The 57,671-nt window shown below is 52.8% G+C and carries 47 protein-coding genes (1 of these 47 running past the window's edge); 29 read left to right on the forward strand and 18 right to left on the reverse strand.

Annotated features, from left to right (window positions below; genetic code table 11):
* Positions 1-86: 86 nt before the first annotated feature.
* Together hpaI and AXE65_RS04915 are read right to left on the reverse strand one after the other, a co-directional pair.
* Positions 87-851 (reverse strand): 4-hydroxy-2-oxoheptanedioate aldolase, encoded by a 765-nt coding sequence (hpaI, locus tag AXE65_RS04910; RefSeq protein WP_068389025.1) that lies wholly within the window; start codon positions 849-851, stop codon positions 87-89.
* A gap of 69 nt (positions 852-920) precedes the next feature.
* A complete protein-coding gene (locus AXE65_RS04915) occupies positions 921-2,363 on the reverse strand; it encodes an aldehyde dehydrogenase family protein (RefSeq protein ID WP_068388899.1) in 1,443 nt (480 codons plus the stop codon).
* A 483-nt stretch (positions 2,364-2,846) separates the two neighbouring features.
* On the opposite strand from AXE65_RS04915, the gene AXE65_RS04920 reads away from it, so the two are divergent.
* Both AXE65_RS04920 and AXE65_RS04925 read left to right on the forward strand, forming a co-directional pair.
* The gene (locus AXE65_RS04920; RefSeq protein WP_068388902.1) at positions 2,847-4,214 is read left to right on the forward strand and encodes an LLM class flavin-dependent oxidoreductase; all 1,368 of its coding nucleotides are present in this window, start codon (positions 2,847-2,849) and stop codon (positions 4,212-4,214) included.
* 5 nt (positions 4,215-4,219) lie between these two features.
* Entirely contained in the window at positions 4,220-5,140 is a 921-nt protein-coding gene (locus AXE65_RS04925) for a flavin reductase (RefSeq protein WP_068388905.1), read from the forward strand.
* An 18-nt stretch (positions 5,141-5,158) separates the two neighbouring features.
* Here AXE65_RS04925 and AXE65_RS04930 read toward each other — a convergent pair whose 3' ends face one another.
* Positions 5,159-5,602: a hypothetical protein gene (locus AXE65_RS04930; protein WP_068388908.1), complete on the reverse strand. Its 444-nt coding sequence runs from the start codon at positions 5,600-5,602 to the stop codon at positions 5,159-5,161.
* Positions 5,603-5,729: 127 nt separating this feature from the next.
* On the opposite strand from AXE65_RS04930, the gene lldD reads away from it, so the two are divergent.
* The 11 genes from lldD to pgaD all read left to right on the forward strand — a co-directional run bounded on the left by lldD (position 5,730) and on the right by pgaD (position 22,673).
* Complete coding sequence (lldD, locus tag AXE65_RS04935; protein ID WP_068388911.1) at positions 5,730-6,872, forward strand: FMN-dependent L-lactate dehydrogenase LldD; 1,143 nt, start codon at positions 5,730-5,732, stop codon at positions 6,870-6,872.
* A 362-nt stretch (positions 6,873-7,234) separates the two neighbouring features.
* Positions 7,235-8,566, forward strand: coding sequence for a trigger factor (gene tig / locus AXE65_RS04940; protein WP_068388914.1), 1,332 nt, complete (start codon positions 7,235-7,237; stop codon positions 8,564-8,566).
* A 31-nt stretch (positions 8,567-8,597) separates the two neighbouring features.
* A complete protein-coding gene (clpP, locus tag AXE65_RS04945; protein ID WP_275574857.1) occupies positions 8,598-9,254 on the forward strand; it encodes an ATP-dependent Clp endopeptidase proteolytic subunit ClpP in 657 nt (218 codons plus the stop codon).
* A 78-nt stretch (positions 9,255-9,332) separates the two neighbouring features.
* Entirely contained in the window at positions 9,333-10,631 is a 1,299-nt protein-coding gene (gene clpX, locus AXE65_RS04950; protein WP_068388918.1) for an ATP-dependent Clp protease ATP-binding subunit ClpX, read from the forward strand.
* Positions 10,632-10,920: 289 nt separating this feature from the next.
* On the forward strand, positions 10,921-13,323 hold the full coding sequence (lon, locus tag AXE65_RS04955; protein WP_068388921.1) for an endopeptidase La: 2,403 nt from the start codon (positions 10,921-10,923) through the stop codon (positions 13,321-13,323).
* A 153-nt stretch (positions 13,324-13,476) separates the two neighbouring features.
* Positions 13,477-13,749 (forward strand): HU family DNA-binding protein, encoded by a 273-nt coding sequence (locus AXE65_RS04960; RefSeq protein WP_068388923.1) that lies wholly within the window; start codon positions 13,477-13,479, stop codon positions 13,747-13,749.
* A 222-nt stretch (positions 13,750-13,971) separates the two neighbouring features.
* A complete protein-coding gene (locus tag AXE65_RS04970) occupies positions 13,972-15,843 on the forward strand; it encodes a SurA N-terminal domain-containing protein (RefSeq protein WP_068388929.1) in 1,872 nt (623 codons plus the stop codon).
* Between the two features lie 499 nt (positions 15,844-16,342).
* Positions 16,343-18,811 (forward strand): poly-beta-1,6 N-acetyl-D-glucosamine export porin PgaA, encoded by a 2,469-nt coding sequence (gene pgaA / locus AXE65_RS04975; protein WP_079214052.1) that lies wholly within the window; start codon positions 16,343-16,345, stop codon positions 18,809-18,811.
* A gap of 11 nt (positions 18,812-18,822) precedes the next feature.
* A complete protein-coding gene (gene pgaB / locus AXE65_RS04980) occupies positions 18,823-20,835 on the forward strand; it encodes a poly-beta-1,6-N-acetyl-D-glucosamine N-deacetylase PgaB (RefSeq protein WP_068388932.1) in 2,013 nt (670 codons plus the stop codon).
* A gap of 9 nt (positions 20,836-20,844) precedes the next feature.
* Positions 20,845-22,185: a poly-beta-1,6-N-acetyl-D-glucosamine synthase gene (pgaC, locus tag AXE65_RS04985; protein ID WP_068388935.1), complete on the forward strand. Its 1,341-nt coding sequence runs from the start codon at positions 20,845-20,847 to the stop codon at positions 22,183-22,185.
* Positions 22,182-22,673: a poly-beta-1,6-N-acetyl-D-glucosamine biosynthesis protein PgaD gene (gene pgaD / locus AXE65_RS04990; protein ID WP_068388938.1), complete on the forward strand. Its 492-nt coding sequence runs from the start codon at positions 22,182-22,184 to the stop codon at positions 22,671-22,673. The genes pgaC and pgaD overlap by 4 nt, the downstream gene beginning before the upstream one ends.
* Before the next feature lie 12 nt (positions 22,674-22,685).
* On the opposite strand, the gene AXE65_RS04995 is transcribed toward pgaD, so the two are convergent.
* Together AXE65_RS04995 and AXE65_RS05000 are read right to left on the reverse strand one after the other, a co-directional pair.
* Positions 22,686-23,906, reverse strand: coding sequence for a CaiB/BaiF CoA transferase family protein (locus tag AXE65_RS04995; RefSeq protein WP_068388941.1), 1,221 nt, complete (start codon positions 23,904-23,906; stop codon positions 22,686-22,688).
* Between the two features lie 13 nt (positions 23,907-23,919).
* Entirely contained in the window at positions 23,920-25,095 is a 1,176-nt protein-coding gene (locus tag AXE65_RS05000) for an acyl-CoA dehydrogenase (protein ID WP_068388945.1), read from the reverse strand.
* A 122-nt stretch (positions 25,096-25,217) separates the two neighbouring features.
* On the opposite strand from AXE65_RS05000, the gene AXE65_RS05005 reads away from it, so the two are divergent.
* On the forward strand, positions 25,218-26,114 hold the full coding sequence (locus tag AXE65_RS05005; RefSeq protein WP_068388948.1) for a LysR family transcriptional regulator: 897 nt from the start codon (positions 25,218-25,220) through the stop codon (positions 26,112-26,114).
* A 263-nt stretch (positions 26,115-26,377) separates the two neighbouring features.
* Here AXE65_RS05005 and uvrB read toward each other — a convergent pair whose 3' ends face one another.
* The gene (gene uvrB / locus AXE65_RS05010; protein WP_068388951.1) at positions 26,378-28,390 is read right to left on the reverse strand and encodes an excinuclease ABC subunit UvrB; all 2,013 of its coding nucleotides are present in this window, start codon (positions 28,388-28,390) and stop codon (positions 26,378-26,380) included.
* Between the two features lie 185 nt (positions 28,391-28,575).
* The gene (locus AXE65_RS05015; RefSeq protein ID WP_068388954.1) at positions 28,576-29,895 is read right to left on the reverse strand and encodes an OprD family outer membrane porin; all 1,320 of its coding nucleotides are present in this window, start codon (positions 29,893-29,895) and stop codon (positions 28,576-28,578) included.
* 311 nt (positions 29,896-30,206) lie between these two features.
* On the opposite strand from AXE65_RS05015, the gene AXE65_RS05020 reads away from it, so the two are divergent.
* The 5 genes from AXE65_RS05020 (at position 30,207) to fdxA (ending at position 35,812) form a co-directional block, all read left to right on the forward strand.
* Positions 30,207-31,403, forward strand: coding sequence for an amino acid aminotransferase (locus tag AXE65_RS05020; protein WP_068388957.1), 1,197 nt, complete (start codon positions 30,207-30,209; stop codon positions 31,401-31,403).
* Positions 31,404-31,408: 5 nt separating this feature from the next.
* Positions 31,409-32,020: a bifunctional 4-hydroxy-2-oxoglutarate aldolase/2-dehydro-3-deoxy-phosphogluconate aldolase gene (gene eda / locus AXE65_RS05025; protein WP_239685032.1), complete on the forward strand. Its 612-nt coding sequence runs from the start codon at positions 31,409-31,411 to the stop codon at positions 32,018-32,020.
* 124 nt (positions 32,021-32,144) lie between these two features.
* Positions 32,145-32,603 (forward strand): Hsp20 family protein, encoded by a 459-nt coding sequence (locus AXE65_RS05030; RefSeq protein WP_068388962.1) that lies wholly within the window; start codon positions 32,145-32,147, stop codon positions 32,601-32,603.
* Positions 32,604-32,878: 275 nt separating this feature from the next.
* Positions 32,879-35,407 carry a DNA mismatch repair protein MutS gene (gene mutS / locus AXE65_RS05035; protein ID WP_068389032.1) on the forward strand — a complete coding sequence of 843 codons (2,529 nt, stop codon included), beginning with the start codon at positions 32,879-32,881 and terminating at the stop codon, positions 35,405-35,407.
* A gap of 81 nt (positions 35,408-35,488) precedes the next feature.
* Positions 35,489-35,812, forward strand: coding sequence for a ferredoxin FdxA (fdxA, locus tag AXE65_RS05040; protein ID WP_068388963.1), 324 nt, complete (start codon positions 35,489-35,491; stop codon positions 35,810-35,812).
* Between the two features lie 58 nt (positions 35,813-35,870).
* Here the strand turns inward: fdxA and AXE65_RS05045 are convergent, their stop codons facing one another.
* The 8 genes from AXE65_RS05045 to rsmI all read right to left on the reverse strand — a co-directional run bounded on the left by AXE65_RS05045 (position 35,871) and on the right by rsmI (position 44,702).
* Positions 35,871-37,385 (reverse strand): glycosyltransferase family protein, encoded by a 1,515-nt coding sequence (locus AXE65_RS05045; protein WP_068388966.1) that lies wholly within the window; start codon positions 37,383-37,385, stop codon positions 35,871-35,873.
* A gap of 30 nt (positions 37,386-37,415) precedes the next feature.
* The gene (locus AXE65_RS05050) at positions 37,416-38,537 is read right to left on the reverse strand and encodes a glycosyltransferase (RefSeq protein ID WP_068388968.1); all 1,122 of its coding nucleotides are present in this window, start codon (positions 38,535-38,537) and stop codon (positions 37,416-37,418) included.
* Positions 38,538-38,540: 3 nt separating this feature from the next.
* Positions 38,541-40,286 carry a carbamoyltransferase family protein gene (locus AXE65_RS05055; RefSeq protein WP_068388971.1) on the reverse strand — a complete coding sequence of 582 codons (1,746 nt, stop codon included), beginning with the start codon at positions 40,284-40,286 and terminating at the stop codon, positions 38,541-38,543.
* Between the two features lie 290 nt (positions 40,287-40,576).
* Entirely contained in the window at positions 40,577-41,314 is a 738-nt protein-coding gene (locus AXE65_RS05060; RefSeq protein ID WP_068388975.1) for an amino acid ABC transporter ATP-binding protein, read from the reverse strand.
* A 52-nt stretch (positions 41,315-41,366) separates the two neighbouring features.
* Positions 41,367-42,038 carry an amino acid ABC transporter permease gene (locus AXE65_RS05065; RefSeq protein WP_068388978.1) on the reverse strand — a complete coding sequence of 224 codons (672 nt, stop codon included), beginning with the start codon at positions 42,036-42,038 and terminating at the stop codon, positions 41,367-41,369.
* A gap of 2 nt (positions 42,039-42,040) precedes the next feature.
* Positions 42,041-42,793, reverse strand: coding sequence for an amino acid ABC transporter permease (locus AXE65_RS05070; protein ID WP_068388981.1), 753 nt, complete (start codon positions 42,791-42,793; stop codon positions 42,041-42,043).
* Positions 42,794-42,846: 53 nt separating this feature from the next.
* Positions 42,847-43,749, reverse strand: a complete 903-nt coding sequence (locus AXE65_RS05075) for a transporter substrate-binding domain-containing protein (RefSeq protein ID WP_068388984.1) — start codon at positions 43,747-43,749, stop codon at positions 42,847-42,849.
* A gap of 110 nt (positions 43,750-43,859) precedes the next feature.
* A complete protein-coding gene (gene rsmI, locus AXE65_RS05080) occupies positions 43,860-44,702 on the reverse strand; it encodes a 16S rRNA (cytidine(1402)-2'-O)-methyltransferase (protein ID WP_068388986.1) in 843 nt (280 codons plus the stop codon).
* Positions 44,703-44,806: 104 nt separating this feature from the next.
* Between rsmI and AXE65_RS05085 the strand changes: the two genes are divergently transcribed.
* The 5 genes from AXE65_RS05085 to grxD are packed head-to-tail and all read left to right on the forward strand — an operon-like array spanning position 44,807 to position 49,447.
* The gene (locus tag AXE65_RS05085; RefSeq protein WP_068388988.1) at positions 44,807-46,579 is read left to right on the forward strand and encodes a penicillin-binding protein activator; all 1,773 of its coding nucleotides are present in this window, start codon (positions 44,807-44,809) and stop codon (positions 46,577-46,579) included.
* Positions 46,576-46,941 (forward strand): YraN family protein, encoded by a 366-nt coding sequence (locus tag AXE65_RS05090; RefSeq protein WP_068388990.1) that lies wholly within the window; start codon positions 46,576-46,578, stop codon positions 46,939-46,941. Before AXE65_RS05085 ends, AXE65_RS05090 begins: the two co-directional genes overlap by 4 nt.
* 25 nt (positions 46,942-46,966) lie before the next feature.
* The gene (locus AXE65_RS05095; RefSeq protein WP_068388993.1) at positions 46,967-47,461 is read left to right on the forward strand and encodes a hypothetical protein; all 495 of its coding nucleotides are present in this window, start codon (positions 46,967-46,969) and stop codon (positions 47,459-47,461) included.
* Between the two features lie 24 nt (positions 47,462-47,485).
* On the forward strand, positions 47,486-49,069 hold the full coding sequence (locus tag AXE65_RS05100; protein WP_068388996.1) for a hypothetical protein: 1,584 nt from the start codon (positions 47,486-47,488) through the stop codon (positions 49,067-49,069).
* Between the two features lie 51 nt (positions 49,070-49,120).
* Complete coding sequence (gene grxD, locus AXE65_RS05105) at positions 49,121-49,447, forward strand: Grx4 family monothiol glutaredoxin (protein ID WP_068388998.1); 327 nt, start codon at positions 49,121-49,123, stop codon at positions 49,445-49,447.
* A gap of 52 nt (positions 49,448-49,499) precedes the next feature.
* On the opposite strand, the gene bfr is transcribed toward grxD, so the two are convergent.
* Positions 49,500-49,970, reverse strand: a complete 471-nt coding sequence (gene bfr / locus AXE65_RS05110; protein ID WP_068389001.1) for a bacterioferritin — start codon at positions 49,968-49,970, stop codon at positions 49,500-49,502.
* A gap of 191 nt (positions 49,971-50,161) precedes the next feature.
* Between bfr and AXE65_RS05115 the strand changes: the two genes are divergently transcribed.
* The 5 genes from AXE65_RS05115 to AXE65_RS05135 all read left to right on the forward strand — a co-directional run bounded on the left by AXE65_RS05115 (position 50,162) and on the right by AXE65_RS05135 (position 55,870).
* On the forward strand, positions 50,162-50,947 hold the full coding sequence (locus AXE65_RS05115) for a hydroxypyruvate isomerase family protein (RefSeq protein ID WP_068389004.1): 786 nt from the start codon (positions 50,162-50,164) through the stop codon (positions 50,945-50,947).
* On the forward strand, positions 50,941-51,330 hold the full coding sequence (locus AXE65_RS05120; protein ID WP_068389007.1) for a SirB2 family protein: 390 nt from the start codon (positions 50,941-50,943) through the stop codon (positions 51,328-51,330). Before AXE65_RS05115 ends, AXE65_RS05120 begins: the two co-directional genes overlap by 7 nt.
* 110 nt (positions 51,331-51,440) lie before the next feature.
* Positions 51,441-52,847: a cytochrome c oxidase accessory protein CcoG gene (gene ccoG, locus AXE65_RS05125; RefSeq protein WP_068389010.1), complete on the forward strand. Its 1,407-nt coding sequence runs from the start codon at positions 51,441-51,443 to the stop codon at positions 52,845-52,847.
* 9 nt (positions 52,848-52,856) lie between these two features.
* A complete protein-coding gene (locus tag AXE65_RS05130; protein WP_068389013.1) occupies positions 52,857-53,390 on the forward strand; it encodes a FixH family protein in 534 nt (177 codons plus the stop codon).
* A gap of 59 nt (positions 53,391-53,449) precedes the next feature.
* Complete coding sequence (locus tag AXE65_RS05135) at positions 53,450-55,870, forward strand: heavy metal translocating P-type ATPase (RefSeq protein ID WP_068389016.1); 2,421 nt, start codon at positions 53,450-53,452, stop codon at positions 55,868-55,870.
* Between the two features lie 21 nt (positions 55,871-55,891).
* Here AXE65_RS05135 and AXE65_RS05140 read toward each other — a convergent pair whose 3' ends face one another.
* Positions 55,892-56,335 carry a hypothetical protein gene (locus AXE65_RS05140; protein ID WP_068389019.1) on the reverse strand — a complete coding sequence of 148 codons (444 nt, stop codon included), beginning with the start codon at positions 56,333-56,335 and terminating at the stop codon, positions 55,892-55,894.
* 310 nt (positions 56,336-56,645) lie between these two features.
* Positions 56,646-57,671, reverse strand: partial view of a TonB-dependent siderophore receptor gene (locus tag AXE65_RS05145; RefSeq protein ID WP_239685033.1) — the 3' portion only. 975 nt of this gene lie beyond the right edge of the window; 1,026 of the gene's 2,001 nt are visible here — the last part of the coding sequence; its start codon lies off the right edge, out of view; its stop codon occupies positions 56,646-56,648.

The raw sequence follows: 57,671 nt of genomic DNA on the forward strand, positions 1-57,671 counted from the left end.
TCAATCATCGACATGAAAACATCTATCTGGCCTTGCTAAAATTACTGCGTGAACAGCCGCTTTGATCGCGTTTGCTTCCTAAGACCCTAAGCAAATTTCGCGCGTAAAGTTTTAGCGCCATCGAGTAATAAAAAAGTATCGGCACCTACGCCAAAGAAACTGACGCCTAAAGTGCGGTAATGGGCCACTTGCGAGGGGTCGCCGCAGAGTATGCCGATGGGTTTTCCAGCAGTTTTAATGCAGTTAATGGCCTGTTCAATGGCCTGCTGCACCTCAGGATGATTGGGATTGCCGCGATGTCCAAGGCTTGCGGATAAATCCACCGGGCCGATAAAGACGGCATCGACGCCTTTTACTTCACAAATCGCTGGCAGGTTATTTAATCCGGCTCGGCTTTCCATTTGTACGATTAAGCAGATTTGTTCATCGGCAGCATCCAAATAATCAGAAACGCTGTTCCAACGCGAGGCACGGGCAATCGACGCGCCCACGCCGCGTATGCCGACTGGCGGATAACGCACGGCACGAACCAATTGCTGCGCTTGTTCGGCGCTTTCCACCATCGGGATTAGCAGGGTTTGCGTGCCAATATCTAAAAGCTGTTTGATTAACACGTTATCGCCGACCGCTGGGCGCACAATCGGTTGGCTTGGGTAGGGCGCAATGGCCTGCAATTGAGCGAGCAATTGGCGTAAATCATTGGGCGCGTGTTCGCCGTCCAGTAATAACCAGTCAAAGCCGGTATTGGCGCACAGTTCGGCGGCAATCGGGTCGGCCAAGCCTTGCCACAGGCCGTATTGCACTTCACCGGCAAGCAGCCGTTGTTTAAAGCGGTTTTGTGGAATTTGCATAAAAATACCTCGAAAAAACTCACAAAAACCCAAGAACAGGCGCAAACCTGCTCTTGGGTGAGAAAAGGCTTACTCCCAGCCGCAGATGGCTTTGGTGTCGAGGTATTCTTCAATGCCCCATAAACCGCCTTCGCGGGCGCGGCCAGAATGTTTTACGCCGCCGAAGAAGCACCCTGCGGGCAGGCCGTTGCCGTTGATTTCGACCATGCCGGAGCGCAGCGCACTGGCAACGCGGCGGGCACGTTCGGGGTTTTGCGTCTGCACATAGTTGGTTAGGCCGTAGTCGGTATCGTTGGCCAGTGCAATGGCCTGGTCTTCCGTATCAAAGGGAATAATCGACAGCACCGGGCCGAAGATTTCCTCGCGGAAAATGCGCATTTGCGGGGTGACATCGGCAAACACCGTGGGGCGCACGTAGTAGCCGGTCTCAAAGCCTTGTGGCTTGCCGGTGCCGCCGCAGACCAGCCGCGCGCCTTGGTCGATACCCGATTGAATCAGCGCCTGGATTTTGTCGTACTGAATTTGCGAGACCACCGGCCCGAAGTGGTCGCCTTTTTCCAGCGGTTTGCCCAGCTTGACGTTTTCCGCCACTTGTTTGGCAATGCTGATGGCTTTTTCGTAATAGGAACGCTCAACGAGCATGCGCGAGGGCGCTTCACAGTTTTGCCCGCTGTTGTTGTAGCAATGCAGCAGGCCGCGCTCTACGGCGGCTTCATCGGCATCGGCAAAAATGATATTGGCACCTTTGCCGCCTAATTCCAGAACAACGCGCTTCATGGTTTCGGCGGCATTTTGCGTAATCAGCCGACCGGCGCGGGTGGAGCCGGTAAAGCTAATCATTTCAACGTCTTTATGGCCGGACAGCGCCGTGCCCACGGTCGCGCCCTCGCCGTTAATCAGGTTATACACGCCCGCAGGCAAGCCCGCTTCGTGCATAAACTCGCTCCACAGCAGCGCCGACATCGGCGTGATTTCCGAGGGTTTTAAAATCATCGTGCAACCGGCCAAAAGCGCCGGAATAACTTTCAGCGTGATTTGGTTCATCGGCCAATTCCACGGCGTAATCAGCCCGACCACGCCCATCGAATCGTATTTCAGCCGCCCGCCGCTATCTTTTGTCACCAGCGGCTGCACAAACTCGAAGTTTTTAAAGGCATGGATAAAGTTTTCAATATGATATTGGCCGGACGCGGTTTGTGCCTCCAATGACATATCCAAGGCGCAGCCCACTTCTCGCGACATGGTTTCGGCCATCTCGTTAAAGCGTTTTTTGTAGATGGCGAGGATTTTCTCCACATAAGCCAAACGCTCTTTTGGATTCGTCGCCGCCCAGGCCGGAAACGCTGCTTTAGCCGCCGCAACCGCGTTATTTACGTCCGCCTCATTACCTAAGGCTATGACGGCAAAGGGTTTTTCGGTGGACGGGTCAATGACTTCAAAGTCTTTTCCTTGTTGTGGATTAACCCACGCGCCATTGATATAGAACTGCTTGCCTTGTAGCAAAGTGCTCATAGTGCCTCCTCTTGAGCGGCTTGGGGTTCAAGCCTGATTGTTCATATTTAGAATAAATTGTTCGCATATTGCGCAAAAAATGCTATAGCAGTTTGCCAATAGTTGTCTAGCACCCAGCACTTGACCGCTACCCTTTGCTTTATTGGCAATGAACTACTTGATTAGATTGAATTTTGTCGCTTAACAGATGCCGCAAAACTCATGGTTTGCGCATTTGCAGGTACTGCGTGCCAGTGGCTCTGTCGCAAAGAGGAAAACTGAGGTCGTAAATTACGCTATGCCAAGATTATTCCATTGAATGCCTTTATTTCGTAAAAACCTGTTGCCACTGGCGGCAACATTCGCCTTGTTTTTCCCTTGCTTTTGCAGGTTATGTTTCTCTCTCGCGCTATAGACGCTTGACAGAATCCTCAGAGTCTTTTAGGTTGATAATCGAACGACAAGTTCTTAAATTGAACAAAAATCAACTGGAGGGAACATTCAATGAAATTGTTTGCGTTTAACTTCAACGGGCCTGCGCATTTGTCATCGGGGTTATGGCGGCATCCGCTCGATCGTGGGCATGAATACAAGACGCTCAGCTACTGGCTTGAATACGCCAAGATGCTGGAAAACGCTTGTTTTGACGGGATTTTTTTTGCCGATAACGTTGGCTATCACGACCTGTACCAAGGCAGCGTGGATGGAGCGCTCAAAGATGCGGCGCAAATTCCGGCCAATGACCCGGCCTATCTGATTCCGGCAATGGCGGCAGTGACTAAGCATTTGGGCTTTGGCATTACTTCCAGCACGGCCTATGACCATCCGTACCAAACTGCGCGCAAATTCGCCACGCTTGACCATTTAACCGGCGGGCGCATCGGTTGGAATGTGGTCACGTCTTATGCGGCAAGCGCGGCGCGCAATATCGGCAACGGGGCGGAACTGCCCGGTCACGCCGAACGTTACGCGCGCGCGGAAGAATTTATAGCGGTGATACTCAAACTACTGGAAGGCTCGTGGGAAGACGGTTGTGCGCTGGTCGATAAGACCAATGGTGTGTATATCGATCCGGCGAAAGTGCATGAAATCAAGCATCAAGGCACACACTTCACCGTGCCGGGAATCTTCCTCTGCGAGCCTTCGCCGCAGCGCACGCCGGTGATTTTTCAGGCCGGCGGTTCGTCGCAAGGCGTTGCGATGGCGGCGGCTTCGGCCGAAGCGGTGTTCCTTAATTCGGTCTCCAAAGCCGGTTTAAAAAAACAGGTCGATGCGCTGCATGAAAAAGCCGCCGCGCTCGGACGCAATCCGGCGCATGTGGCGACCGTGCAGCTTGTAACAGTCATCGTGGCGGCCACCGATGCCCAAGCGCAGGAACGCTACGAGCACTATCAAAGTTTGGTTGATTACGAAGGTGCCATGGCGCGTTACAGCGGCTGGGCGGGCTTGGATATGTCCACCTTTGACCCGGACGTACCGTTTAAACACGTGCAGACCAAAGCCGGGCAGTTGATGGTGGATATGTTCTCGAAAATGGATCCGGACAAGGAATGGACACCGCGCGATATTGCGCATTATTTGGGCGTGGGCGGTACCGGCCCGGTCATCGTCGGTGGCCCGGCTAAGGTCGCCGAAGAACTGCAATCCTGGGTCGATGACACCGGCATCAGCGGTTTTAACCTCGCCCACGGCGTGGAGTTTGAGGATATGAAAAATTTCGTCCAATACGCCGTACCGGAACTGCAAAATCGCGGCCTGATGCGCACCCAATACGACGGCTCAACCTTGCGCGAAAGCCTGTTCGGCAAGGGCCGGGCGCGGCTGCCGGATGACCATCCGGGCGCGGCCTATCGCAACGCTTTTAAGGGATAACCGACATGAGTACGACCTTTACCCCGGACGACCAGCGTGCGATTTTCGGCCTGCAACCGACCGGCACCGTCGCCATTACCGGCATGGATGGCGAAGGCAAACCGACCGGTTTTATCGTCGGCACCTTTCAATCGCTGTCGCTGGAACCGCCGCTGGTGACTTTCTGTATCGCCAACACGTCGAGCACTTGGCCGGTACTGCGCAAACAAGGCCGCTTTACCGCCAATATTCTGTCAACCGGCCAACTGGATGCCTGCAAAGCGCTCGGGCGCAAAGGCGAGGATAAGTTTGGCGGACTTGCTTGGCATGAAAGCCATATCGGCACGCCGCGTTTGGATCATTCAGTGGCCTGGGTGGACTGCCATGTGCTGTCTGAAGTGATAGCAGGCGATCACTTTGTCATCGTAGGTTCTGTCGCGGCGATTGAAAAAGGCAGCGGCCAGGCGCTGATTTTCTGCGGACGGCAATTCGGCGAGGCGAAACTGTGGACGGCGAATCAACCACCCGAAGAGCCAATGCTTGCGCGTATCGCCAAGGCTTGGGAGCAGGCCTGGGGGCAGGGCAATACCCAGGCGTTTGAGGAATTGGTCGCCCCCGATTACGTGCGCCATTCCAAAACCGGCGAGCAACTTCATCTGCCCGACATCCTGCGGCAAATTGAGGAATCGCACGCCGCGTTCAGCGATTTCAAGGTCGAAATCCTGCGCGGGATTGAAAAAGATGACCAAGTCGCCCTGCACTGGCGTAGCGAAGGCCGCCACACCGGCCTGTTTATGAACGTCCCGCCCACGCAGCGCGACGTGACCGTCTTTGGCGCGGCTTTCCTCAAGCATAAAGACGGGCGAATAACCGAAGAATGGGTGGTCTGGGATCCACGCGAACTGCTTGCCTCCATGCAGATTTGGCATTTGGGTCATCCGCAGTAAAAAACACGGCGGCAGACCTTAATATTCTGCCGCCGTCAATCGCTCAAGCACCGCAGCGATTGTCTTAAGCGCCTCAAATCCGCCGCGCTCGCCCCAATACAGTGTGATTATTTGTTTATCTGACGCAATTTTGTAGACATCTACAGGCAACTGCTGCAAAAGTGGCAGTAATTGCTTATCCGCGCAAGGTTCGCGCCACTGGTTTTGCCACTGTCCCTGTGCGTCCTGCCAGTAACGCCAGTCTGCTCCTGCCTTTTTGTGGGGAAGCTGATACTGCGCACAGGGACTTTGCGCATGCGCCATCCAGTGCGGCCAGTTTTCTGAAACAAGCTGCATGCCAAGCCCCATCCGTCGCGCGGCCAAACGCAACTGCATACGCTCGCCTTGCTGTTTTTTTGGCAGCAACCAAAGCAAAGGGCTAAGCAGGATGAGCAAAACCAGCGGTATCAACCAAAAAAGCATCAAAACTCCAAGTCCCGCAAGCCGGTGAGGGGAGAGAGCGCAAAGTGGCGGGCAGTTTAGCGGCAAGATCGGGTACTCTTTGCCCTTTTTACGCCTGACCAAAAATCCCAATCGTTGAGGCATGCCCATGATTATTTCCGCCCCTACCGACTACCGCGCGGCTGCCAAACGGCGGTTGCCGCCTTTTTTGTTTCACTACATCGACGGCGCGGCGGGCAGTGAATACACGCATCGGCGCAATGTGGCTGACCTCGAACAAATCGCCCTGCGCCAGCGCGTGCTGAAAAATATGAACGAGCTGGATTTATCTTGCGAACTCATGGGCGAGAAGCTGCCGCTGCCGATGGCTCTGGGGCCGGTGGGGCTGTCTGGCATGTTCGCACGGCGCGGTGAAGTGCAGGCGGCGCGAGCGGCGGCGGTCAAGGGGTTGCCCTATGTGTTGTCTACGCTGTCTGTTTGCCCGATTGAAGAGGTCGCCAGCAGCATTGGTCGGCCAATGTGGTATCAACTTTATGTACTGAAAGACCGCGGCTTTATGCAAAACGTGCTCGACCGTGCCAAAGCAGTCGGTGTCAGCACCTTGGTATTTACCGTCGATATGCCGTTGCCCGGTGCACGCTACCGAGATGCCCATTCAGCCTTGAGCGGGCCTTATGCCGCGCTGCGCCGCGCGGTGCAAGCCGTTTGCCATCCACGTTGGTCTTGGGATGTTGGCCTGCACGGTCGTCCGCACGATTTGGGCAATATTTCACGTTATCGCGGCCAAATCACCGGACTTGAAGACTATATCGGCTGGCTGGCCGCGAATTTTGACCCATCCATTGCCTGGAAGGATTTGGAGTGGATCCGCGCCGCTTGGGACGGGCCGATGTTGCTCAAAGGCATTCTTGACCCCGAAGATGCGCGCGAAGCAGTCGCTTTGGGCGCGGATGGCATCGTCGTCTCCAACCACGGCGGCAGACAGCTCGACGGCGTGCTGTCCAGCGCCCGCGCCCTACCTGCTATTGCTGATGCGGTGGACGGCAAACTTACCATCTTTGCCGATTCCGGCATTCGTAACGGCCTTGACGTACTGCGCATGCTTAGCCTGGGTGCAGACGGCGTACTGCTGGGTCGCGCCTACGCCTATGCGCTGGCCGCCGCCGGTGAAGCTGGCGTACGCAACCTGCTGGAAATACTGGAAAAAGAAATCCGCGTAGCGATGGTACTAAGCGGTGCCAAAACCCTGCGCGAAGCCGGACGGGAATTGCTGGCGGACAGGGCTTTTTGATAGGGAATAAAAAAAAGCAGGGTAATCGGGTGAAGGGCGTCGTTCTCATTCGTGTCGTCTTGAACACGCAGGCGACTACCTGATCGCATGCTCCTGTCCTGCATGTTGAGCCGTCCAAGATGATTAAATGAGAAACAGATCCTATCTCAGGCGCTTTCCCCACGAATGGCGCATGACGAATCGCTTCACTCGATTACACTGCCTGCGCTGCCCGATTGGTGACTTCTTCTGCATCCGCGGCTAAAATACGCGGCTTTATTTTTGCCAACCGCTTTTATTCGCTTTTTGCGCGGCTCGCACGCAAGAACACGCACTCCCTCGCTGCACTTTATTAGGCAGCTTGAACCATCTGAGGATTATCCATGCAAGTTTCCGTTGAAACCACTTCTACCCTTGAGCGCCGCATGAGTGTCAGCGTTCCGGCCGCACGCATTGAAAGCGAGGTCGCCAAACGCCTGCAACAGACCGCGCGTCACGCACGGGTTAACGGCTTTCGCCCGGGCAAGGTGCCGATGGGGATTATCCGCCAGCGTTACGGCAGCGCCGCAAGGCAGGAAGTATTGGGCGATTTGATTGGCAGCAGTCTGCAAGAAGCGCTGATAGAACAAAAAATGCAGCCGGTCGCCTCGCCCGCCATTGCCTTGGAAGGTGCAGAAGAAGGCAAGGATTTGCAGTTTGTGGCGACTTTTGAAGTCTTCCCCGAATTGCAAGTGAAAGGCTTTGAAGCCATTGAAGTAGAACGCCTGCAAGCCGAAGTGAGCGAAGCCGATGTCGATCAGATGCTGGAAGTGCTGCGCAAGCAAGCCACGCATTTCCATGACACCGAACGCGCCGCACAGGACGGCGACCAGCTCGTCATTGATTTTGTTGGCACCATCGAAGGCGAGGCTTTTGACGGTGGCAGCGGCAATGACGTGCGCTTGGTGCTGGGTTCCGGGCAGATGATTGCAGGCTTTGAGGCCGGGCTTATCGGCAGCGGCGTCAATGATGAAAAAACGCTCGATCTGCGCTTCCCTGAGGATTACCACGCCAAGGAACTGGCGGGCAAAGCGGTTTCCTTTAAAGTCACCGTTAAACAAGTCGGTGCGCCGCACGTGCCGGAACTGGATGAACAGTTCTTTGCTCGTTTCGGTGTAAAAGAAGGCGGCATTGATGCCTTCCGTGATGAAGTGCGTAAAAACATGCAGCGTGAACTGCGCTCCTCCATCAAAGCCAAGCTCAAAGCTCAAGTCTTTGACGGCTTGCTTACGAACAATCCGCTGGAAGTGCCCAAGGCATTGGTTGCCGAAGAAGCCAAAAGGCTCACCCTGCAAGCCTTTCAGGAAGCGACCGGCAATTACGAGTTAAAAGCCGACAACCTGCCGCAAGGCATGTTCCAGGACGAAGCGAACCGCCGCGTCGCGCTTGGCTTGATTTTGCGTCAGGCGGTTCAGCAGCTCGAATTAAAACCCGATGAAGAGCGCTTGAAAGCCTTGGTGGAAGAAATGGCCGCCGCCTATCAACAGCCCGAGCAAGTGGTGCGCTGGTACTACCAAAACGAAGCACAGCTTAATGAACTGCGCTCGGCGGTACTGGAAGAGCAACTGGTCGATGCCGTGCTGGAAAAAGCCAAAGTCAGCGAGCGTACGGTGCCTTATGAAGAAGCCATCAAGCGCCCGCAGCCGAAGGCCGAAGAAGCCCCGTCTGCTGAATAATCCACCCGCCTTGGAATTGGGAGAAACGCCTGTGTCACAGTTTTTTACAACGCAAGGCGGCCTTGATATTCAGGCCGCAGGCGGCTTGGTGCCGATGGTCATCGAGCAATCGGCACGTGGTGAACGTGCCTACGATATTTATTCGCGCCTGTTAAAGGAGCGGGTGATTTTTCTGGTCGGCCAGGTCGAGGACTACATGGCCAATCTGGTGGTCGCCCAGCTTTTATTTTTGGAAGCGGAAAACCCCGACAAAGACATTCACCTGTACATTAATTCGCCGGGCGGTTCGGTCACGGCGGGTATGTCGATTTACGACACCATGCAATTTATCAAGCCGGATGTTTCGACGACCTGCATCGGCCAGGCCGCCAGCATGGGTGCACTGCTGCTCGCAGCGGGCGCGCCGGGCAAGCGTTATTGCCTGCCGCACTCAAGGATGATGATTCACCAACCGCTGGGTGGTTTTCAGGGGCAGGCTTCGGATATTGAAATTCACGCGCGTGAAATTTTGACCATCCGCGAGCGGCTGAACCAAATCCTCGCTGACCACTGCAAACAGCAGGTGGAGGTGATTGCCAAAGATACCGACCGCGACAATTTTATGAGCGGTGAAGAAGCAGTGGCCTACGGCCTGATTGACCAAGTGATGAGCCGCCGTCCGCCGAGTGCTCATCTTGACAAGCATTAAAAGAGGCGCAGCAGACCTTGCAAAACGGACATTTTGCCTGCATCTTGCGTTTTACCGCTTTGCCCTGTGGATTACCCCATGACTGATAACCGATACGATGGCAACAACGGGTTGCTCTATTGCTCCTTCTGCGGCAAAAGTCAGCAGGAAGTACGCAAACTGATTGCAGGTCCGGCTGTTTACATCTGTGACGAATGCGTTGGCCTGTGCAATGACATCATCCGCGAGGAACTGGCCGAAGAGCAGGTCGAAACCGCAACCCACGGTCTGCCCTCGCCGCGTGAAATCAGCGCCATTCTTGACCAATACGTGATTGGTCAGGACCGCGCGAAAAAAATCCTCGCGGTCGCGGTGTACAACCACTACAAACGGCTGCACAGCCAAGACAACAAAATGTCTGGCACGGCGACAGAAGACGTCGAGCTGGGCAAGAGCAATATTTTGCTGATAGGTCCTACCGGTTCCGGCAAAACCCTGCTGGCTGAAACCTTGGCGCGGCTACTCAATGTGCCCTTTACCATCGCCGATGCGACCACGCTGACCGAGGCCGGTTACGTCGGCGAGGATGTGGAAAACATCATCCAAAAGCTGCTGCAAAAGTGCGACTACGATGTTGAAAAAGCGCAGATGGGCATTGTCTACATCGACGAAATCGACAAAATCTCGCGTAAAGCTGACAGCGCCTCGATTACCCGCGACGTATCCGGTGAAGGCGTGCAGCAGGCGCTGCTCAAGTTGATTGAAGGCACCGTGGCCTCCATCCCGCAGCAAGGCGGGCGCAAGCATCCCAATCAGGAATATCTGCAAGTCGATACGCGCAATATTTTGTTTATCTGCGGTGGCGCGTTCTCCGGACTGGAAAAACTCATCCAAAACCGCTCGGCTAGCGGCGGCATTGGTTTTTCTGCCGAAGTGCGCAGCCCGCCCGAGCCGGGCAAAAACTTAGGGCCCACGCTGCGCCAGGTTGAGCCGGAGGATTTGGTCAAATTTGGCCTGATTCCTGAATTTGTCGGTCGCCTGCCGGTGATTGCAACGCTCGATGAGCTGGATGAGGCCGCACTGGTCAAAATTCTCGACGAGCCGAAAAATGCACTGACCCGCCAATACACAAGGCTCTTTGAAATGGAAGGCGTAGGCCTTGAGTTTCGCGCCGATGCACTAAACGCCATCGCCCGCAAGGCGCTGGAACGCAAAACCGGTGCGCGTGGTTTACGCTCGATTTTGGAAAACGTGCTGCTCGATACCATGTATGAAATTCCGTCAAAAAACGGTGTCAGCAAAGTGGTCATTGATGAAAGCGTGATTGAAAACGGCGGCAATCCGCTGATGCTCTACGAGGCGGCTGAGCCTGTGAGCAAGGTAGCGCGGTCTGATTAAGCGCTGATAAAAAGGAAGCCTTAAGGCTTCCTTTTTTGTAATCAAAGCCTTGTTTTTTGGCAAATTGCCCTCATATCCTTGCTTGACGCTTTCGTTTCGCTTTCGTTTCGCTTTCGTTTCCCATTGTTTACAAAAGGCCAATCATCGGCATGTTTTTCATCACCCATTACGCTAGAGCGCTTTTGCTCCCCTCGCCCGCTTGCGGGAGAAGGGGTGGGGGAGAGGGTAAAAAACATTGCGTGATGACGCTGATGGTTTACGGCAGCCAGTTGCCAATTGAGGCCCATCCATGAAAACCAAAGTCCTGCCCTTTTTGCCGTTGCGTGATGTGGTGGTTTATCCGCAAATGGTCATCCCGCTGTTTATTGGTCGTGATAAATCGGTACAGGCGCTGGATGAGGCTATGAGCTGCGACAAGCAAATCCTGCTGCTCACCCAACACAGCCCAAGCGATGACGAGCCAAGCGAAGCGACGCTTTATCGGGTAGGCACGGTTGCCACTATTTTGCAAATGCTCAAACTGCAAAATGGCACGCTAAAAGTGCTGGTCGAAGGCGGGCAGCGTGCCGAAGTGCTGCACTTTGCTGACCTTGCCAGTGACTATCAGGCGGAAGTGGCCTTGCTCGATGAGCAAGAACTCGAAGAGCCAACGGCGCAGGAAGCCTTTGTGCGCAGTCTTCGCAGGCAGTTTGAGCAATACGCCGAACAAGGGCGCAAAGTCCCGCGCGAGATACTGGCTTCACTGCACGCGATCGATGAACCCGGCAGGTTGATTGACGCGATGGCAGCGCATATGCCGCTGAAGATTGAGCAAAAGCAAAAAGTTCTGGAAATCAACGATATAGCCGAGCGCGCCCGCCATTTTTTGGGATTGCTCGAAGCGGAAATCGAACTGCTGCAAGTGGAGCAACACATCCGCGGGCACGTTAAAAAGCAAATGGAACGCAACCACCGCGAGTATTACTTGAATGAGCAGATGAAAGCCATTCAAAAAGAACTGGGCAGCGGTGAAGACGGCCATAATGAAGTCGATGCCCTGCAAAAGCGCATCGAACAAGCCGCGCTCAGCCAAGAAGCGAAAAAACGCGCCGAAACCGAGTTGCGCAAACTGCGGCAAATGCCACCGATGTCCGCAGAAACCACCGTGGTGCGCACCTATCTGGATTGGCTGGTGGGCTTGCCTTGGCAGGCGCAAAGCCGTGTGCGCCACGATTTGCCGCGCGCCGAAGCGATATTGGAGGCCGAACACTATGGTCTTAAAGAAGTCAAAGAACGCATCCTCGAATACTTGGCGGTACAAAAGCGCGTCAAAATCGCCAAAGGGCCGGTGCTTTGCTTGGTCGGCCCGCCCGGTGTCGGCAAAACCTCGCTGGCCGAATCCATCGCCCGCGCGACCAACCGTAAATTTGTCCGCATGGCATTAGGCGGCGTGCGCGACGAAGCCGAAATCCGTGGACATCGGCGCACCTACATTGGCTCCATGCCCGGCCGTCTGCTGCAAAAAATGTCCAAAGCGGGCGTGCGCAACCCATTATTTTTGCTGGATGAAATCGACAAAATGGGGCAGGACATGCGTGGCGATCCAGCCTCCGCTTTGCTCGAAGTGCTCGACCCGGAACAAAACCACAGCTTTAACGACCATTATCTGGAAGTGGACTACGACCTGTCCGGCGTGATGTTCCTCTGTACCGCCAACTCCATGAACATCCCACCGGCATTGCTCGACCGCATGGAGATTATCCGCCTGCCCGGATATACCGAAGATGAAAAACAAAACATTGCACTGAAATACCTGCTGCCCAAACAGCTTAAAGAGAGCGGTCTTAAGAAAAGCGAGTTGGCACTTGCGCCAGAGGCCGTGCTCGCCATTATCCGCCACTACACCCGCGAGGCGGGCGTGCGCAGCCTGGAGCGCCAGCTTGCCAAGCTCTGCCGCAAAGTCGTCCGCAAATATGCAGGGGAAAAACAGCTGAAACTCACTTTAAGCGCGGCTGACCTGGAACCGCTACTTGGCGTTAGAAAATATCGCTTTGGCCTTGCCGAACAGGACAACCAAATCGGTCAGGTCAATGGCCTTGCCTGGACGGAAGTCGGCGGCGAGTTGCTTCGTATTGAAGCGGCTGCCGTAGCGGGCAAAGGTCAACTGATTAAAACCGGTTCACTGGGCGATGTGATGGGCGAATCCATTACCGCTGCGCTAACCGTGGTGCGTAGCCGTGCACAGAGCTTGGGACTGGCGGCGGATTTTCAGGAAAAAAACGACATCCACATCCACGTGCCGGAAGGCGCTACGCCAAAAGACGGCCCTTCCGCGGGTATTGGCATGTGCACCGCGCTGGTTTCGGTATTGACGCAAATCCCGGTGCGCGCTGATGTAGCGATGACCGGTGAAATTACCTTGCGCGGTCAAGTACTTGCCATTGGTGGCTTAAAGGAAAAATTGCTCGCCGCGCACCGTGGCGGCATCAAAACCGTCATCATCCCTGAAGAAAACCAGCGCGACCTAAAGGAAATTCCGGAAAATATCCAGCAAAACCTGCAAATAAAAGCGGTTAAATGGATTGACGAAGTCCTGCAGATTGCGTTGCAATACGCGCCGCAGCCTTTGCCTTGCACGACTGCTAACCCTACGGGAAAAAAACCAAGGCAAAAAGACGATGCCCAAGGAGGGAGACAAATCAGTACGCATTGATTGGCCGCTTCCTTAGGCAGTGGTTTTGCGGCCCTTGCTATAAAACAAAGACACCTCCATTTGAAGGGTCTTTTTGGCAAATCAGGCACCCGTTTTGGGCACGGCAAAAGATCAAAATTGAATTTAATCTCAATGAAATAAGGGGAATAACGAGTGAACAAGTCGGAACTGATTGATGCCATTGCTGCATCGGCTGATCTGCCCAAAACGGTAGCCGGACGCGCACTGGATGCCGTGGTTGAATCCATTACCCACGCGCTCAAGGATGGCGACTCTGTCTCCTTGGTCGGCTTTGGTACTTTCTCGGTCAAAGAACGCGCCGCCCGCACCGGGCGCAACCCGCGGACCAAGGAACCGATCCAAATCGCCGCGGCCAAAGTGCCCGGATTTAAACCCGGTAAAACCTTAAAAGATGCAGTCAACTAACCGTTAAATTTGGTTTCTTTGCCTTTTTCTAGCCAAGTTATCGGCTTTATCCGCCCTTGTAAGGATTGGGAAGGTTGCTTGGGTTTACTTGGCAGCAACCAAAGTTTAAGCCAGTTATTTGGCGAGCATAAAGAAAAGGCGCAGTTGATGCGCCTTTTCTGTTTTTCGCTTCATTTGGCCTTAAGTTTTGCGTTTGCTTAAAATCGTTTTTTTGGAAATCCTATGCTGCAAAATATTCGTGACAACTCCCAAGGCTGGATTGCCAAAACCATCATCGGCGTTATTGTTCTATTGCTGTCATTGACCGGTTTTGAGGCTATTTTTGGCGGTTTCAGAAGCGGCTCGTTGGCGGCCAAAGTCAACGGTGAAGCCATCAGCCAGAACGAACTGGAGCAAGCCGTACAGATACAAGCAGCGCAGCTCGCGCAGCAACTGAGCGAGCGTTTGGGGGTTAATTTTGATGCCTCAAGATTGGATGAAAAAGAACTGCGCGAGAGTGCACTGCGCGGTTTGATTGAACGTCGCCTGCTGCTGCAAAACGCATCAGAAGAAAAACTGCGTTTTTCAGCCCAATCATTAGACCAGTTGATTTTGCAAACGCCGGAGTTTCAGCAAGACGGCAAATTCAGTGCCGAACGCTTTGACCAAGCCGTACGCAGCATGGGCTACAGCCGCATGCAATACCGCAGCCTGCTGGAAGCCGAGATGCTGATTGCGCAAATGCGCTTGGGATGGGTCAGCAGCGGCTTTGTGACCGATGAAGAAGTTCAGGCGTTCGCCCGTCTGGAGCGACAGACCCGTAGCTTTGCCAGCCTGCGCTTTGCCACTGAGCCAGAGCAGGTCAAGGTCAGCGATGAAGACATCCGCGCTTGGTACCAGGCGCACCCTGACGACTACATGAGTCCAGAACAGGTTGTCGTTCAATACCTTGAACTGAAAAAACAAGACTTTGCCGAACGCGCCGCCCCGAGCGAAGAAGCACTGCAAGCAGCCTATCAACGCGAAATCGCAAGCCTTGCCGAGCAACGCAATGCGGCACATATCCTGATTGAAGTGAGCAATAAGCTAAATGACGCACAGGCCAAAGCCAAAATCGAGAGTATTGCCGAACGTTTGGCTAAAGGCGAAGACTTTGCCGCGCTAGCCAAAGCATTTTCCGATGACACAGGCTCGGCAGACGAGGGCGGCGAACTGGGCTATGCCGGACGCGGCGTGTACGAGACGCCTTTTGAGCAAGCACTCTACTCACTTAAAGTCGGTGAAGTTTCCGCGCCGGTACGCACCGATTATGGCTGGCACCTGATTAAACTCTTGGCCGAGCCTAAAGTGCCGAGCTTTGCCAGCCTCAAGGCAAAACTTGAACAAGACATTAAAGCGCAGCAAGCCGCGCAGGATTTTGCACAGGCCAAGCGCTCGCTGGAAGCTGCCGCCTTTGAAGCCGCCGATTTGGCGCAACCGGCGCAAGAATTTAATCTTGCCATCCAAACCACGGAAGCTTTTGGCCGCGACGGTGGCGAAGGCATTGCCAGTCACCAGGATGTAGTACAAGCCGCCTGGAGCACTGATGTACTGGAAGAAGGCAGCAACAGCAAGCTGATTGACCTTGATGCTGATACTGCTTTAGTGCTCCGTGTAAAAGAGCACCAAAAATCTGAACCACTGGCTTTTGAGCAAGTCGCAAGCCAAATCCGCAAGCAACTAACCGCACAGCGCGCCCAGGAGCAAGCCAAGGAAAAGGGCGAACAACGCCTTAAGCAGTTGCGTGAAGGCAATAGGGATGCTCTTGAGGGTGAAACTTGGCAACAGGTTGAAAACGCCTCGCGCAATCAAGAAGGCGTTGATCCATTGCTGCTGCAAACCCTGTTCCGCCTGCCGCATCCTCAGTCAGCCGATAAGCCAGAGTTTTCCGGCATTACACTGGATAACGGCGACTACCTGATCGTGCGGCTTTCCTCGGTTAATGAGCCAGAAGTACTGCTTGCTGCCGAAGAAAAAACCTTCTACCAACAAGCCCTCGCCTCACGCCGTGGCGCAGAAGACTTTGCCGCTTTCCGCCAGCAGTTACAACAACAGGCGAAGATAAAGCGTTATTAAATTGAAAAAGCGGTGTTTACACCGCTTTTTTATTGGGGTTTATGTTTGCAGAAGTATTTGTTATATCAACCACTATTACCGTCTAAATTTATATCTAGATGACTGGCAGCAGTTTGCTTGATGTTTTAGTGGCATTTTGCCAATGCTTAGCCCGGTGTTACGAGTCAAGTGGTCTGTTAAGTGGATTCAGGCGCTAAGTATTTATTGATTATGGCTATAAGAAAGTTGGTAATTATTACCAATAGTTTAATCGACTTGACTTTATTTAATGTAGATTTATAAGAACAATTCAGAACAGTATCTTTACATTGCTGCCTTGCGTTGAATGATTATGAAGCAGTCAGAGCAATATCACCTGGGGAAGGAAGTCGGTTCCACCGGGGGTTAGTTGTATGCTCGATGCCGCTAGTGGTTGGGAATTTTCCCGTACCCCGTAGTGGGGCTACTTAAGTGACCGATTATGCCGACCAATGGAATGACAGGAACCAAAGCAGGCTTGATGAAGCCGCTTTTGACAAGCCTTGTAGTGTTGGCAATTTGTCTGCCGCCCTTCCCCGTCTTTGCTGATTCTGAAGACGATTACGACAATCTCATTCGGCGTGCCCGTGCCGGGGATACTGCCCCCGCGCTCCACTTGCTGCGGCAGATGGGGACGACGGCTTCGCTGCAAAAGCGCTTTGACCATATCCTGATTGCCTCTTGGGACAATCGGCCTGCCGAGGTGCTGGATGTTTACCAGCGCTTACCCAAGCAAGTAGCACTGCCCGCTGCAGTACAAATAGCTGCTGCCCGTGCTTGGCGCGACCAAAAGCGCTGGACACAATCCTTGGCGATATGGCGTGCTGGGTTACACCAACATCCAGAACAGCAGGCAACCTTTGCCGCCGGTCTAATCATGACGCTAAATGATGCAGGGCAATCGGACGATGCGATAAACAACGGTCAATACTGGGTCAAGCGCCTGCCGCAAAGTTCAGACCTGCGCTTGGCACTCGCCTATGCCTACAACTTGCAGAACCGCCCATTTGATGCGTTGTATCAAGCCGATAAAGCACTGCAACTTGCTCAACAAGCACCTTGGGTGCAGAGCGAATATGTCCGCTCGCTGCAACGGGCGGGGCTTCCTGAACAAGCATTGGAGCATGCAAGAAAGTATCCCGGACGTTTTACTGCAGCACAGATGCGGGCACTGGAAGGCGATGCGGCGGCTGTGCAGACACGTCTTGCCGCCATGCCGAGTCGCAGCGAAAGCGAGCGCTTTGTTATTGCCGACCGCGTGTTGGCTCGTTACGACCAATTGATGAAGGCCTGGCAAAGACTGGGTGGTGAGGCTGCTGCTGACTTGCGCCGTATCCGCGTTGACCGGTTAAGCGCATTACACGCCCGTGTTCGTATGCAAGAAGTGGTGGATGAATACGAGAAATTGCACGCTGAAGGTGTGCAAATACCCGTTTGGGCACTTTCCAATGTCGCTTCTGCCTATCTTTATATCCGTAAGCCCGAGCAGGCTCGGGATCTTTACCGTGCGGTACTGGCGGTATTGGAGGCTGATAACGGTAATGGACAAGTAGAGCATGAAGATTCACTGTTTTTATTGGAAAATAGAACCGGTCTCTATTACGCCCTGACCGAGACGGAGGAGTTTGAGCAAATTCCACCATTACTGGCTCGCATGGAGAGTAGCCAAGCCCCTTCACTGGTGGTCAGTGGTGCGGCAAGACCGCCATCCAACCCGCTGTATCTGGATACCCGCATCGTTGCCGCACAGGCCAGTCTGTATGCAGACGATACGCCGGATGCGCAGCAGAAGATGGAAAGTATGCTGCAGAACGCACCCAATAACACGGCGTTATACACCGGACTGGCAGGGGTTTATCAGGCACGCCTACAGCCACGAAAAGCCGAACGTCAACTTAAGTTGGCAGAAACACTGGAGCCAACGAACTTGGCGGTAGAAACCGAACAAGGATTTGTTGCGCTGGATTTACAGGAATGGCGGCAGGCTGAAGAACTCAGTCAAGACACCATCCATCGTTACCCCGAGAATTTGCAAGCGCGCCGTCTGGCACGCTTGTGGGCAGTACAGAATATGGCGGAGCTGCGCATCAGCGGTTGGCGCGGCTTGGCCTCGGATAGTCCAGTGTCCGGCAGTGGTGGTTTTGGCATTGATGCCGTGCTCTATTCATCTCCGCTTGACTATAACTGGCGAGTTTTTGGCGGTGTAGGTTATGCCGAAGGCAAATATGAAGAAGGTCACGGCTATTACAATTGGCAACGCGCCGGTGTGGAGTGGCGCAGTCGTGACTGGTGGGTCGAAGGAGAGGTTTCCTCCAACCGCTATGGCTATGGTGCCAAACCGGGTTTGCGCCTTTCGACCAGCTATGACCTTGACGATTATTGGCAGATTGGTGGTGAAGTTGCACAGCGGTCACGTGAAACGCCACTGAGGGCGCTGCGCAGTAATATCTACTCAAATGCCGTGGATTCCTATGTACGCTGGCGTGCCAATGAACGGCGTGAATGGCGACTGGGCTTTTCACCCACTCATTTCAGTGACGACAATAACCGTTGGTCACTCAATCTGGACGGTAACGAGCGCGTTTATACCAAGCCACACCTGAAGCTCGACCTGTTGTTTGGAGCTTATACCCAGTACAACAGCGGAAATGAAGACCGTCCCTACTTCAATCCAAAGAGCGATTTGATGCTGCTGCCCGGCCTGCGTGCTACGCATATTTTGAACCGGCGCTATGAAAATGTTTGGGAGCAGTTCGCAACTCTCTCTGCAGGGGCTTACAACCAGCAAGGTGAAGGTAGCGATGGCGTACTAGGGCTTAGCTATGGGCAACGGTATCGGCACAACGATGTGCTGGAAATCGGTGCCAGCTTAAATGCCTTGAGTCGCCCTTATGACGGTGAGCGCGAGAACGAGCTGAGCCTGTCGTTTGATCTTAATTACCGTTTCTGAAGAGACAGTACATGAGCGTAATAACCCCACGTTGCATTTTGACGCACCTGCTTATTTGGCTGGCATGTTTCTTGGCCGCTTGTTCCAAAGACATTCCACGCTACGCCCCGCCTTCTGAACGTCCACTGGCAGCATTCGACAAGCCTTGGTTGCCTGAACGCTTTCTGACATTGTGCTATCACGATGTGGAAGACGAGTATCCCGACCAGACTTTCTTAAGTGTGCGCAGCGACCATTTGGTTGAACAGCTTGCTTGGTTGCATGAGAATGGTTACCAGGCAGTTTCCATTGACCAGATTCTGGAGGCTAGGGCAGGCCGCAAAGCCCTGCCGGAAAAGTCGGTGCTGCTGACCTTTGATGATGGTTACAGTAGTTTTTACACGCGAGTACTGCCCATACTCAAGGCTTGGAACTGGCCAGCGGTACTCGCGCCTGTCGGCGTTTGGATGGATACCCCGGCGAACCAGCAGGTCAATTTTGGCGGTCAATTAACCGAGCGCGAACGCTTTTTAAATTGGACTCAGATTGCAGAAATTGCCCGCAGTGGTCTGGTTGAAATTGCCGCCCATACCGACCATTCGCACTACGGCATTATCGCCAACCCACAAGGCAATACCCAACCGGCAGCGGCAAGTCGTGCGTTTGACAGCAAGCTCGGTCGTTACGAGACCGATGCAGAATTCAGCGCTCGCATGAAAGCGGATGTTGCCGCCATTACTGAAAAAATCCGCCGTGTCACTGGCAAGAAACCAAGGGTTTGGGTTTGGCCTTATGGTGCAGCCAGAGGCACTACCTTGCAGATTGCCGCTGAAGACGGCTACCAGATAGCAATGGTGTTGGATGATGCCTTGAGCAACTTAAATACGCTCATGTCCACCTCGCGCGTGATGCCAGCCAACGCACCCGGCTTGCAAGAATTTGCCCGCAGCAACGTGATTGAGGCGGAAGCTTCCCCACTCATGCGGGTGGCGCATGTGGATTTGGATTACGTCTATGACCCCGACCCGGTGCAAACCAATCGCAACCTGGATGAGCTGGTGCAGCGGATTTTTGACATGCAGATTACCACTGTATTTCTGCAAGCCTTTGCTGACCCGGGTGCTGATGGTTTGGTGCGTTCGGTTTATTTTCCCAATCGCCATTTACCGATGCGTGCCGACTTATTCAATCGGGTGGCTTGGCAATTGCGCAACCGCGCACAGGTTGAGGTTTATGCCTGGATGCCGGTACTGGCGATCGACTTGGATGCAAAGCTGCCGCGCGTACTGAAAATGGATGCACAAACTGGGGCGGCGGCAGTGGATAAGAAACAATACTTGAGATTGTCGCCTTTTGATGCACGGGTACGTCAGCAAGTCGGTGAACTCTATGAGGATTTGGCCGGATACGCCACCTTTGATGGAATATTGTTCCATGATGATGCGCTCTTGGGCGACTATGAGGATGCCAGCCCTGCGGCATTGGACGTTTACCGGCAAGCTGGTTTTGGGCAGATTGCCAGTATTCATGGCAATATCCGCCAGATGCAGGCGTGGACTCGCTTCAAGAGCCGTTATCTCATCCGCTTTACCCAAGAGCTTGCCGATAAAGTACGCGCTGTGCGCGGACCACAAATTAAAACCGCACGCAATATCTACGCACGCCCCATCCTGGAGCCGAACAGTGAGGCCTGGTTTGCACAGAACCTGGATGACTTTTTGTCCGCCTACGACTGGGTCGCTCCAATGGCCATGCCAAGAATGGAAAATATTCACAATAAAGAAGAAAACGCTTGGCTGGATCGGCTGGTAGACAATGTTGCCAAGCGTCCGGGGGCACTGGATAAAACCGTGTTTGAACTACAGGCTCGTGATTGGCGCAACCAGAGTTCGATTGACAGCAGGGTGCTGGCAAGTTGGATGCAGCGTCTGCAACTGCGCGGCGCACGCAACTTTGGCTATTATCCGGACGACTTTTCCTCCAACCATCCTGAGCTGAAAGTTATACGCTCGGTAATTTCTTCTGCTTGGTATCCCTTTTACTGAGTATTTAAGATGAATAACCGTTTGCTGGCTTTACTGATCTTCATCATCGTATTGGGAATGCCGTTCGGTATTCTTTTGACGCTGAACATCGATACACTGCTGAACTTTCTGTTTTTCTACCCCATGTTTATGTCCGGATTATGGATAGCGGGTGGTCTTTATTTCTGGTGGCACTGGGAGAGTAAATGGGGTTGGGGTGAAGCGCGCGAAGTGCCGAAACTGTCCGGCAATCCCTTGGTCTCGATTTTGATACCTTGCCATAATGAAGTTGAAAATGCTGAAGAAACCCTGTTGTCCGCGTTGTACCAGAACTATTCCAATATTGAAGTTATCGCCATCAATGATGGCTCCACCGATGGTAGCGGTGAGTTGCTTAACCGCATGGCATTGCAACATGAACGTCTGCGCATAGTGCATCTGGCGCATAATCAGGGTAAAGCCATGGCGCTGCGCATGGGCGCATTGGCGGCACGCAGTGATTACTTGGTGTGCATTGATGGTGATGCCATGCTGGATGTCGATGCGGTCAGTTACTTGGTTGCACCTTTGCTGAAACTCCCGCGCGTTGGAGCCGTAACCGGCAATCCGCGTATTCGCACACGCTCTACTTTGATAGGACAGATTCAAGTCGGTGAATTTTCTTCCATCATTGGTCTTATCAAACGTACCCAGCGCGTTTATGGGCAGGTATTTACCGTCTCAGGGGTGGTCGCCGCTTTTCGCCGTTCGGCGCTCGACCGTATAGGTTACTGGGATCTTGACATGATTACCGAGGACATCGACATCAGTTGGAAACTACAGCGTGATCACTGGTCGGTTTTTTACGAACCGCGTGCGCTGTGCTGGATTCTGATGCCAGAAACTTTGCGCGGCCTGTGGAGGCAACGCCTACGCTGGGCACAGGGTGGCGCAGAAGTATTTTTGAAAAACTTGAATATCGTGTGGCACTGGAGAAATCGCCGCCTGTGGCCTTTGGTATTGGAATACTGCATGTCGGTTTTCTGGGCCTTTACCTTTGCTATTTCCATCCTGCTTTGGTTAATTAACAAGGTAGTGGTATTGCCGGACTTTCTCTATGTTGCCGCGATAATACCGCCAGGTTTTACCGGCATGATGCTCGCCGTAACCTGCTTGGCGCAGTTCACTACCAGTATTTTGATAGATAGCCGCTATGAACCGGAACTTCCGCATTCCTTATATTGGATTGTTTGGTATCCACTCGCCTATTGGATGCTGAGTCTGTCTACCACCTTGGTCAGTTTTGCCAAAGTGATGCTGCGCAATAAGCCGCACCAGCAAGCACGCTGGATAAGCCCGGACCGCGGTATTAAGCCTCCGAGGGCGATATGATTATTACCACTAAACGCTCAAATCTTAGGTATTTTTTGGATATTTTGCTTACCGCACTGGGATGGCTGTTTTTTATTTATCTATTTTTTGCCGGTATTGTTGCCATCTTAAGTGGTGGTATGCAAGGGCCTCACATACCGTTGGTGTTGCCTGAATTTTTAACTTCAGCACAATCAGTGATTAGTTATGTCATTATTGCTTTAATTAACGCCAATCTGTTGATTGGTTGGGCAGTTTACAACCAATTTCGCTTTACTGGCAAAGACCGCCGCAAGCCCCCGCAACCACTTACACCACTGCAACTGCAAAAAAGTTTTGCCTTGTCGCCTGCTTTGTTTGACGATGTACAAAATGCCGATGTAATGGTGATTTACCATGAAGAAAATAACATGATAGGTATTATCGATATTATTAATGAAAGCCCTGAGTCAGATACTGACCTTAAAAATATCCCAAAAACAGCAAAGAAAATAACCGTACCTATTTAATGCAAGTTGTTTTTAAATGACGCCTATTGTGCGTAATTGTGCAATTTCTGCTGAAGATAATCCCAATAATTCAGTCAGTAGATGCTCAGTATGTTCGCCCAGTTGCGGTGCTGCACTGTGGTAGGAGACCGGGCTTTTTGATAAGCGTAGCGGGCTGGCTACTTGCGGGACACTGCCAAAGGTTGGGTGGGGCAAGTCAAGATGCAGTCCCCTCGCTTTAACCTGCTCGTTGGCAAATACCTGCTGCAAATTATTAATCGGCCCACAAGGTACGCTGGCCGCTTCCAATAGCGTTATCCAGTTCGCAGTGGTTTTAAATACCGTACGTTGGCGCAGCAGGGGAATTAACTCGCTGCGATTTTTAACCCGTGCGGCATTGGTTGCAAAATCGGGGTTATCCGCCAAATGGATACAATCCGCCAATTCACAAAATGCACGGAACTGGCGGTCATTACCAATCGCCAAAATCATATTGCCGTCAGCCGTGGGAAAATCCTGATAAGGCACAATATTAGGGTGCGCGTTGCCAAGGCGTTTTGGCGATTGACCACTGACTAAATAATTCATCGCCTGATTGGCAAGACAGGCGACTTGCACATCCAATAGCGCCATATCAATGTGCTGGCCTTCACCGGTTTTTTCACGCTGAACCAGTGCGGCAAGAATGCCGATGGCCGAATAAAGTCCGCATTGAATATCGGTTAAAGCCACGCCGACTTTCATCGGTCCGCCGCCTTCTTCAGTATCGGGATGGCCGGTTAAACTCATTAAGCCGCCCATACCTTGAATCATAAAATCATAACCGGCGCGTTTAGCATAAGGGCCGTTTTGACCAAAGCCGGTAATGGAGCAGTAAATCAGTTTCGGGTTAATGGCTTTTAATGATGGATAATCAAGGCCATAAGCGGCCAGTCCGCCGACTTTAAAGTTTTCAATCAATACATCGGATTGTTTGGCAAGCGCTATTGCCAGTTGCTGTCCTTCTTTTTGCGTAAAATCCAATGTGATGGACTGTTTATTACGATTGGCACAGTGATAATAAGCCGCCTCTTGGCCATCAACGCCATCTGGGTCTTTAACAAAAGGCGGCCCCCAGCCGCGGGTATCGTCGCCACTGCCGGGGCGTTCTACTTTTATCACCTCTGCCCCTAAATCGGCCAATATCTGGCCGGCCCAGGGGCCTGCCAGAATACGCGATAAATCCAATACACGAATACCCGAAAGTGCGGACATAACAGCCTCTTTTTTAACAGAACGCCTGCAAACCGGTTTGTGCACGCCCCAAAATCAGCGCGTGAATATCGTGGGTGCCTTCGTAGGTGTTGACCACTTCCAGATTAACCAAGTGCCGTGCAATACCAAATTCGTCGCTGATGCCATTGCCGCCCAGCATGTCACGAGCGCTACGGGCAATGTCGAGTGACTTGCCACAACTATTGCGCTTCATGATGGAGGTGATTTCAACCGCAGCGCTGCCTTCATCCTTCATCCGGCCAAGACGCAGACAGCCTTGCAGGCCAAGACAAATTTCCGTCTGCATGTCGGCGAGTTTCTTTTGGATAAGCTGGTTTTGCGCCAGCGGACGGCCAAACTGCTTGCGCTCCAGCACATATTGGCGCGCCCGTAGCCAGCAGTCTTCCGCCGCGCCCAGTGCCCCCCAGGCAATGCCGTAGCGGGCGGAGTTAAGACAGGTAAAAGGCCCACGCAGACCACGTACATCGGGGAAGGCGTTTTCTTCGGGGACGAATACTTCATCCATCACGACTTCGCCGGTAATCGAAGCACGCAGCCCCACTTTGCCGTGCAGCGCCGGAGCGGTTAAGCCTTTAAAGCCTTTTTCCAGTACAAAACCGCGAATTTTGCCTTCGTCGTCTTTTGCCCAGACAACAAATACATCGGCAATTGGGCTGTTGGTAATCCAGGTTTTGCTGCCGGATAAGGAGTAACCGCCTTCCACTTTGCGCGCGCGGGTCGCCATGCTGCCGGGGTCTGAGCCATGATTGGGTTCGGTCAAACCAAAGCAGCCAATCAGCTGGCCACTGGCCAGTTTTGGCAGATATTTTTGCCTGGTCGCTTCACTGCCGAACTCATAGATCGGCAGCATGACCAAGGACGACTGCACGCTCATCATCGAGCGGTAGCCTGAATCCACGCGTTCGATTTCACGGGCAATCAGGCCGTAGCTCACGTAATTTAAGCCACTGCCGCCGTATTGTTCGGGTAGTGTTGCGCCGAGCAGACCCAGTTCGCCCATTTCACGAAAGATGGCCGGGTCGGTTTTTTCTTCGCGGAAGGCTTGCAGCACACGAGGAGCCAGTTTGTCTTCGGCATAACTGCGAGCCGTTTCACGCAGCAGGCGTTCTTCTTCAGAAAGCTGCGCATCCAATAGCAGCGGGTCTTGCCAGTTAAAAGCAGCTTGCATTGTGTTCTCCTTGGATTTTATTGGAAGCACCATCAATAAAAGGGATGCTAAGCACTGCGCAGCGGCTGGACAAGCGAGAATTTTGCACATTATTGTGCGTTTTTTGCATTCTGGAATCGCCCATGCGTCGCAAAATCCCAAGTACTGCGGCACTGCTCGCCTTTGAGGCCGCCGCCCGCCAGCAGAGTTTTACCCGCGCGGCAGAAGAACTCGCCCTGACGCAAAGCGCGGTTTGCAGGCAGATTGCGGCGCTGGAAACGTTTTTGGGCTGCGAGTTATTCCGCCGAACCCAGCGTGGCGTAAAACTAACCGAAGCAGGACTTGCCTACAGCCGTAAAGTCACTGCACAACTGGATGGCTTGGAACGTGACTGCCTCGCCATGCGCCGTCCACAAGGTATGGTGAGTTTGGAGCTGGCTGTGGTGCCGACCTTTGCCACACAGTGGCTGTTACCAAGACTGACCGATTTTGGGCTGCGCTATCCGCAAACCAGCCTGAATTTAACCACCCGCACTCGCCCGTTTTTGTTTGCCGCAACGGATTTTGACGCGGCGATTTACTCCGGCGATGGTGACTGGCCGGGTACGCAGGCGCATTTTTTATTACATGAGGCGTTACTGCCGGTGGCAAGTCCTGCATTACTGGCAGGCTTGTCCGCCCCCATCAATGCAGCGCAGCTTGCACGCTTGCCCTTGTTGCAGCAGAGCACCCGCCCGCACGCCTGGCGGCAGTGGTTTGCCGCACAAGGCGTGAATGTGGCGCAAGATTTGCACGGGCCGCGCTTGGAATTGTTCTCCATGCTGGCGCAAGCGGCTTGTCACGGGCTGGGCGCTGCACTGATTCCACCGTTGCTGATTCAACAGGAACTGGCCGATGGGCGCTTGCAAATCCTGATGGATGCGCCACTTACCGATGAAAACCGCGCCTATTACCTGATCATTCCCGAACGCAAGGCGCAAGTTGCAGCGCTTTGTGCGTTGCGTGATTGGCTGGTAGGGCAGGCGAGGGAGCGAGCCTAGGGTCTGTTCCCGCTTCAAACGTGGCCGCGACGGAGGCAGATTTTACGCGCGGCAAGGCGCGAGAAGAGAAATTTGCTCATGCAAATGAACGACGAGCAACACAGCGGCGCGCAAAATCTGCCCCGTCCCTTCGGGCTGCGCGCAAAATTTCGCCATACGTTGTTGCAGCATTTGCCAAGGTTGTACACATTGGCTGCATGCTGCGCCTAGTCTGGCGAAATTTTGAGCAGCAGCGCGGCTCGCGTTTGAAGCGGGAGCAGACCCTAGCTGCGCAGCAACTGCTCGCGTAGTGCTTTGATTTCATCACGCACGCGGGCGGCCGCTTCAAATTCGAGGTCGCGGGCGTGTTGCAGCATTTGTGTTTCCAGTTGGCTAATGCGTTTGTCGATTTCTGCAGGCGTACGTAGCGCAGCGTTATATTCAAGGCTTTCGATATGGGCGATTTTAGCTTTGCGCTTGGCGGTGCGTGCGCCCGGCGTCATTGCGCCTTCAAGAATGTCGCGCACGTCTTTTTGCACGCCATGCGGCACTATGCCGTGCGCCTTGTTAAAGGCCATTTGCTTGGCGCGGCGACGTTCGGTCTCATCAATGGCGCGACGCATTGAGCCGGTGATGTTATCGGCATAAAGAATGGCTTTGCCGTGCAGGTTACGCGCGGCGCGGCCAATGGTTTGGATCAGTGAACGCTCACTGCGCAAAAAGCCTTCCTTGTCGGCATCCAAAATCGCAACGAGTGAGACTTCTGGCATATCCAGGCCTTCGCGCAGCAGGTTAATGCCGACCAGTGCGTCGAACAGGCCAGTGCGCAGGTCGCGGATAATTTCCACGCGCTCGACCGTGTCGATGTCCGAATGCAAATAACGTACTTTGACCTGATGGTCGCTTAAGTAATCGGTCAAGTCTTCGGCCATGCGCTTGGTCAAAGTCGTCACCAGCACGCGTTCGCCCGCCGCGCTGCGCTGCCTGATTTGCGAGAGCAAATCGTCCACTTGGGTTTTCGCCGGACGGACTTCAATTTGCGGGTCAACCAAGCCGGTAGGGCGTACCACTTGCTCGATAACACGCCCGGCGTGTTCGGCTTCATAAGCACCTGGCGTTGCCGAAACAAAAATCACTTGTGGGCTGACGGCTTCCCATTCCTCAAAACGCAGTGGACGATTATCCAATGCTGAAGGCAGACGAAAGCCGTATTCCACCAAGGTTTCCTTGCGCGAACGGTCGCCTTTAAACATCGCGCCGACTTGCGGCACGCTCACATGTGATTCATCAATAATCAGCAGCGCGTTATCCGGCAGATAATCGTACAAGGTCGGCGGCGGCTCGCCCGCTGCGCGACCGGATAAATAGCGCGAGTAGTTTTCGATACCGGCGCAGTAGCCCACTTCCAAAATCATTTCCAAATCAAAACGGGTACGCTGTTCGAGGCGCTGCGCTTCCAACAAGCGGCCATTTTCACGCAACAGATGCAGGCGTTGCTTTAATTCTTCTTTAATGGCTTCTACTGCCGCCAATAGCGTTTCACGTGGAGTAACGTAGTGGGTTTTCGGATAAAAAGTAAAGCGCGGCAGTTTTTTTAATAGTTCACCGGTTAATGGGTCAAAAGCCGTTAGGCTTTCAACTTCATCATCAAATAGATCAATGCGAATGGCTGCTAAATCCGATTCCGCCGGAAACACATCAATCACATCGCCACGAACGCGAAAACTGGCACGGGCAAAATCAATTTCATTACGGCTATAGTGCAATTCAGTGAGACGGCGCAGTAAATCACGTTGGCCAATTTTATCGCCCCTCGATAAATGCAGCACCATTTTTAAATATTCTTCGGGGCTGCCCAAGCCGTAAATGGAAGAAACGGTACAAACCACAATGACATCAGGCCGTTCAATCAGCGCTTTAGTGGCCGATAAACGCATTTGCTCGATATGGTCGTTAATCGATGCGTCTTTTTCGATAAAAGTATCTGAGGCCGGAACATAAGCCTCCGGCTGGTAATAGTCATAATAAGAAACAAAATACTCGACCGCGTTATGCGGAAAAAACGCCTTAAACTCGCCATAAAGCTGCGCCGCCAGTGTTTTATTGGGCGCAAGCACCAGCGCAGGGCGCTGCACCTTGGCAATAACATTGGCAATACTGAAGGTTTTGCCGGAGCCGGTTACGCCGAGCAGGGTCTGATAAGCAAGCCCTGCTTCAATGCCTTCGGCCATCAAGCGAATAGCCTCGGGCTGGTCACCCGCGGGAGCAAAGGAAGTTACCAGTTGAAAGCGGGACATAGGGCGGCGCTAAATATCGTAAAAGACAGGCAGACAGGATACTCTAAATGCGGCGCTGAAAATACGGCGAGTAGCGTTATGGCCTTCTGTTATTATTGAAGAGATACTTGCAAAAGCTATTACTATTTTTAAGTGATGCACAATAAAAACCCGGCCTTAGCGCCGGGTTTTTATTGGTGGCTTGATTAGAAGGTTAAATCCAGCGGGTATTCAACAAACAAGCGCCATTCGTTAAGATCTGACTGCCCCATGTCGGTTACGTTGTTAGAACCTCGATAAATACCATTACGCACTTTAAATGTTAAATTTTTCAATGAGCCGTCTTGAACGGTATATTTAACCTGATTATAGAAGTCGCGCTCATGGCCTTTTTTGTCATTGGTGGTTGCCGAGGATTTTTGCTCACCATAGACATAAGCCATACGCCAACTTAAACCGGCCATACCGTATTCACTAAAATCGAGCGAATAGCCAAGTTGTAGAGACTTCTCATCTTCTTGATTGAAATCAGAGAAGAACGAGTTAGCCAACCAGATAGTACCGCCGCCATCACCTACATCATAATCATACGCCCAGCTACCGGAGCTTTGTTGGTAGGCCAAAATTAAACCATGCCCACCAATATTATAGGTGCTTTGCAGGCTCCAGATAGTGTTTTTTTCTGATTGACCCGTATTGGTATATTGACTGCGATACTTGGTACGATAGTAGTTAAAATCCAACTCAACAGATTGTTCTCCGCCCAGGTCAATAGAGTGGTAGGCTCCTGCATAGAGTTTTCTGAGAGTATCTTCAACACGTGAGCCATACAGTGCGAAGGAAGTAGCGTCTTCATTAGTGGTGTAACGTGCGCCAGCAATATTGATACTCTTCAATTCACCGGGGTCACGCGAAGCAAAAGCCATTGGACTGTCTTGAGTAAAGCGCCCAATATCCACTTGCAAGCCTTCAACTTCCTGACTGGTCAGCAATGTACCGGTGAAGGACTGTGGCAGTACACGCGAGTCATCAATCGAGAGCACGGGAAGCTCTGGCATTTGATGCCCATATTTCAGCACAGTGCCGGAAAAACGCGCTTTGACTGCTGCACCAACATGCCCCCACTCATCGCGAGGAGCAAGCAGACCTTTAGAGTTTGGGCGTCTCTCGGATGCAAGGAAGCCAGACATAAGCCCTCCTTGACTGTCAGCGCCTGCTTTTCCCGCGCCTCCATCCAGGCGAACAGCCAGCAGACCAAAGGCATCCAAGCCGAAACCTACGACGCCTTGAGTAAAGCCAGATTCAAATTTACCGATAAAGCCTTGCGCCCAGGCCGCGTTGTCGGTGTCGGCCGATTTGCTCTTCCAGTCACGATTCCAGTAGGTATTGCGCAGCAGCAACTGCGCACTGGCTCCTTCGACAAAGCCTTTGGCATCGGCCTGTTTGCTCTCGGCTTCAGCCAGCGCGAGCTGGCTGCTGGCCGCAGCAACGGCCAGTGCGATAAGGCTGTGTTTCATAGCTTGCATTGTATTGCTCCTTCAATGTTGGGTATTTGCCATCGGCAAAGCCAGAATTCACCATTTGTTATGTGCAGCTTCTTTAAGCGAATGACAGTTGTAGGGGTTGCCTTCGCAATCGCGAATATACAACAGTACTTTCAAGTTTTCATCCATTAAGGCGGATTTTTTGTAAGGGTTTGGCCTTGGGAGCCTTGATCAAGGCGCTATACCGGGCTTGATAAGCTGAGTGGCCTGTATTTTACGGTATTTTGCGGCTCGCCCTGGGCAAGCCTTGGCGTTACACTGACGTTTTTCCGGCTGGTTGGAATTTCGCGACTATGACGCTTTTTTCTGCGGTAACTCTGGCTCCTCGTGACCCGATTTTGGGGCTCAATGAAGCCTTTAACAGCGACCCGCGCCGCGGAAAAATCAACTTGGGCGTTGGCGTTTATTTTGATGAAGGCGGACGTATTCCATTGCTGCAAGCGACCTGCAAGGCGCAGCAAAGCCTGCTCGCAACGCCCGCCGCACCTGGTTATTTGCCGATTGACGGGCTGCCCGCCTACAACCAGTGCGTGCAGCATCTGTTGTTTGGTGAAAAATCTGAATTATTGCAAGCGCAGCGGGTGGTGACTTGCCAAGCCTTGGGCGGCACCGGAGCGCTAAAAATCGGCGCGGATTTTTTAAAAACACTGTTGCCGGATGCTGTGGTCGCCATCAGTGACCCAAGCTGGGAAAACCACCGCGCTCTATTTGGCGGCGCGGGCTTTAAGGTGCAGGGCTACCGCTATTACGACGCCCAAAGCCAGGGTGTTGATTTGGCCGGCATGCTGGAAGATTTACGTGCATTACCGCCGCGTTCGATCGTGCTGTTGCACGCCTGTTGCCATAACCCGACCGGCGTTGATCTTGATGCAGATGACTGGCAAGTGCTGATCTCGCTGATTAAAGAGCGTGATTTAGTGCCGTTTTTGGATATGGCCTATCAAGGTTTTGCACAAGGCATTTATGAAGATGCCGAAGTCGTGCGTTTATTGGCGGGTTCCGGTTTGACGTTTTTGTTGGCGAGTTCGTTTTCCAAGTCGTTTTCCTTATACGGCGAGCGGATAGGGGCGTTGTCGTTGGTCTGCGCGTCATCGGGCGAGGCAGAGCGTGTGCGCTCGCAAATTAAACGGGTTATTCGCGGCAATTATTCCAATCCGCCCATTCACGGTGCCGCGTTGGTTTCTACTGTTTTGGGCAGCGCGGAACTAAGCGCACTGTGGCAGCAGGAACTCACCCAAATGCGCGGGCGTATTTGCGCTATGCGCCAGATGCTGGCCGCGCGTTTGGGCGAACAAGTTAGCGGGCGTGATTTTTCCTTTATTACCCGCCAGCGCGGTATGTTCTCGTATTCGGGCTTGAGTGCGCAGCAGGTGGATAGGCTGCGTGATGAATTTGCCATTTATGCCGTGGGCAGCGGGCGCATCTGCATGGCGGCGCTTAATCACAGCAACCTGGAGCAGGTCGTAAGCGCCATTGCCAAAGTGCTGTGATGCGGATGAAGTCGCTGCTGCGCCGCGCTTATCCACTATTGCCGTTATTGCAGATTGATAAGCCTTGTCTTGCCATTCCTTTGGCCACCGCGCTACATGAAGGTGGGCTTAATGTGTTGGAGGTTGCGCTGCGCACCCCGCAAGCATTGGCGGCGCTCACCGCGATTCGCAAGGCACTGCCGCAGCTTTGCGTGGGAGTGGGCAGTTTGACTTTACCGGCACAGTTTCAACAGGCAATGGATGCCGGAGCGCAATTTGCCGTAAGCCCTGGATTTACCCGCAAGCTCGCGGACGCAGCGGCCGATTGCGGCTTGCCTTGGCTGCCCGGCGTGATGACGCCTTCTGAAATATTAGGTGCGCAGCAGGCCGGTTTTAGCTGTCTTAAGTTATTTCCTGCCTTGACCGGTGGTGCATTGCAAAGCCTGCTGGCGGTCTTCCCCGACCTGCAATTTTGTCCGACTGGCGGGATTAAAGCGACGGACTTGGCCGATTTATTGGCGCTTGCCAATGTTCCCTGTGTGGGCGGCAGTTGGGTTTGCCCGCCGGATTTAATCCGCAGTGGAGATTTTGCGCAAATCCGCAAACGAGCGCTTGAGGCTTGTGCGTTGGCTGGTTGAAAGATTTTGTAAAAGTTTGTAAAAAATCGAGCGACTTGAAATCTTAAAGGCTATCCCTATCTTGGGTTTTGCAGATGCCGAAATCGGGTCTGTTAATTTTTCGCTGAATATCAGGAGAATAGCCATGAGTAACGTACTTTCCCTTGCCCCTTTGTTCCGTCAATCCATTGGTTTTGACCGCTTCAACGATTTGTTTGAATCGGCGCTGCGCAGCAGTGAAACCAGCTCCTACCCGCCCTACAACGTTGAGAAACACGGCGATGACCAATACCGCATCGTGATTGCGGCGGCGGGTTTTAAGGAGGATGACCTGGAACTTTCCGTTGAGCGCGGCGTACTTTCGGTAAGCGGCAGCCGCCGTGAACAAGAAGGTGCGAACGATGCGGGCGGCGTGACCTATTTGCACCAAGGCATTGCTCGCCGTGCCTTTAAACTGTCGTTCCGTTTGGCCGACCATATCGAGGTCAAAAACGCCTCGCTGGAACACGGGCTGCTTAATATCGACCTGCTGCGTGTGGTGCCGGAAGAAGCCAAACCCAAACGCATCAGCATCAATAATCGCCAGCCGGTGATTGAAGGCTAATTGGATTGGCCCTTTCCCCTTCTCCCACAAGTGGGGAAGGGGATTTGCATCAAGCGTAGCAAGCACTGAAATCCCATATTACCGACCTATAAGACTCGGCAACTTCTCATACGTACTCAAAAAAGTTACGCTGAAATGCTAAGTTTTGTCGATTTTTGAGTGTTGCCCAAGGTCTTGGATGAATGAAAAACAGTGCAAGTAACCCTGTGAAAAATCTTGAAAAACAGGATAAATACAATAAAAATCAAGAGGTTTATGGCATTCAACACACGCCCATGATGCAGCAGTACTGGAAGCTGAAAAACCAGTATCCCGACCAATTAATGTTTTACCGCATGGGTGATTTTTATGAACTGTTTTATGAGGATGCGAAAAAGGCCGCCAAGTTGCTCGACATTAGCCTGACCGCCCGCGGGCAATCGGCCGGGCAGCCGATCCCAATGGCCGGTGTGCCTTATCACGCGGCACAAGGTTATCTCGCCAAGTTGCTTAAATTGGGCGAATCGGTGGTTATCTGCGAGCAAACCGGCGAGGTCGAAGGCGGCAAAGGACCGATGACGCGCGAAGTGGTGCGCATTATCACACCAGGCACCTTGACCGAAGAAGCCTTGCTTGATGAACGCAGTGACAACCGTGTTGCCGCGCTGGCAGGTAGTGAGCAGTGCTTTGGCCTTGCCGTGCTGGATTTAAGCAGCGGCCAATTCAGCGTGCAGGAATTTTCCGGCATGGAAACGCTGCTCGCCGAACTCGCCCGTTTGGAACCGGCTGAACTGTTAATTCCGGAAGATTTTCCTCAAGATTTGCCGTTTGCTAACCGCCGCGGACTGCGCCGCCGCGCCCCTTGGGATTTTGACCCGGCGAGCGCGCATAAAAGCCTGTGCCAGCAATTTGCCGTGCTGGATTTAAAAGGCTTTGGCTGCGAGGCGCTTTCGGTCGGCTTGGGCGCGGCGGGTTGTTTGCTCGCTTACGCCAAAGAAACCCAGCGCAGTGCGCTGCCACATTTGCGGCGATTGCAGCATGAGCGGTTAAGCGACAGCGTGATTATCGATGCCGCCAGTCGCCGCAATCTGGAGCTTTGCGTCAATCTTGCCGGCGGCAGTAGCAATACCTTGCAGTCGGTGATGGATCGCTGCCAAAGCGCAATGGGCAGCCGCCTGCTGGGGCGTTGGCTTAATCGCCCACTGCGCAGACGAGAGGTGCTAGAGGCGCGTCTCGATGCCATCGACTGTCTGCTGGATAACTACCGGTTTGAACCGCTGTCCGTGCAGTTAAAAAAAATAGGTGATATCGAACGCATTCTTGCCCGTGTGGGATTGCGTAGCGCTCGCCCGCGTGACTTGGGGCGTCTTCGTGATGCGCTCGCCGCCTTGCCGGCACTGCAACAACAACTGGCCGAACTACAAGCTGCGCGTGTGCAGGCACTGGCCGAACAGATCAAAACCTATCCCGAACTTACCGAGCAGTTGCAAAAAGCGCTGGTAGAAAGCCCGCCGATACTGTTGCAAAGCGGTGTGCTGCGTAATGGTTATGACAACGAACTGGATGAACTGCGCACACTTGACGAAAATGCCGGCAGCTATCTGCTGCAGCTGGAGCAACGCGAGAAGCAACGCACAGGCTTAAGCATGCTCAAAGTCGGTTATAACCGGGTGCAAGGCTATTACATTGAACTGCCGCGCAGCCAGGCCGAAAACGCGCCAGCAGACTATCAAAGAAGGCAAACGCTAAAAGGCGCGGAGCGCTTTATTACAGCGGAACTCAAAGCCTTTGAAGATAAAGCACTTTCCGCACAAAGCCGCGCCTTGGCACGGGAAAAGCAGCTTTATGAGCAGTTGCTCGATGCTTGTAATAAGCAGCTTGGTGCATTGCAACAAAGCGCATCGGCCTTGGCGGAACTTGACGTACTCGCCAATCTGGCCGAACGCGCCCATACGCTTAACCTGTGCCGCCCGCGTTTTAGCGAGCCATCTTGTTTGCGCATTGAGCAAGGTCGTCATCCGGTGGTTGAGCAGGTTTCAGGCAGTCCGTTTGTCGCCAATGACTTAACGCTGGATGAAGAGACCCGCATGCTGATGATTACCGGGCCAAATATGGGCGGAAAATCCACCTATATGCGGCAAACAGCGCTGATTGTGCTGCTGGCGCAAATCGGCAGCCAAGTACCGGCGGCGCGCTGTGAATTATCCTTGGTAGACCGCATCTTTACCCGTATCGGCTCGGCGGATGACCTAGCCGGTGGCCGCTCAACCTTTATGGTGGAAATGAGCGAAACCGCCAATATCCTGCATAACGCCAGTGAGCAAAGCCTGGTGCTGATGGATGAAGTAGGCCGCGGAACCAGCACCTTTGACGGCCTATCACTGGCCTTTGCTGCTGCCGAGCAACTTGCCAAAAGCCGTGCCTTTACCTTATTTGCTACGCACTATTTTGAGCTGACCGCGCTGGCAGGCAGCCTATCGGCCATTGAAAACGCGCACCTTACGGCGACTGAGCATCACTCGGGCATTGTCTTTTTGCACCAACTGCGCAAAGGTCCGGCCAGCCAAAGCTACGGCTTGGCGGTTGCCACCCTCGCCGGTGTGCCGGATGCCGTTATCTGCCGCGCCCGCGAGCATCTGACTCGTTTGGAAGCAGGCAGCGTGCTTGGCGCAAACAAGGCAGGCAAAGCCGAAGCACCCAGGCAAGGGGATCTGTTCGCCAGCCTGCCGCACCCCGTTTTACAAGCATTAAAGCAGCTTGACCTTAACGAACTTAGCCCGCGTGAAGCGCTTGAGTGGTTATATGAGTGGAAGAAACGCCTATGACGGCATCGACGGTAAGCTGCTAGAATTGTGCACTTTTATGCATACCCGCTTTAAGTGCTGGGGTATTTTGGAGAACAACCAATGACCTTTGTTGTCACTGACAACTGCATTAAATGCAAATATACCGATTGTGTGGAGGTTTGCCCGGTCGACTGTTTTTATGAAGGGCCTAACTTTTTGGTTATTCACCCGGATGAATGTATCGACTGCGCCCTGTGCGAGCCGGAATGCCCTGCGCAGGCCATCTTTTCAGAAGATGAAGTACCGGACGATATGCAGGAATTTATCGAGTTGAATGCTGAACTGGCACAAAGCTGGAGCAATATCACCGAGAAAAAAGACGCACTGCCCGATGCCGAAGACTGGGATGGCGTTGAGAATAAAATAAAGTATTTGGAGCGCTAAGAAACATTGCCCCCGCCAGGCAGACCCTAAGCGGGGGTATCAAATATAAAAACGCGCCTTAAGGTGCAGAAAGCGCCTTACAGCCAGCCAGCGGATTTTCTTCACAGTTGCCAATAATCAATAGGTTTTTTTTACCATTACTAAATTGCGCTAAAATTTTGTAACCTGGATGCTGCTTAAACCAAGCGAGCAGCCAAGGCGTATCGGGGTTTTCTTCAAAAACAAAATAACTGAAACCTTGTTTCGTATTTTTATCATTTAATATTTGCTCTGCCGATTGATCATATGGAAATACATAACTCCAGCCTGCGTAATAGGCAATGCGGCCGTCTTCAAAATAAAAAGCTTTACTGGCTTCATCAGGTAGCTCGTTCTGCTTTATCCAGTTCGCCGCTTCAATATAATGGGTTTTTTTAGGAGACAATGAAATTACATTGGCTATCATTACCCCAATACTAATAACTACCAATAGTTTTACCGCACGTGGAAAGCGTTCAGCTACATTCATCAGTGCCAATGTGGCTACAGGTACAGCCAGCAGGTTAAGATAGCTGGTATAGCGCCCATTCATAAACAGGTGATAAAAGAAATAAACCATTAATGCCAGAAAATAGAGTATAAAGGCCAACGCGAAGGGCTGAAAACGTTGCCAGTAAATACGATACCTTAAGAAACTTGAGGGAAACAAAAAAGGCAGGGCAAAAGGACCGAGCAAGCGAATAAATATGCCGAGAATATAAATAAGAAAAGCAAAAAACAATATCGCTGCGGCATCATCTGCTATCCACTTGTGGAGCATGGAAGAAAAATTATCCGATAGCTGGGTAAATTGAGCCAATAGATTTTTTGGGTTGATCTTGTATAGATAATTATTCAATCTGTCTAAATATTGATTGTCAAGTATTTGTAATGCAAACAATCCAGCCACTGCCACTACTATGGGTAGCCAGCTTATTTGGGCAAGACGTAACCATCCATCTTGATTGCGCACCTGTAAAATACGCCATAGCACCAATGCGGGCATCAATAGCATCGCTTCAAGTCGAAATAGCGCAGCCAGCACGACGGATAATTGCATCAGTACAGCGAGCTTCCAACCACCACGCTCATCCCAGCGTAGCGCGAACCACAGCGCCAGCATGCTAAAGCACCAAAAACCGTGCTCACGAATAATATCACCACGGAATTGGTTAAATGCAGGCATGGCCAGCACGACCAGCAAGGCCCAGCCGCTACTGCCCGGTATGCGCCGAACCAGCATATCGACCAGTAAAGCACAGGTGGTCGCCATAAACAGCGATACCCATAAATACGCCAAGGTTTCCAGCGCAAGGCCAGTCAGCTTGTGGCTGATGGCCAGAAGCAGTAAAAACCAAGGCCAATCAAATTGGAACAGCCCGTGCAGACCTTTTTCGTTAAATGATCGGGTTAGATCCAAATAGAACGCAGCATCCCTGCTTAAGGTGACCTCAAACTGTATGGCGATAAATGAAAGTACGAGGCTGGCAAAAAAGGCCAAGCAAACAGGATGAGTTGATTTAAGGAATTTAAAATAATTAGCAAATAGCAACATAAAAATTCGGCATCGGGGTAAGAATAATCATTAAGGCAAGTGGATGGCAAATTGCTGTAACAGCCGTTTGAAGCGGATTCGCGCCTCGGCGTCGGTAAATTTTTCCAGTGCTTTTGTGTAATAGGGGAAGTGTCTAGTCTGCGCAGTATTGATCATGGCCTGTGCCAGACTCGCCGCATCGGCGGCAAACAGCACTTCATCCGCGGCAACTTCAGCGCCGCCTCCGCAATCGTCCCGACAGACTACCGGAACGCCTGCGGCCATGGCTTCGAGCAGTACGATACCAAAGGTTTCTTCTTTTGATGTCAGAACAAATTGGTCAAATGCCTGGAAATAGCGCCGTGCAAAATCAACTTGTCCTAAAAAGCGTACCGATTCACTCGGTAATTCCTCTGCGGCCAAGGCTTTTAGTGGGATATCCAAACGACCGCTGCCTATAATGGTCAGTATTGCTCCGGCGGGCAGCGCCGAACGCGCTTGAGCAAAGCCGCGAATAAGTAATGCTTGGTCTTTGTCCGGATGCAAGCGTCCGACATTAGCCACGATAAAAGCGTCTGCTGGTAAACCAAGCTGTACGCGGGCTTGCTTACGAGATAACTGCTGCGCTTGCAGTACTGCAATATCGACACGGTTATACAGCGTAGCAAGGCGATGTTCTGGCCAGTCTGGCCAGTCTGGCATGCAGTGCCGAATGTTTTTACAAGTGGCATCGGATACGCCGAGCAAAGCCAAACGCTGTTTGAAACGTTTGACAAAAAAACGCCTTGACCAGCGTTGATAGTCACCAAAGGCATGGTGCACGCCTATGACTGGTAATTGACTGGCAAGTAGCGCGATATAAATCGGTTTGGCGCGATGTGCTATGCAAAGTACAAAGCGACGGGTGCCAAGTAGGCGGCGCAATTTGCCAATGGCACGAAGTTTTAATCCTCGCACCTGCTGTTTACTTTGATTAAGAAAAACCACTTCGTCGGAAGCAGAGCCTTGTATAACCGCTTCATCAGGAGCGCCGGTTAGATAGACCGTACACACTTTATACGGCGTATCACGAAACAACGCGGCGTACTGCCTCGCGCAGTCTACAAAAGGTCCGTACTGTGCATGGGTAAATTGCAGTACCCAAGGTGTGTGCTGGTCTGTGGTTGTATCCATCCGTTATGTTTTTTCCGTTTCATTTTTAATCACCAGCACATCTTCCATAATCAAATACTGTAAATCCGAACCATAAAACATATTCAGCGCATCGGTGGGCGAGCAGACCATCGGTTCGCCGCGGCGGTTTAGCGAGGTATTCAGCACTACGCCGTTATTGGTGAGTTTCTCCAACTCGCGCATTAAGTCGTACCAGCGCGGATGGTGTTCGCGTTTGAGTACTTGGGCACGGGAAGTGCCGTCTTCGTGTACGACTTCCGGCACGCGGTTTTTCCATTCATCGCTAACCTCAAAGGTAAAGGTCATAAACGGGCTGGGATGTTCGGTTTGCAGCATTTGTGGGGCGACGCTGTCCAGCATGGACGGGCAAAAAGGGCGCCAGCGCTCCCTGTATTTAATCTGCTCGTTAATCCGGTCGGCTACGCCTTTAATGCTGGGGCAGCCGATAATCGAGCGCCCGCCGAGAGCCCTGGGACCAAATTCCATGCGCCCTTGAAACCAAGCGACCGGATGACCTTCGGCCAGAATTTGTGCGATACGCTTTGGTACTTGTTCAATCAGTTGCCACGGCGGTTGACGCGGGTGCTGAGTACAGGCGGCGATAACCTGTTGATTACTGTAGCTTGGGCCCAGATAGACGTGTTCCAGTTTTTCCACTGGCACGCCGCGTTGCTGCGAGACAAAGGCCGCCGCACCCAGCGCCGTACCGGCATCACCGGCGGCAGGCTGTACAAAAAGCTCTTTAACGTCATCGCGGGCAATGATTTTTTGATTGAGCTTAACGTTAAGTGCACAGCCACCGGCAAAGGCAAGTTTGCCGGTTTCTTTCAGGATGTCACCCAGATAGTAATCGAGCATCTGCAGCGACAGTTTCTCAAATAGTGCCTGCATGCTGGCGGCGTAGTGAATGTAAGGTTCATCAATCTCGTCGCCTTGGCGCTTGGGTCCTAACCACTCAATCAGCTTGGGCGAGAAGTAATAGCCTTTGCCCGCCTCTTTATGGCGGCGCGTGCCGATAACATTGACGTAGTCGGTATTGATATGCAGCTTGCCGTCTTTGAACTGTGCGAGCCGCGAGAAATCATAGCGGTTGGCATCACCGTAGGGTGCCATGCCCATAACTTTGAACTCGCCATCGAGCATCTCAAAGCCCAGATACTCGGTTATTGCGCCGTAGAGGCCGCCGAGCGAGTCGGGGTCATAAAACTCTTTGATTTTATGAATTTTCCCGTTTTCACCCCAGCCGAAAAAGGTGGTGGCGTATTCGCCTTTGCCATCGATCCCCAAAATGGCGGTTTTTTCACTAAAAGCGGAACAAAGATAGGCACTGGCGGCGTGTGCCAAATGATGTTCGACCGGCTCAATTTTGACTTTGCGCAGATTAAAACCAAGCTGCTGCAAGCACCACTGGATGCGTTTGAGGTAACGACGATAACGGCGATTACCGTTAATAAGGCCGTCCAGTGCTCGATCGGGCGCATACCAATAGCGCCTCGCATAGTGCCAACGGGCCGGGCCAAACAGGCTAACCGGCGCAAAGGGGATGGCGACCACATCGACGGCATCCGGCGTGATGCCTGCTTGCATCAGGCAAAAACGAGCCGATTCGTAGGGCATGCGGTTTTTCGCATGCTTGTCGCGCACAAAGCGCTCTTCCTCAACGGCGGCAATCAGTTTGCCGTCGATATACAAAGCGGCGGAAGGGTCATGGGATAGTGGGCCGGACAGGCCAAGAACGGTCAATGACACGGAAAAATCTCACCAAGTTGCACTGCAAAGGGAAGCAGAACAGGTACCGAGAGGGCAGTTAAAAACATTTAAGGTGGCGCACAAGTGACAAAAACGGCGCAGAGTTTACCCTATTGGTTTGTGAAGTATCTGTATTGCTCAAACTCAGTGCGCATTATTTCAGCGCAGCCCGAAGGGACGGGTCAGATTTTTTGCGCAGCAAGCGTTACTCGTCGCTCATTTGCATGAGCAAACCTCGCTTCCCGCGCCTTTGCGCTACAAATCGACCAGCGTTGAAACGGGAACAGACCCTAGTGTGCGAGGATTTTATCCAGAAACTCGCGAGTGCGCGGCTGGCGGGCTTCGGGGTGACCAAAAAAGTCCTCTTTGCTGCAGTCTTCCAGCAGTTTGCCGCCGACATCCATAAAAATGACACGGGTGCTGACTTGTTTGGCAAAACCCATTTCGTGGGTCACGCACATCATGGTCATGCCTTCATGGGCAAGGGAGGTCATCACTTCCAGCACTTCGCCGACCATTTCCGGGTCAAGCGCTGAGGTGGGTTCGTCAAACAGCATGACGATGGGATCCATCGACAGTGCACGGGCAATGGCAACGCGCTGTTGCTGTCCGCCGGAAAGCTGCCCGGGATATTTATCCTTGTGCGCCGTTAAGCCTACGCGATCAAGCATTTTTAAACCGCGTTCCTTGGCATCGGTAGCGTTACGCCCCAGCACTTTAATTTGTGCAATCGTCAGGTTTTCTGTCACCGAAAGGTGCGGGAACAGTTCAAAGTGCTGAAACACCATGCCTACCCGACTGCGCAGTTTGGGCAGGTCGGTTTTCGGGTCATGCACGGCGACACCGTCAACGAACACTTCGCCTTTTTGGAAAGGCTCCAGCGCGTTAATGGTTTTAATCAGAGTGGACTTGCCGGAACCGGAAGGCCCGCAGACAACGACCACTTCGCCTTTTTCAATATGGGTTGAGCAGTCGGTCAATACCTGGATATTGCCGTACCATTTGGAGACGTTGATAACATCAATCATGGCTTTTCCTTTTATGTGTTTTTGAATTTAAGTGGTTTGTATCAGATAAAATTCAGCGAATAACAGCGATTTTTTTATGCAGATGTTTAACCAGCGTTGACAGACTGTAACAAAGTACAAAATAAGTGACCGCTGCGGCTAAATACGCTTCAATCGGCCTGCCATAGTTTTTACCGGCGGTTTCAAAGCCTTTGAGCATGTCATAAGCACCAATGGCATAAACCAAGGAAGTGTCCTGAAACAATACAATGGTTTGCATTAATAATACCGGCAGCATATTGCGAAAAGCCTGCGGCAATACTACCAAACGCATGTTTTGACTATAGGTCATGCCGAGAGCTTGTCCAGCAAATACCTGTCCGCGTGGAATGGATTGAATGCCCGCGCGCATGATTTCGCTAAAAAAAGCCGATTCAAAAGCAATAAAGGTAATGATCGCGGAGGCCTCTGCACCAATTTGTTTGCCAATCAATAGTGGCACTAACAAAAAGAACCAGAGAATCACCATCACCAGCGGGATGGAGCGCATGCCATTGACATAAATAGTCGCCGGTGTCATTAACCATTTGTTGCCAGACAGGCGCATTAAGGCGAGCAATGTGCCGAAGAATACGCCACCTATGGTCGCAATTGCAGTCAGTTGGACGCTGAAATAAAAACCTTTAATAACAAAGTTGGTAAATAAATCCCAAGTAAAGAACGACCAGTCCAGTTGCAGGTTCATCTTCAGTGCCCTCCACCGGCTGCTGCGACCATTCCGGGAACCCGTAAGCGTTTTTCAATAAACGCCATAATGCGGTTGTTAGCCAAGGCGGACAGTACATAAAGCGCTGTTACCGCAAGATAAATCTCAACACCGCGAGAGGTTTCTTCTTGAGCCTGCATGGCAAACAGGGTGAGTTCCGCGACCGATACGGCAAAGGCCACGGATGAGTTTTTAAACACATTCATGGTTTCACTGGTCAGTGGCGGAATAATGATGCGAAAGGCCATTGGCAGCAGCACATAGCGGTAACATTGGAAGGTGCTAAACCCCAGCGCCATACCCGCCATGCGCTGTCCGCGCGGCAACGTCATAATGCCGGAGCGCACCTGTTCAGCAATACGCGCTGAGGTAAAAAAGCCCAGCGCAAATACCACCAAGACAAAGCCCGGCAATGCTTTCATGGCGGGGAAAAAAGCGGGTATCACGTGATACCAGATAAAGATTTGCACCAGCAATGGAATATTGCGGAACAATTCCACCCAAGCATTGCCAAGGCGCAGCCAGAAGCGGCTGTCCGGCAAGGTGCGCAAGACGCCTACTACTGTGCCAAATAGCAATGCTACCAGCAGCGCCAACAAGGCGACTGAGACCGTCCAGCCCCAAGCGGACAACATCCAGTCAAGGTAAGTGACATCACCGCCTTTGCCAAAACACCCGGTGACTACCTCTTGACTGATGTTGTCCTGACAAAAAACTTGCCAATCCCAGCTCATAGTCTTGCCTCATTGGTTATGGGAGTTTGCATGTTGTTTTTATTGTGGAGGTTTTATTGAGCGTCGTATTCTTCCATCGGTTTGTTGTTGGGGTTATCCCAAGCTTCTTTGGTCGCAGCTGAGAGCGGCATATTCAGATTAACGCCGGTTGGCGGAATGGGTTGCATAAACCATTTATTGTAAAGTTCAAGTAATGAGCCATCGGCAATTTGCCGTTTAATGGAATCATCCACCGCTTTTTTAAAGTCGGGGTCGTTTTTACGCAGCATGCAGGCAATGGGTTCCAAGGACAGTGTTTCATCGAGGATTTTGTAATTTTGCGGTGATTTGGATTTGGCGATATTGGCTGCCAATATGGATCCGTCCATCACAAAGGCATCGGCGCGGCCACTTTCTAGCATTAAAAAACTGTCGGAATGGTCTTTGCCCATGATTTCACGGAAGCTTAAATTTTCTGCGCGTTTATTTTTACGCAGCGTTTGTACTGAGGTAGTGCCTGTTGTCGTGACGATGGTTTTACCGTTTAAGTCTTTAAGATCTTTAATGCTGGAGTCGGCACGTACGGCAATGCGCACGGCTTCCACATAAGTGGTTATGGCAAAGTCTGCATCTTTTTGCCTGGCGCGATTATTGGTGGTTGAACCGCATTCAAGGTCTATGGTGCCGTTGACGATTAAGGGGACGCGGTTTTGTGAGGTAATGGGTTGATATTTAATCTCCAGCTTGTCAAGGCCAAGCTCTTTTTGAATATCGGCCAAAATGCGTTCACCCATTTCGGTATGAAAACCGACATATTTGCCATTGCCCAAGGTATAACCAAGACCTGAAGACTCACGCACGCCCAGTGCAGCACTGCCGCTATTTTTGATTTTATCGAGCGTGCCCTCGGCCAAAGCGCCCCCCACTGTGAAGATGGCGAGTGTTGCGGCGGCGAGGGGCAGTAAGTGCTTGTTCATATAAGTTCTCCAAAGATAAGTCAAACGCTTGGGTTCGCTAGTGTAGCGCTTGGTGTGTTAAGAAGCGTAGCAGTGCGATTGAATTTTTGTACAAGACGCAGGCAAAGATTTCAGTGGTTTTTTCGCTCAAGCGCTGCTCGATAGAAAAGCCGTTTGTTTTGGCCGCTGATTTTTGCGGCAAGCGATGCTGCTTTGGCGGGTGAAAGCTCTTGCAGGAGTAAATCGAGCAGGTGCAGCGCCTCGCTGCCTAGTGCCTTATCAGCGCTGTCTTCCTTGAAACCGCCAACCAGTAGTACGCATTCGCCGCGTTGCTGCTGGGTGTTCTCAGTAACTTGCCTCTGCAACCTTGCAAGGGGAGCGCTTATCAGCGTTTCAAAGGTCTTGGTAAGCTCCCTCGCCAAAACGGCGGGGCGGTCGTCGCCAAATACCTCCGTCATATCGGTAAGACAGGCAAGCAGACGATGCGGCGCTTCGTAAAAAATCAGCGTTTGTGATTGACGCGCGAGCTGCTCAAGGCGGGCGCGGCGGGCGGTGGTTTTGCTGGGCAAAAAACCATCAAAAATAAAACCATCAGCGGGCAGGCCGGAGACAGACAGTGCGGCAATCAGCGCACAGGCGCCAGGTATTGGCACAACGGCAATACCTGCTGCACGCGCTTGCTGCACCAAAGGGTAGCCGGGGTCAGAAATTAAAGGCGTACCGGCGTCGCTGATAAGGGCAAGGTCTTGTCCTTGCTGCAAACGTTCCAGCAGATGGGCGCTGGTGGCGCGTTCATTGTGTTCATGACAGGCCATCAGCGGCGTATCAATGGCAAAGTGGGCAAGCAGTTTGCGCGAGTGACGAGTGTCTTCGGCGGCAATCAGCGACACTTCGCGCAATACGCGAAGTGCTCGGGCGCTGATGTCTTCTAGATTGCCAATGGGCGTTGCCACTACATAGAGCGTGCCGGTCAAGGGTTAATCCTTAAGATGCGAAAAATGCCATAGTGTACCTTTGTCCGCCCGATGGCTCTTGGCTTGAGTACAATCTGCACTTTTTAAGTCACAGGAAGACTTGCATGATGACCCGCCTGTACCCGTTTGTGATTCTCTTCCTGCTTGCTTTGCTGGTGGCCTGCCGCAATACGCCGACTGCCCAGCAGGAAGGCACTCAGGCCGTAGAACCACCCAGCGTAGAGCAGTTGCTGAAAAAGGCAGGGCGCGGCCAGTCGGAAAAAGCACAAAAACTGCGTCTTAGCGCAGCGGAACTGGCCTTTGCGCAAGGCGACATCGAGTCTTCCAGCACTATCCTTGCGCAAATCACGCAAGCCTCGTTGCCCTTGGCCGAACAAATGCAAATCAGCGCTTTAACGGCTGAAATCGCTTTGGCACAAGGGCAGAATAAGGCGGCAATGGCGGCATTGGAGCAGCCTGCGCCTGCGCATTTGGATGAATTGCCCCTCTCGCAGCAAATACGCTATCAGCAGGTTCGCGCGCGCGTGCTGGAGGCTAATGGACAGGCACTAGCCGCGCTGCGTGTGCGCCTTTATATCGCCCCGCTGCTGGAAGAAGAGGCTCAGCAGGCCAGTAACGATGAAGCCATCTGGACGTTGACCAAAGATCTTGCGCCGTCCATCCATGAAACCCTCGGCGACAGCGTACTGGACGGCTGGCTGACTTTGGCGCGGTCGGTGAGCGAAGCGGGCGCTCTTTTATATCAACAGCAAGATGCCATTCGCACTTTTGTGCAAAACAATCCAGGGCATCCCGCCGCACAAAAACTGCCGCCCGAGCTGTTACAGCTACTGACGCAACAAGACCAATATTTGTCCCGGGTGGCCTTGTTATTACCGCAGCAAGGCTCGCTGGCGGCTGTTGGACAGGCCTTGCGTGATGGTTTTATCGCTGCGCAATGGCAAGCGCTTAAAGCGCAGGGCAGGGCGCCGCTAGTGGATGTGTATGACAGCGAGCGAATCAGCGATATGGATGCGTTCTACCAACAGGCCAAAGCTTCCGGCGCGCTGATGGTTATCGGCCCGCTGGAAAAACCCTTGGTGCGCCAGCTCGCCATGCGTGAACAACTGCCGCTGCCGACGCTCGCGCTCAATTATGCCGATGTACAACACAGCGGTCCGGCAGATTTATTCCAATTTGGCTTGGCTGCTGAAGACGAAGCGCGAGAAGTCGCCCGCCGAGCGGCGGCAGACGGCATGCGCCGCGCCGTGGTGATGGTGCCAAAAAGCGAATGGGGCGAGCGCGTGCTGGATGTGTTTCACCAGAGCTGGAGCGCTTTGGGCGGCGAGCTGGTCGCCGTTGAGTATTTAGACCAGCCGGTACAAATCAGCGACCAAGTTGCCAATCTGCTGCGCCAATTGCGCGCGACTTCAGATGGCTTTGCATCAGCCGACTTTATGTTTCTCGCCGCCACCAGCCAGCAGGCGCAACAAGTCAAGCCTACTCTTGCCTATCACCGCGCCGCCAATCTGCCGGTTTACGCCACTTCGCACCTGTATAACGGCAGTTTGATGGCAGGGCAGGGGCGTGATTTGGAAGGTATTTTCTTTTGTGAAACGCCTTGGCTGCTGGATGCTTCCAACCCGCTACGCCAGCAAGTCGCCAGTAACTGGCCAGAGGCCAACAGCAGCTTGGGCCGCTTGTACGCGATGGGCATTGATGCGTATCACTTGGCTTCGCGTTTGAGCCTGCTAAAAGACGTCGCAGGCAGCTCTTATGAAGGGCTAAGCGGACAGCTTTCGCTCGATAATAATCTGCGCATTGTGCGCAGGCTGCCTTGGGCGACATTTAGAAACGGCCAGGTGCAGCGCCTGTCGCCAATAGGTGAAGCGCCTTGACCAGCAGCGAACGCGGGCGCGAGGCCGAAGCCTGCGCTTTAGCCTTTTTACAAAGCCAAGGACTGCGCCTGCTCAGACAAAACTGGCGCTGTCGTTTTGGCGAGCTGGATTTGGTGATGCAAGATAAAGACAGCTTGGTTTTTGTTGAAGTGCGTTACCGCCGCAATAGCCATTTTGGCGGTGCAGTGCAGAGCGTTGATGCCAGCAAACAAAGAAAACTCGCCCGCAGCGCTCAACAGTTTTTGCAGCAACAGGCTGCATTAAATAACAAGCCCTGCCGTTTTGATGTGATTACGCTAGGTGAAGCGGCAAAGCCGCAGTGGATTAAAAATGCTTTTGAACTGCCCGAAGGTTGCTATTAAAACCAGAGTTTTTCAGGAATTTATCATGTTTCGATATTGGCTGATGGCGTTGTCTTTATTATCCGTTTTTGCCCTTGGCGGCTGTACTGTGACTGCCGAGCAGTGCGACCCTCGCAATGCCGATAGCGGGTTTGGCACTAAATTGGGATGCAGCACACGCGGCGTTTATGCCGAGCGGGTCGCGCAAAAAGAGCGCCTATTGCTCGATGAACAAAAAGCTAACCAGCTTTTTCGCGCCATTTATGCCTCGCTGGAACAGGAGCAGCGCGAAGTTGGGCTTGAACGCAGCGGGCAGCAGCGTCAATATGCTGCGCTTAGCCAATCACTGAATGCGCTGCTCGCTGAAATCAAGGGTAAAGCGGCAGGCAATCGGCAAATTGAGCAGCAAATAGCCGCCTTGGAGCAGCAAATTGCTGATTTAAAGCAACAGGAAAATCCATCCGTACTGCAACGCCGTCATGAATTGCAGAAGTTGCAAGAACAGGTTGCCGCGTTGGAAGCGGACTTGGGTCTGCGCTAAACCTAGCCTATCGAAGCAAATATCATGCAACGCATTGCCCGCCTGTCAGGTCAAAACTTAGGTGAAGCGCTGGACGGTTATGCCGATTTAAGGCAGATACTGAGCCGTTATCTGCCACCTTCTACCGTCAATATGTACGCCAAGCCCAAGCAGGCTAAAGACGGCGTGGTGGAGTGGTACAGCGAATTAGGCGGGCAAGCACGCTCTTTATATCAACTGGATGTAGAAGACCCCAAACAAGCCGCCGAAGCGCGTCGTTTGTTGGCAGAACGCTTGCAGGCGGTGCAAAAGGCCGCAGACAGCCTGTATGTACCCGGCGAAGACAGCAGTGAGCAAACCGAGCGGCTACGCAGACTGTTGCAACTCGCGGCACGTACACCGCAAGAAAAAAATATCTACGTAGTGGACGGCCAGCCGGTTATCACCGCCTGGGGAGGTGGCGAGCCACCCAAACCGCCCGAAGCGCCGCTGATTCAAGCGCCGCCTCCACGTAAACGCCGTTGGTGGCTTTGGCTGCTGCTGTTATTGGCATTACTGGCACTACTCGCCGCGTTGCTTTGGTGGCTGTACTGCCGCACGCCCAAAGCTGAGCCGCTACCGCCGATACAAGAGCCGCCAACCATCGAAGAGCCGGTTATCGAGCCGCCGCAGGAAGAACCCATCCAGCCGCCCGAGCCACCCGAACCGCCGGTAGAGCTGCCTCCGCCGCCCGAGCCACCTAAGCCGCTGCCCCCGCCGGATCCGCTGGCAAAATTGCGCGAGCGCATCAAGCAGGCGGGCAACGATTGCAAGGCGCTACAGCAATTGCAGAAAGACGAACCTCTGTTAAAAGAAAATCGTGAGCTGAGCGCGCAAGTCACGCAAAAACTACTGCAACACTGCAAGGAGCAGATGATTAGCAAGGCTAAGGACCTCTGCCCGGAGGAACGCCCGCCGGAACTCGCGCCGGAAATGGTGATTGTGTTTGACGCTTCCGGCTCAATGGACATCAGCATGCTGGCAACGCCGGAGGAAATCCAAAAAGCCAGCGCCGTGCAAGGCGCTGCCGATTTATTGACCGGTATTCTGCTGGGTTCGCGCGCACCCAATACCATGCAGCATATTTTCCGCGAGCCCAAGCGCATTACCACCGCAAGGCAAGCGACCGTCGCGCTCGTTGAACAACTGCCTAAAGATGTCAATGCCGGATTGGTGCTGGTTGAGCGCTGTCCGGGTGCACGCAGCGTAGGCTTCTTTCCGCCCGCACAACGCGGCCAGCTACTGCGCCGCTTAAAAGGCGTAGTACCCATGGAAGGTACGCCCTTGGCCGATGGTATTTCACGTGCCGGAGCCATGCTTGACGGGGTAAGCCGCGAGTCGGTGATGCTGGTGGTTTCTGACGGCGAGGAAAGCTGCAATCAAGACCCCTGTGCCGTTGCGCGTGACTTGGCGCGGCGCAAGCCTTACTTAAAAATCAACGTGGTGGACATCCTGGGCACAGGTGCGGGTAATTGTTTGGCGGCGGCGACCGGCGGGCAGGTCTTTACCGCAAGCAATGTCAATGAGTTGCAACTGATGACCCGGCAAGCGGCACAAGACGTACTGGCGCCAGCGCACTGCCGCCCGTAAGCTGCTAAAATCGCGTTCCCGCTGATACCCCAAGCCAGTCGAGTTCCCGTTATGGACATTATGCAAACCATTAAAGAGCAAATCGAAAACAACCCCGTTGTGCTGTACATGAAAGGCTCGCCCAACGCGCCACAGTGCGGCTTTTCCGCCCGTGCCGCGCAGGTTTTGATGGCTTGTGGTGAAAAGTTTGCCTATGTGGATATCCTGCAAAATCCAGAAATCCGCGCCCATTTGCCCCAATACGGCAACTGGCCGACCTTTCCGCAGCTCTGGGTAAAAGGCGAGCTGGTCGGAGGCAGTGACATCCTGCTGGAAATGCACGAAAAAGGCGAACTGCTGCCGCTGATTCAATCGGCGACCGCAGCAACCGATGCCTGATAACGAACCATAAAAAGCCCCGCCAGAGCGGGGCTTTTTATTTGCAGCGGAATTAGTCCGTCATCTGCGATTGCAGGTAGTTTTCCGGCCCCATTTTTTCAATCAAGCCAAGTTGGGCTTCCAGCCAGTCGATATGCTCTTCTTCGGACTCCAAAATGTCCTCCAGCAAATCGCGGCTAACGTAATCGCTTAAGCTTTCACATAAAGCAATGGCACTGCGTAAATCGGCAGTGGCACGCATTTCGAGCGCCAAATCGCTTTTAAGCATTTCCTCGGTATTTTCACCGATATGCAGCTTGCCCAAGTCTTGTAGATTGGGCAGACCTTCTAAAAACAGAATACGCTTAGTGATTTTGTCGGCGTGCTTCATTTCGCTGATGGATTCGCCAAACTCATGTTTGCCCAATTTGCCAAGACCCCAGTCGTCATACATGCGCGCATGCAGAAAATACTGGTTAATCGCAATCAGTTCGTTACCCAAAACCTTATTAAGATGTTGAATAACTTGTTTATCGCCTTTCATTTTTGCTACCTGTGACAAGGGGTTGTTACGCTCGGCAAGTGTAAGCAGAAAGTGGCGATTTGTAAAGCATAAACTATTGAAAAATAAATAAAATTAAATCTTAATGCGAGCGCTTTTCAATATTCTTATTGCCACTTTAAAAGCCGCATGCTATATCGAAGGTCACCTTGCAAGGATGGATAAAAGACGCAATGAAAATCGCTGCCAATCTCTCTTGGTTATTTAATCAAGCGCCGCTGCATCAACGTGTGCTACTCGCCAAAGCGGCGGGTTTTGATGGGGTGGAAATACAATTTCCTTATTCACTGCCCGCCGTTCAATTAAAAGAAGCGCTTAAGGCGGCCGATTTGCCTTTAGTGCTGTTTAATCTGCCCGCTGGGGATTTATTGGAAGGCGGCGCTGGACTTGCTGCCACGGCGCAGCGGCAGGCGGCGTTTAATGAGGCGCTAAAACAGGCGCTGCACTACGCGGCAATGGTGCGTCCGCGTTTTCTTAATGTACTGGCGGGGCGATTACTGGCGGGCATATCAAGGGAAACGGCCTGGCAAACGCTCATCGAAAATCTGCAAGTGGCCGCCCGTGAGTGCGAACTATTGGGTATCCGTCTGTTGGTCGAAGCGGTCAGCCCACAGGAAATGCACGGCAGCCTGATTAGCACGCCTGAGCAGTTACTTGAACTGCTGGCAGCGGTCAATCAGCCCAATCTGAAGGTTTTGCTCGACCTCTACCATATGGCGCGGCAGGGTTTGCATTTGCCCAAGGTGATTACACAACTCGCGCCGCATATCGGCCATGTGCAGTTTGCCGACTGCCCCGGTCGCGGTGCGCCGGGCAGCGGTTTGATTGATTTTGCCGCCGCCAAACGGGCGTTGCGGGAAAACGGCTACAACGGCTGGCTGGCGGCTGAATACCGGCCCGCAGGCGATACCAAGGCCAGCTTGCACTGGCTGATAAGCTGGCGTGCCAAACCATGCTGATGGCTTGGTATCTGCCGATAAAAACCACGCATGTAATGCTGGTTTTAATCAGTGGCAGCCTGTTTGCCGTGCGCGGTTTTAGCCTCTTGTTAGGTACGCAGTGGCCGCTGCGCCGCGGCGTGCGCATCGGCAGTCAGCTGATTGACAGCGCTTTGCTTGGCAGCGCACTGCTGTTGCTCAGCGCACTGCAAATCAATCCGCTTATGCAGCCTTGGCTTTGCGTCAAGCTCGCGCTGCTACTCGTCTATATTGGCTTTGGTATTTTGGCGCTGCGCCGCCGAAAGTGGTTTTTCTTTGTGCTGGCGCTTGGCTGCTTTGCCATGATGTTAAGCGTTGCCAAAACCCATCATCCGCTGGGGTTTTTGACCTTTTTACTGATTTAAACCCTGCGCGACTGTGCGCCGCACGCGGGGCGGGGAGCGCAGACCTATACTGCACAAAAAAGATAATTCCGCTGATACAGCGATTATTTCCAAGTGTTGAGTTAAGCCTGATGAGCGAGCACATTCTGGTCAAGGACATTACGCCAGCACCCAAAGAGGGGGCAGACCTTTACGCGAGCCGTGAAAAAATCTACACCCGCGCCTTTAGCGGATTGTTTCGCAATTTACGCCGTGGCGGCTCCGCGTTTTTGTTTTTGCTCTACTTCGGCACCGTTTGGCTGTCTTGGGACGGCCATCAAGCGGTTTGGTGGAATCTGCCGGAACGCAAATTCTTTATCTTTGGTGCGACCTTCTGGCCGCAAGACTTTATCCTTTTGTCCGGCGCATTGATTACCTGTGCCTTCGGTTTGTTTTTTATCACGGTATTCGCCGGACGTGTTTGGTGCGGTTATACCTGTCCGCAAAGCGTGTGGACCTGGATTTTTATGTGGTGCGAACAAATTACCGAAGGCGATCGCAATCAGCGTATCAAGCTGGACAAAGCCAAAATGTCGGCACAAAAGTTCGCCCGCAAATGCGCCAAACACAGCCTTTGGCTGCTGATTGGCTTTATCACCGGTTTAACTTTTGTTGGTTATTTCTCGCCCATCCGCGAACTCTGTATCGATTTTTTTACCGGCCAAGCGAGTGGCTGGGCGTATTTTTGGGTACTGTTTTTTACCCTCGCCACTTACGGCAACGCCGGTTGGCTGCGCGAACAAGTGTGCATCTATATGTGCCCCTACGCGCGTTTTCAGAGCGTGATGTTTGATAAAGACACGCTGATTGTTTCCTACGACCCACGCCGCGGGGAAACCCGCGGGCCGCGCAAAAAGACCGCCGACTACAAAGCCAGCGGCTTGGGTGACTGTATCGACTGCACCATGTGCGTGCAGGTCTGCCCGACCGGCATTGATATTCGTGACGGCTTGCAAATCGAGTGTATCGGCTGCGCCGCTTGTATCGATGCTTGCGACAGCATTATGGATAAGATGAATTACCCGCGCGGGCTGATTAACTACACCACCGAGCACAATCTGTCCGGCCAACAGACCAAACTGCTGCGTCCGCGCTTGATTGGCTACGCGCTTGCGCTGCTTTTGATGATGGGCGCACTCAGCATGGCCGTGGTATTGCGTCCGCTGGTCGGACTTGATGTCAGCAAAGACCGCGTGTTGTTCCGTGAAGACAAGCTAGGACGGATTGAAAACGTCTACAGCCTAAAAATCATGAACAAAGACCAAAAGGCACATAGCTATGTGCTCTCCGTTCGCGGGATGGAGGGTTTGCAATTAGGCGGCGAACGGGAATTAACCGTAGCCGCCGGGGAAATTATCAACCTGCCCGTGCAGCTTGCCATATCACCTGAGCAACTGCCCTCGACCACCAACGATGTCTGGCTTTCACTGCAAAGCATCGACGCCCCCTCCATCAAGGCCGAAGCGAAAACCCGCTTTATCGGCCCACTACTGCGTTAAGGACTGGTTATGGAGCACTCTACCCGTTGGTATCAAAACCGCTGGCCTTGGATCATTATCGGCATGCTGGGCGGCACCATCGTATTGTGTCTGCATCTGATGGTGCTGGCGATACAAACGCAAGATAGTCTGGTGGTGGATAACTACTACGACGCGGGCAAGGGCATCAACCGTTCGCTTGCGCGCGAACAATTGGCGCGAGACCTTAATATTCGTGCCGAAGTGGTTTTTGATGAGCTGACCGGCGAAGTCCGCGTGCAGCTTAATACAGAACAAGTCGATGCACTGGAGCTGAATCTGATTTCCCCCACCCAACCCGAACAAGACCTGCATATCGCGCTCAAACCCCATATCGCGTTAAACCGCTATTACGGACAACTGCCGCATCCCGTCTCTGGAAGGCGCTTTGTCGAAGTGATTGGCATGGAGATACCGCACAAAAAGCACTGGCGCTTGTTTGAAGAAGAGCAGATCGTCCACGGCCAAACGCTGCTGCTCGGCGACGAACCGCTGGCCGGGGCAACCGCCCCGGCTGCGCCATAACTTTACCCCTCTCTCCCGCCAGCGGGAGAGAGGCTGGGGAGAGTAGTAAAAACTACCCGATGAGCAAACCCGAACCTTGCTACCACTGCGGCCTGCCGATTACCGGCAGCGCGCCGTTTTGCGGACAAGTGCTGGGGCAAACCCGCCGTTTCTGCTGCCCGGGTTGTCAAGCGGTCGCGCAAACCATTGTCGATGCGGGCCTGGAAAGCTACTACCGGCACCGAAGTGAAAGCGCAATCAATCCCGAAGCCTTGCCGCAACAGTTGCAAGATGAACTGGAGTTGTACGACCGCCTTGATGTGCAGCAGTCTTTTGTCCATAACCAAGGCGATGACCAGCAAATCACCTTGCTGGTCGAAGGGGTAAGCTGCGCGGCCTGTGGCTGGTTGATTGAGCAGCAGCTTGGACGTTTATCGGGCGTTGCCGAAGCGCGGCTTAATCTATCCAATCACCGCTTGCATTTGCGCTGGCAGAGCGCCGTTTTGCCGTTATCGCAGATACTGGCAAGGCTTAAACAAATCGGCTACGCCGCGCATCCGTTTGAGCCAGACCAAGCGAGCGCCACGCTCGCCGAAGAAAATCGCCAGACCTTGCGTCGTTTGGGTGTGGCCGGTTTGCTCTGGTTTCAGGCAATGATGGCGACCATGGCGACCTGGCCGGAATTTAACTTAGACCTCTCGCCCGAACTGCACCACATTCTGCGCTGGGTCGCCCTGTTTTTGACTACACCGATTGTTTTTTACAGTTGCACGCCGTTTTTTAAAGGCGCACTGCGCGATTTGCGCAGCCTGCATCTGGGCATGGATGTTTCCGTTTCGCTGGCCATTGGCGGAGCCTATCTGGCCGGTATTTGGAGCACGATAAGCGGGCAGGGCGAGCTGTATTTTGATGCGGTGGGCATGTTCGCCCTGTTTTTGCTCTCGGGCCGCTATCTGGAACGCCGCGCACGCGAACGCTGCGCACAGGCGACGGCGGGCCTGGTCAATCTGCTGCCGACTTCCTGCTTGCGGCAAGGCAGCGACGGCAAGACGCAGCGCATCCTGCTGCGTGAGCTTAATATCGGCGACCTCGTGCAGGTACTGCCAGGCGCGGTGATTCCCGCCGATGGGCAGATTACCGATGGCTCATCTTGCATCGATGAGTCCCTTTTATCCGGCGAATACCTGCCCAAGCCGCGCAAGGTGGGCGATTGCGTCACCGCCGGTACGCTCAATGTAGAAAGCACGCTTTGCGTCAAAGTGCAGGCGTTGGGCACGGATACGCGGCTTTCTGCCATCGTCCGCCTGCTCGAACGGGCGCAAAGTGATAAGCCGCGCCTAGCGGAACTGGCAGACCGTGCCGCGCAGTGGTTTTTGCTATTTGCGCTACTTGCTGCGGCGGCGACTTTTTTGTTCTGGCTTAATCTTGAGCCGGCGCGTGCCTTTTGGGTGGTGCTCGCCATGCTGGTTGCCGTCTGCCCCTGTGCGCTATCACTGGCAACGCCGACCGCATTGACCGCGGCGACCGGTTATCTGCATCAGCTGGGATTACTATTAACACGCGGCCATGTGCTGGAAGGTTTAACTCATATCGACACGGTGATTTTCGATAAAACCGGCACGCTGACCGAAGGCAAGCTATCTTTGCGCGAAATCCGCCCGCTGGGCGAGTTATCGGTCGATGATTGCCTGCGACTGGCGACAGCACTGGAAAATCGCTCGGAACATCCTATCGCCCGTGCTTTTGGCCGCGCCGAAAAAACCGTTGAAAACGTACAGAACATCCCCGGACGTGGACTGGAAGGCCAGATGGACGGGCAAAGGCTGCGTATCGGCGAGGCGGCTTTTGTCTGCGAACTGTCCGCGCAGCCCATCCCCCCACAACCCAAAAGTAGCGGCCAGTGGCTGCTGCTGGGTAATGAAACCGCGCCACTGGCTTGGCTGGTGTTGGACGACCGTCTGCGCAGCGAGGCGAAATTATTGGTTGAAGACTGCAAAGCCCGTGGCTGGGAAACCCTGCTGCTGTCTGGTGACAGCTCGCCGCAAGTGGCCGAAATGGCGGCGACCTTGGGCATTGGGCAGGCCAAAGGCGGCTTAACCCCCGATGACAAGCTCGCGATCTTGGGCAAGCTGCGTGCAAAAGGGCGCAAAGTGCTGATGCTGGGCGATGGGGTTAACGACGTGCCCACGCTCGCCGCCGCCGACATCAGTATCGCAATGGGCGGCGCGACGGATTTAGCCAAGACCAATGCCGATGCGGTGCTGCTTAACTGCAATCTGGCAACCTTGGCGCTTGCCTTTAATCTCGCCCGCCGTACGCGCCGCGTGATTATCGAAAACCTCGTCTTTGCGGCGCTCTATAACGGCCTGATGCTGCCCTTTGCTGCTTTGGGCTTAATTACTCCCGCTTGGGCGGCGCTGGGCATGTCCATCAGTTCGTTGGTGGTGGTGCTTAATGCGCTGCGTCTTGGTAAAACCCATATTGAACTTAGGATAACCTAAGTGCTGCACTTAGCAAAACGATTAAAATAAATCGTCTTCTTTTTTCGGCAATACCAGTTGTGCGGTAGCGGCATAGGCCAAGGTCAAGGGTAGCAATAAATAAACCGATTCCAATACCAATAAAGAGGGCGTGATATATTTATCGCAAAATACCCACCAGAGAAAGTGGGTAATAGCCGCCATAATGGATACCGACATACTGGTCAATAAACTGCGGTAAAGGCGCAGCCCACTAACCACCAAGGCAATGGCAATAGCCGATGGCAGGAAAAACAAGGCTCCACCCAAAGCCACTGATACTATTGAGTCGCGTTCGATAAACCCTCGCCAAATACCCCCGGTGTTGTGCCAGGAATAAAGCATCACGCCTGCTAAAAAAATTATTCCGCCAATAATCGGCAGCAACAATACTTTAAAAAATACCAAGCGGTACGGCCAATTACTGTCTGCCTCTTGTTTAAACATAAATCACCTGCCTTAATTAAATTAAACAAAGCGATTAAAAACGCACCATAAGGCTTGCTTGGTGCGCACCAGCAGGGGCTACTGCCGCCTCTGTCTGCTTGATTTTCGCAACTGCTTAGCTCGCAGCAAGGCGCAGGGCCCATGCTTGCGTGGGCGGTGCTTAATCCCTTCCTTAGGACGGATTATCTTGCCCGATTTGCGCCTAAGCTGTCCAGCGAGTTAAGGCGTACCCGGCAAAGCACGGATGGCAGGCAATAGAAAGCCGCGCAGTCTTGCCAAGCACTGCGCGGTTGAAATGTTAAAGCCGTTTTTAAAAACTAATCAGCAGATTGAAATTTAAATTACGTGGCTCGCCAGGAGTAATCCAGTTATGACTTGAACTGCGCTCATAGTATTTTTTATTCAGTGCATTATTTAATTTTATACCCGCTGTTACATTGGGCAAAATTTCCCAACTGCCTAAAAAATCCAATGTGGTATAACTTGGCAGTCCTGCACCTTTATAAGGCGCTTGTATGCCCGTTGAAAATTCACGCTGACCCACATAATTGACAGAAGCACCTACATTCAACCCTTCCTGAAACGCCCAAATACCTAAAACACTACCACTATGATGCGGGATTCCACCCAAGCGGCTGCCCTTGTAACCTACACGCTGGTCTTGGGTGACTTTGGCATCAATAAAGGCGTAAGCGGCTATTAGATTAAAATTATCGCCAATTTTTCCGCTAACTTGCGCATCAATCCCTTGGCTGCGTACTTCGCCTACGGTAATGGAAAAACCGGGGTTGGTCGGGTCAGGATTAGCGACATTTTCTTTAGTGATATGAAAGGTTGCCAAGGTTGCGCCCAAGCGACCTTCCAATAAGTCCAGTTTTACTCCGGCTTCATAGCCTAAGCCTTTTTCGGCTTTAAGTATTTGCCCATTATAATTTGGGTTGTTGGGGGTAAATGACGTGCCTATACCGGCAAATAAATTAACTTGATGGTTGAGTTTATAAGTAATTCCTGCGCGTGGTACAGCAACGTCTTTATCTTGCTTGGCTTTATCATTGTTTAAAGGATTGCTACGCTGCTGCTTAATATTTTCTAAGCGCAAACCCAGTAAGCCAGAAAGATGTTCGTTAAAATCGATCTGATCTTGCAGGTTAAGCGCGTAACTTTTGACTTGATTTTTGCTATAACTGGGTGTTGTCGCAGGTCTTGCCGCGCCATAGATTGGATTATAAATATTGATGGGAAAAGAGGGTGGCAAGGAAGGATCTGAATTGGTCGCACTGAAATGATTGTAATAATCCTGCCGCCAGTTTTCTGTTTCAATACCGGCTAATAATTG

The sequence above is a fragment of the Ventosimonas gracilis genome (assembly GCF_001580025.1).
Taxonomy (GTDB): Bacteria; Pseudomonadota; Gammaproteobacteria; order Pseudomonadales; family Pseudomonadaceae; genus Ventosimonas; species Ventosimonas gracilis.

Bases quoted from the DNA above. Each gene is read 5' to 3' on its own strand.
- ccoG (WP_068389010.1), top strand. From the start codon at position 51,441: ATGAGCGAGCACATTCTGGTCAAGGACATTACGCCAGCACCCAAAGAG.
- AXE65_RS05130 (WP_068389013.1), top strand. From the start codon at position 52,857: ATGGAGCACTCTACCCGTTGGTATCAAAACCGCTGGCCTTGGATCATT.
- clpX (WP_068388918.1), top strand. From the start codon at position 9,333: ATGACTGATAACCGATACGATGGCAACAACGGGTTGCTCTATTGCTCC.
- AXE65_RS05045 (WP_068388966.1), bottom strand. From the start codon at position 37,385: ATGTTGCTATTTGCTAATTATTTTAAATTCCTTAAATCAACTCATCCT.
- AXE65_RS05120 (WP_068389007.1), top strand. From the start codon at position 50,941: ATGCTGATGGCTTGGTATCTGCCGATAAAAACCACGCATGTAATGCTG.
- AXE65_RS04995 (WP_068388941.1), bottom strand. From the start codon at position 23,906: ATGTCCGCACTTTCGGGTATTCGTGTATTGGATTTATCGCGTATTCTG.
- AXE65_RS05070 (WP_068388981.1), bottom strand. From the start codon at position 42,793: ATGAGCTGGGATTGGCAAGTTTTTTGTCAGGACAACATCAGTCAAGAG.
- mutS (WP_068389032.1), top strand. From the start codon at position 32,879: ATGATGCAGCAGTACTGGAAGCTGAAAAACCAGTATCCCGACCAATTA.
- AXE65_RS04970 (WP_068388929.1), top strand. From the start codon at position 13,972: ATGCTGCAAAATATTCGTGACAACTCCCAAGGCTGGATTGCCAAAACC.
- bfr (WP_068389001.1), bottom strand. From the start codon at position 49,970: ATGAAAGGCGATAAACAAGTTATTCAACATCTTAATAAGGTTTTGGGT.
- AXE65_RS05075 (WP_068388984.1), bottom strand. From the start codon at position 43,749: ATGAACAAGCACTTACTGCCCCTCGCCGCCGCAACACTCGCCATCTTC.
- AXE65_RS04930 (WP_068388908.1), bottom strand. From the start codon at position 5,602: ATGCTTTTTTGGTTGATACCGCTGGTTTTGCTCATCCTGCTTAGCCCT.
- uvrB (WP_068388951.1), bottom strand. From the start codon at position 28,390: ATGTCCCGCTTTCAACTGGTAACTTCCTTTGCTCCCGCGGGTGACCAG.
- AXE65_RS05050 (WP_068388968.1), bottom strand. From the start codon at position 38,537: ATGGATACAACCACAGACCAGCACACACCTTGGGTACTGCAATTTACC.
- AXE65_RS05030 (WP_068388962.1), top strand. From the start codon at position 32,145: ATGAGTAACGTACTTTCCCTTGCCCCTTTGTTCCGTCAATCCATTGGT.
- AXE65_RS05065 (WP_068388978.1), bottom strand. From the start codon at position 42,038: ATGAACCTGCAACTGGACTGGTCGTTCTTTACTTGGGATTTATTTACC.
- eda (WP_239685032.1), top strand. From the start codon at position 31,409: ATGAAGTCGCTGCTGCGCCGCGCTTATCCACTATTGCCGTTATTGCAG.
- fdxA (WP_068388963.1), top strand. From the start codon at position 35,489: ATGACCTTTGTTGTCACTGACAACTGCATTAAATGCAAATATACCGAT.
- AXE65_RS05020 (WP_068388957.1), top strand. From the start codon at position 30,207: ATGACGCTTTTTTCTGCGGTAACTCTGGCTCCTCGTGACCCGATTTTG.
- AXE65_RS05060 (WP_068388975.1), bottom strand. From the start codon at position 41,314: ATGATTGATGTTATCAACGTCTCCAAATGGTACGGCAATATCCAGGTA.
- AXE65_RS05015 (WP_068388954.1), bottom strand. From the start codon at position 29,895: ATGCAAGCTATGAAACACAGCCTTATCGCACTGGCCGTTGCTGCGGCC.
- pgaC (WP_068388935.1), top strand. From the start codon at position 20,845: ATGAATAACCGTTTGCTGGCTTTACTGATCTTCATCATCGTATTGGGA.
- hpaI (WP_068389025.1), bottom strand. From the start codon at position 851: ATGCAAATTCCACAAAACCGCTTTAAACAACGGCTGCTTGCCGGTGAA.
- AXE65_RS05005 (WP_068388948.1), top strand. From the start codon at position 25,218: ATGCGTCGCAAAATCCCAAGTACTGCGGCACTGCTCGCCTTTGAGGCC.
- lon (WP_068388921.1), top strand. From the start codon at position 10,921: ATGAAAACCAAAGTCCTGCCCTTTTTGCCGTTGCGTGATGTGGTGGTT.
- lldD (WP_068388911.1), top strand. From the start codon at position 5,730: ATGATTATTTCCGCCCCTACCGACTACCGCGCGGCTGCCAAACGGCGG.
- grxD (WP_068388998.1), top strand. From the start codon at position 49,121: ATGGACATTATGCAAACCATTAAAGAGCAAATCGAAAACAACCCCGTT.
- AXE65_RS05000 (WP_068388945.1), bottom strand. From the start codon at position 25,095: ATGCAAGCTGCTTTTAACTGGCAAGACCCGCTGCTATTGGATGCGCAG.
- AXE65_RS04920 (WP_068388902.1), top strand. From the start codon at position 2,847: ATGAAATTGTTTGCGTTTAACTTCAACGGGCCTGCGCATTTGTCATCG.
- AXE65_RS05140 (WP_068389019.1), bottom strand. From the start codon at position 56,335: ATGTTTAAACAAGAGGCAGACAGTAATTGGCCGTACCGCTTGGTATTT.
- tig (WP_068388914.1), top strand. From the start codon at position 7,235: ATGCAAGTTTCCGTTGAAACCACTTCTACCCTTGAGCGCCGCATGAGT.
- AXE65_RS05100 (WP_068388996.1), top strand. From the start codon at position 47,486: ATGCAACGCATTGCCCGCCTGTCAGGTCAAAACTTAGGTGAAGCGCTG.
- AXE65_RS04915 (WP_068388899.1), bottom strand. From the start codon at position 2,363: ATGAGCACTTTGCTACAAGGCAAGCAGTTCTATATCAATGGCGCGTGG.
- AXE65_RS05135 (WP_068389016.1), top strand. From the start codon at position 53,450: ATGAGCAAACCCGAACCTTGCTACCACTGCGGCCTGCCGATTACCGGC.
- AXE65_RS05095 (WP_068388993.1), top strand. From the start codon at position 46,967: ATGTTTCGATATTGGCTGATGGCGTTGTCTTTATTATCCGTTTTTGCC.
- pgaA (WP_079214052.1), top strand. From the start codon at position 16,343: ATGAAGCCGCTTTTGACAAGCCTTGTAGTGTTGGCAATTTGTCTGCCG.
- pgaB (WP_068388932.1), top strand. From the start codon at position 18,823: ATGAGCGTAATAACCCCACGTTGCATTTTGACGCACCTGCTTATTTGG.
- AXE65_RS05085 (WP_068388988.1), top strand. From the start codon at position 44,807: ATGATGACCCGCCTGTACCCGTTTGTGATTCTCTTCCTGCTTGCTTTG.
- AXE65_RS04925 (WP_068388905.1), top strand. From the start codon at position 4,220: ATGAGTACGACCTTTACCCCGGACGACCAGCGTGCGATTTTCGGCCTG.
- pgaD (WP_068388938.1), top strand. From the start codon at position 22,182: ATGATTATTACCACTAAACGCTCAAATCTTAGGTATTTTTTGGATATT.
- AXE65_RS05115 (WP_068389004.1), top strand. From the start codon at position 50,162: ATGAAAATCGCTGCCAATCTCTCTTGGTTATTTAATCAAGCGCCGCTG.